This window comes from Deinococcus phoenicis (assembly GCF_000599865.1).
Lineage (GTDB): Bacteria > Deinococcota > Deinococci > Deinococcales > Deinococcaceae > Deinococcus > Deinococcus phoenicis.
Window position 1 is genome coordinate 1 of record NZ_JHAC01000048.1, and the last position, 48,373, is coordinate 48,373.

Annotated in this window: 45 protein-coding genes and 4 tRNA genes; 18 read left to right on the plus strand and 31 right to left on the minus strand. The window is 69.2% G+C overall.

Annotated elements, in window-relative coordinates:
- On the minus strand, window positions 1-469 hold a 469-nt coding region (locus DEIPH_RS13670; RefSeq protein WP_034359157.1), incomplete at its 3' end, for an alpha/beta fold hydrolase.
- Between the two features lie 218 nt (window positions 470-687).
- Here DEIPH_RS13670 and DEIPH_RS13675 point away from each other — a divergent pair.
- Complete coding sequence (locus DEIPH_RS13675) at window positions 688-2,511, plus strand: ABC transporter ATP-binding protein (RefSeq protein ID WP_034359079.1); 1,824 nt, start codon at window positions 688-690, stop codon at window positions 2,509-2,511.
- Window positions 2,512-2,729: 218 nt separating this feature from the next.
- Here the strand turns inward: DEIPH_RS13675 and murA are convergent, their stop codons facing one another.
- Window positions 2,730-4,013 carry a UDP-N-acetylglucosamine 1-carboxyvinyltransferase gene (murA, locus tag DEIPH_RS13680; protein ID WP_034359081.1) on the minus strand — a complete coding sequence of 428 codons (1,284 nt, stop codon included), beginning with the start codon at window positions 4,011-4,013 and terminating at the stop codon, window positions 2,730-2,732.
- Window positions 4,014-4,352: 339 nt separating this feature from the next.
- On the opposite strand from murA, the gene DEIPH_RS13685 reads away from it, so the two are divergent.
- Window positions 4,353-4,580 carry a hypothetical protein gene (locus DEIPH_RS13685; protein ID WP_034359083.1) on the plus strand — a complete coding sequence of 76 codons (228 nt, stop codon included), beginning with the start codon at window positions 4,353-4,355 and terminating at the stop codon, window positions 4,578-4,580.
- Between the two features lie 100 nt (window positions 4,581-4,680).
- Here DEIPH_RS13685 and DEIPH_RS13690 read toward each other — a convergent pair whose 3' ends face one another.
- Window positions 4,681-5,616, minus strand: a complete 936-nt coding sequence (locus tag DEIPH_RS13690; protein ID WP_034359085.1) for a C40 family peptidase — start codon at window positions 5,614-5,616, stop codon at window positions 4,681-4,683.
- A gap of 270 nt (window positions 5,617-5,886) precedes the next feature.
- Here DEIPH_RS13690 and DEIPH_RS13695 point away from each other — a divergent pair, with 270 nt between their 5' ends.
- Complete coding sequence (locus tag DEIPH_RS13695) at window positions 5,887-7,182, plus strand: MFS transporter (RefSeq protein WP_034359086.1); 1,296 nt, start codon at window positions 5,887-5,889, stop codon at window positions 7,180-7,182.
- A 70-nt stretch (window positions 7,183-7,252) separates the two neighbouring features.
- On the opposite strand, the gene DEIPH_RS13700 is transcribed toward DEIPH_RS13695, so the two are convergent.
- The 4 genes from DEIPH_RS13700 to DEIPH_RS13715 all read right to left on the minus strand — a co-directional run bounded on the left by DEIPH_RS13700 (window position 7,253) and on the right by DEIPH_RS13715 (window position 12,398).
- Window positions 7,253-8,236, minus strand: a complete 984-nt coding sequence (locus tag DEIPH_RS13700) for a ring-cleaving dioxygenase (protein WP_034359087.1) — start codon at window positions 8,234-8,236, stop codon at window positions 7,253-7,255.
- 111 nt (window positions 8,237-8,347) lie between these two features.
- Window positions 8,348-9,529 (minus strand): acetyl-CoA C-acyltransferase, encoded by a 1,182-nt coding sequence (locus DEIPH_RS13705; protein WP_034359088.1) that lies wholly within the window; start codon window positions 9,527-9,529, stop codon window positions 8,348-8,350.
- A gap of 42 nt (window positions 9,530-9,571) precedes the next feature.
- Complete coding sequence (locus DEIPH_RS13710; protein ID WP_034359090.1) at window positions 9,572-10,012, minus strand: GNAT family N-acetyltransferase; 441 nt, start codon at window positions 10,010-10,012, stop codon at window positions 9,572-9,574.
- 307 nt (window positions 10,013-10,319) lie between these two features.
- A complete protein-coding gene (locus DEIPH_RS13715) occupies window positions 10,320-12,398 on the minus strand; it encodes a 3-hydroxyacyl-CoA dehydrogenase NAD-binding domain-containing protein (protein WP_034359092.1) in 2,079 nt (692 codons plus the stop codon).
- A gap of 124 nt (window positions 12,399-12,522) precedes the next feature.
- On the opposite strand from DEIPH_RS13715, the gene DEIPH_RS13720 reads away from it, so the two are divergent.
- The gene (locus DEIPH_RS13720; protein WP_034359094.1) at window positions 12,523-13,512 is read left to right on the plus strand and encodes an NADPH:quinone oxidoreductase family protein; all 990 of its coding nucleotides are present in this window, start codon (window positions 12,523-12,525) and stop codon (window positions 13,510-13,512) included.
- Between the two features lie 117 nt (window positions 13,513-13,629).
- Here the strand turns inward: DEIPH_RS13720 and DEIPH_RS13725 are convergent, their stop codons facing one another.
- From DEIPH_RS13725 to DEIPH_RS13735, 3 genes are read right to left on the minus strand one after another with little or no spacing between them, the layout of a single operon-like run.
- Complete coding sequence (locus DEIPH_RS13725) at window positions 13,630-14,070, minus strand: hypothetical protein (RefSeq protein WP_034359096.1); 441 nt, start codon at window positions 14,068-14,070, stop codon at window positions 13,630-13,632.
- 51 nt (window positions 14,071-14,121) lie between these two features.
- Window positions 14,122-15,318 carry an aminotransferase class V-fold PLP-dependent enzyme gene (locus DEIPH_RS13730; protein WP_034359099.1) on the minus strand — a complete coding sequence of 399 codons (1,197 nt, stop codon included), beginning with the start codon at window positions 15,316-15,318 and terminating at the stop codon, window positions 14,122-14,124.
- Window positions 15,319-15,361: 43 nt separating this feature from the next.
- Window positions 15,362-16,408, minus strand: coding sequence for a WD40 repeat domain-containing protein (locus tag DEIPH_RS13735; protein WP_051517395.1), 1,047 nt, complete (start codon window positions 16,406-16,408; stop codon window positions 15,362-15,364).
- 296 nt (window positions 16,409-16,704) lie between these two features.
- Here DEIPH_RS13735 and DEIPH_RS13740 point away from each other — a divergent pair, with 296 nt between their 5' ends.
- The 3 genes from DEIPH_RS13740 (at window position 16,705) to DEIPH_RS13750 (ending at window position 19,894) form a co-directional block, all read left to right on the plus strand.
- Window positions 16,705-17,604: an ABC transporter ATP-binding protein gene (locus tag DEIPH_RS13740; protein ID WP_034359101.1), complete on the plus strand. Its 900-nt coding sequence runs from the start codon at window positions 16,705-16,707 to the stop codon at window positions 17,602-17,604.
- Window positions 17,594-18,382: an ABC transporter permease subunit gene (locus DEIPH_RS13745; RefSeq protein ID WP_034359103.1), complete on the plus strand. Its 789-nt coding sequence runs from the start codon at window positions 17,594-17,596 to the stop codon at window positions 18,380-18,382. Before DEIPH_RS13740 ends, DEIPH_RS13745 begins: the two co-directional genes overlap by 11 nt.
- Before the next feature lie 165 nt (window positions 18,383-18,547).
- Window positions 18,548-19,894, plus strand: a complete 1,347-nt coding sequence (locus DEIPH_RS13750; protein WP_034359105.1) for an FAD-dependent oxidoreductase — start codon at window positions 18,548-18,550, stop codon at window positions 19,892-19,894.
- 15 nt (window positions 19,895-19,909) lie between these two features.
- Here DEIPH_RS13750 and DEIPH_RS13755 read toward each other — a convergent pair whose 3' ends face one another.
- The 3 genes from DEIPH_RS13755 to serA form a co-directional block, all read right to left on the minus strand.
- Entirely contained in the window at window positions 19,910-20,467 is a 558-nt protein-coding gene (locus tag DEIPH_RS13755) for a TetR/AcrR family transcriptional regulator (RefSeq protein ID WP_051517396.1), read from the minus strand.
- 4 nt (window positions 20,468-20,471) lie between these two features.
- Complete coding sequence (locus tag DEIPH_RS13760; RefSeq protein ID WP_152544945.1) at window positions 20,472-20,882, minus strand: DUF3995 domain-containing protein; 411 nt, start codon at window positions 20,880-20,882, stop codon at window positions 20,472-20,474.
- A 123-nt stretch (window positions 20,883-21,005) separates the two neighbouring features.
- Entirely contained in the window at window positions 21,006-22,634 is a 1,629-nt protein-coding gene (gene serA / locus DEIPH_RS13765; RefSeq protein WP_034359110.1) for a phosphoglycerate dehydrogenase, read from the minus strand.
- Between the two features lie 219 nt (window positions 22,635-22,853).
- On the opposite strand from serA, the gene DEIPH_RS13770 reads away from it, so the two are divergent.
- Window positions 22,854-24,179, plus strand: coding sequence for an Nramp family divalent metal transporter (locus tag DEIPH_RS13770; protein ID WP_034359113.1), 1,326 nt, complete (start codon window positions 22,854-22,856; stop codon window positions 24,177-24,179).
- A 236-nt stretch (window positions 24,180-24,415) separates the two neighbouring features.
- On the opposite strand, the gene aat is transcribed toward DEIPH_RS13770, so the two are convergent.
- From aat to DEIPH_RS13805, 7 genes are all read right to left on the minus strand, one after another.
- Window positions 24,416-25,036 (minus strand): leucyl/phenylalanyl-tRNA--protein transferase, encoded by a 621-nt coding sequence (gene aat, locus DEIPH_RS13775; RefSeq protein ID WP_034359116.1) that lies wholly within the window; start codon window positions 25,034-25,036, stop codon window positions 24,416-24,418.
- 52 nt (window positions 25,037-25,088) lie between these two features.
- Window positions 25,089-25,505 (minus strand): PaaI family thioesterase, encoded by a 417-nt coding sequence (locus DEIPH_RS13780; RefSeq protein ID WP_034359118.1) that lies wholly within the window; start codon window positions 25,503-25,505, stop codon window positions 25,089-25,091.
- A 55-nt stretch (window positions 25,506-25,560) separates the two neighbouring features.
- Window positions 25,561-26,709, minus strand: coding sequence for a LysM peptidoglycan-binding domain-containing M23 family metallopeptidase (locus tag DEIPH_RS13785; RefSeq protein WP_034359164.1), 1,149 nt, complete (start codon window positions 26,707-26,709; stop codon window positions 25,561-25,563).
- 66 nt (window positions 26,710-26,775) lie between these two features.
- On the minus strand, window positions 26,776-27,222 hold the full coding sequence (gene dtd, locus DEIPH_RS13790; RefSeq protein ID WP_034359121.1) for a D-aminoacyl-tRNA deacylase: 447 nt from the start codon (window positions 27,220-27,222) through the stop codon (window positions 26,776-26,778).
- Between the two features lies 1 nt (window position 27,223).
- On the minus strand, window positions 27,224-27,481 hold the full coding sequence (locus DEIPH_RS13795) for a DUF1844 domain-containing protein (protein ID WP_034359123.1): 258 nt from the start codon (window positions 27,479-27,481) through the stop codon (window positions 27,224-27,226).
- A gap of 58 nt (window positions 27,482-27,539) precedes the next feature.
- On the minus strand, window positions 27,540-28,229 hold the full coding sequence (locus DEIPH_RS13800; protein ID WP_152544946.1) for a uracil-DNA glycosylase: 690 nt from the start codon (window positions 28,227-28,229) through the stop codon (window positions 27,540-27,542).
- A 79-nt stretch (window positions 28,230-28,308) separates the two neighbouring features.
- A complete protein-coding gene (locus tag DEIPH_RS13805) occupies window positions 28,309-28,695 on the minus strand; it encodes a hypothetical protein (RefSeq protein WP_034359126.1) in 387 nt (128 codons plus the stop codon).
- 372 nt (window positions 28,696-29,067) lie between these two features.
- Here DEIPH_RS13805 and DEIPH_RS13810 point away from each other — a divergent pair, with 372 nt between their 5' ends.
- Window positions 29,068-29,796, plus strand: a complete 729-nt coding sequence (locus tag DEIPH_RS13810) for a LysM peptidoglycan-binding domain-containing C40 family peptidase (protein WP_034359128.1) — start codon at window positions 29,068-29,070, stop codon at window positions 29,794-29,796.
- Window positions 29,797-29,991: 195 nt separating this feature from the next.
- Here the strand turns inward: DEIPH_RS13810 and DEIPH_RS13815 are convergent, their stop codons facing one another.
- Together DEIPH_RS13815 and DEIPH_RS13820 are read right to left on the minus strand one after the other, a co-directional pair.
- Window positions 29,992-30,672, minus strand: coding sequence for an outer membrane lipoprotein carrier protein LolA (locus tag DEIPH_RS13815; protein WP_407636513.1), 681 nt, complete (start codon window positions 30,670-30,672; stop codon window positions 29,992-29,994).
- A gap of 241 nt (window positions 30,673-30,913) precedes the next feature.
- The gene (locus DEIPH_RS13820) at window positions 30,914-31,906 is read right to left on the minus strand and encodes a hypothetical protein (protein WP_034359129.1); all 993 of its coding nucleotides are present in this window, start codon (window positions 31,904-31,906) and stop codon (window positions 30,914-30,916) included.
- A 78-nt stretch (window positions 31,907-31,984) separates the two neighbouring features.
- Between DEIPH_RS13820 and DEIPH_RS13825 the strand changes: the two genes are divergently transcribed.
- The 5 genes from DEIPH_RS13825 (at window position 31,985) to DEIPH_RS13845 (ending at window position 36,298) form a co-directional block, all read left to right on the plus strand.
- Window positions 31,985-32,491 (plus strand): LEA type 2 family protein, encoded by a 507-nt coding sequence (locus DEIPH_RS13825; RefSeq protein ID WP_034359131.1) that lies wholly within the window; start codon window positions 31,985-31,987, stop codon window positions 32,489-32,491.
- 108 nt (window positions 32,492-32,599) lie between these two features.
- Complete coding sequence (locus DEIPH_RS20845) at window positions 32,600-33,340, plus strand: c-type cytochrome (RefSeq protein WP_034359133.1); 741 nt, start codon at window positions 32,600-32,602, stop codon at window positions 33,338-33,340.
- Window positions 33,341-33,395: 55 nt separating this feature from the next.
- Entirely contained in the window at window positions 33,396-34,238 is an 843-nt protein-coding gene (locus DEIPH_RS13835) for a group III truncated hemoglobin (protein WP_034359135.1), read from the plus strand.
- A gap of 5 nt (window positions 34,239-34,243) precedes the next feature.
- Complete coding sequence (locus DEIPH_RS13840; protein ID WP_034359137.1) at window positions 34,244-35,854, plus strand: S49 family peptidase; 1,611 nt, start codon at window positions 34,244-34,246, stop codon at window positions 35,852-35,854.
- Window positions 35,855-35,881: 27 nt separating this feature from the next.
- A complete protein-coding gene (locus tag DEIPH_RS13845; protein WP_034359140.1) occupies window positions 35,882-36,298 on the plus strand; it encodes an OsmC family protein in 417 nt (138 codons plus the stop codon).
- Between the two features lie 103 nt (window positions 36,299-36,401).
- Here the strand turns inward: DEIPH_RS13845 and DEIPH_RS13850 are convergent, their stop codons facing one another.
- The 9 genes from DEIPH_RS13850 to DEIPH_RS13890 all read right to left on the minus strand — a co-directional run bounded on the left by DEIPH_RS13850 (window position 36,402) and on the right by DEIPH_RS13890 (window position 47,433).
- On the minus strand, window positions 36,402-38,186 hold the full coding sequence (locus tag DEIPH_RS13850; protein WP_034359142.1) for a M3 family oligoendopeptidase: 1,785 nt from the start codon (window positions 38,184-38,186) through the stop codon (window positions 36,402-36,404).
- A gap of 10 nt (window positions 38,187-38,196) precedes the next feature.
- Entirely contained in the window at window positions 38,197-38,874 is a 678-nt protein-coding gene (locus DEIPH_RS13855; protein WP_034359143.1) for a phosphate signaling complex PhoU family protein, read from the minus strand.
- A gap of 129 nt (window positions 38,875-39,003) precedes the next feature.
- On the minus strand, window positions 39,004-39,762 hold the full coding sequence (pstB, locus tag DEIPH_RS13860) for a phosphate ABC transporter ATP-binding protein PstB (RefSeq protein ID WP_034359144.1): 759 nt from the start codon (window positions 39,760-39,762) through the stop codon (window positions 39,004-39,006).
- Between the two features lie 83 nt (window positions 39,763-39,845).
- Window positions 39,846-40,715, minus strand: coding sequence for a phosphate ABC transporter permease PstA (gene pstA / locus DEIPH_RS13865; protein WP_034359146.1), 870 nt, complete (start codon window positions 40,713-40,715; stop codon window positions 39,846-39,848).
- 10 nt (window positions 40,716-40,725) lie between these two features.
- The gene (gene pstC / locus DEIPH_RS13870) at window positions 40,726-41,730 is read right to left on the minus strand and encodes a phosphate ABC transporter permease subunit PstC (RefSeq protein WP_034359148.1); all 1,005 of its coding nucleotides are present in this window, start codon (window positions 41,728-41,730) and stop codon (window positions 40,726-40,728) included.
- Window positions 41,731-41,943: 213 nt separating this feature from the next.
- Window positions 41,944-42,975, minus strand: coding sequence for a phosphate ABC transporter substrate-binding protein PstS (gene pstS, locus DEIPH_RS13875; protein WP_034359149.1), 1,032 nt, complete (start codon window positions 42,973-42,975; stop codon window positions 41,944-41,946).
- A gap of 89 nt (window positions 42,976-43,064) precedes the next feature.
- The gene (locus DEIPH_RS13880; RefSeq protein WP_235183254.1) at window positions 43,065-43,412 is read right to left on the minus strand and encodes a hypothetical protein; all 348 of its coding nucleotides are present in this window, start codon (window positions 43,410-43,412) and stop codon (window positions 43,065-43,067) included.
- Between the two features lie 227 nt (window positions 43,413-43,639).
- Window positions 43,640-45,511: an ABC transporter ATP-binding protein gene (locus DEIPH_RS13885; protein WP_034359151.1), complete on the minus strand. Its 1,872-nt coding sequence runs from the start codon at window positions 45,509-45,511 to the stop codon at window positions 43,640-43,642.
- Window positions 45,508-47,433 (minus strand): ABC transporter ATP-binding protein, encoded by a 1,926-nt coding sequence (locus DEIPH_RS13890; protein ID WP_034359153.1) that lies wholly within the window; start codon window positions 47,431-47,433, stop codon window positions 45,508-45,510. Before DEIPH_RS13890 ends, DEIPH_RS13885 begins: the two co-directional genes overlap by 4 nt.
- A 388-nt stretch (window positions 47,434-47,821) precedes the next feature.
- On the opposite strand from DEIPH_RS13890, the gene DEIPH_RS13895 reads away from it, so the two are divergent.
- From DEIPH_RS13895 to DEIPH_RS13910, 4 genes are all read left to right on the plus strand, one after another.
- A tRNA-Thr gene (locus tag DEIPH_RS13895) sits at window positions 47,822-47,897 on the plus strand.
- 44 nt (window positions 47,898-47,941) lie between these two features.
- A tRNA-Tyr gene (locus tag DEIPH_RS13900) sits at window positions 47,942-48,027 on the plus strand.
- 3 nt (window positions 48,028-48,030) lie between these two features.
- Window positions 48,031-48,103 (plus strand) — tRNA-Gly (locus DEIPH_RS13905).
- A 9-nt stretch (window positions 48,104-48,112) separates the two neighbouring features.
- Window positions 48,113-48,187: transfer RNA gene (locus DEIPH_RS13910), tRNA-Thr, on the plus strand.
- The last annotated feature ends 186 nt before the right edge of the window (window positions 48,188-48,373 follow it).

Here is a 48,373-nt window from a genome sequence, read left to right on the forward strand (position 1 = left end):
TGGCGATGGTGTCGATCAGGATCATGCCCATGAAGCGCTGGGGGGCCGTGCGGTACATCTCGAACACGATGGGGCCGCCCATGCTCATCCCGCCGATGATGGCCTTGGGCACCTTGAGCTGGTCCATCACCGCGAGCGCGTCGCTGGCGTAGGTTTGCAGGCTGCCGGGGTCGCTGGCCGGGGCCACGCTCTGGCCATAGCCACGGTGGTCGATGGTGATGACGCGGTAACCGGCGGCGGCCAGGGCAGCGCGGTTGCGGCTGAACAGCTCACCGCTGAGGGGGTAGCCGTGCAGCAGCAGCATCGGCGTGCCCTGCCCCACGCTCACGTAGTGGATCCGTGCGCCGTTCACGTCGAGAAAACCTTCCTGCGCGCCGACCGTGTCGGTGCTGCCCCCCGCTAGGGCAGTCCCGAGCAGCGAGAGGGTCAGGCCAGCGAGAAGAGTGGTCGAGCGTTTGCCAGGTTGCATCAGGAAACCTTCTTTCAGGAATAGGAACAGAGAATGGGGGACGGCCGCAGCCTTATTGGTTCAACATTTAACCGAACGCCTCAGCGTAGAGGGGAGACGACCCGCGAACATAAGGACGCGGTTTATGAGAACTTGAGGAGCCGGGGAGGAGGCGGCCCCGGAGAGCGGTCCTCCCGGGCAGGTCATCTCCCCCACCCCGCCGGGCGTACCCTGGCCGCATGCTGTCCCGCCCCTCCCCCCGGCCTCCGGCCACCCGTGATCCGACTGCCCCACGCGTAAACCGTGACCCCCGGCAGCTCGCCCGGCTGCTGGCCTTCGCGCGGCCCTCGCGTCATCTGTTCGTGCTGGGGTTGCTCGCCACCCTGGTCTCCAGCGGCCTGAATCTGGTCTTTCCGCTGCTGTTCGGGCGGCTGATCGACGCGTCCTTCCTGAAAGTCGGCAGCACGGACACCGGGCCGCTCGACCGCACCGTGCTGGCCCTGCTGGGCATCTTTGCGCTGAGTGCGCTGTTCGGGGCCGCGCAATCCTACCTGCTCTCGCGGGTGGGGGCGGGCGTGGTGGCGGACCTGCGGCGGGCACTGTTCGGGCATCTGCTGACGCTCTCGCCGCGCTTCTTCGCGGACCACAAGACCGGTGACCTGACCAGCCGCCTGACGGCGGACGTGGGCACCGTGCAGACCGTGACGAGTACGGCGCTGGCGCAACTCGCCGCGCAGGGCGTGAGCCTGATCGGGGCCGTCACGCTGCTGGTGCTGACCAGCCCCCGCCTGAGCCTGCTGACGCTCGCCGTGATTCCGCTGGTAGTCGGGACTGCGGTCGTGATCGGGCGGCAGATTCGCCGGGTCAGCCGTGAGGTGCAGGACCGGGTGGCCGAGGCGAACGCCAGCGCCGAGGAAGCGATCAGCGGGGTGCGCGTGGTGCAGAGTTTCACCGCCGAGCCGGTGGAGGAAGCCCGCTACGGGCGTGGGGTGATCGCCAGCTTCCTGGCCGCATTGAAACGTGCCCGCCTCCAGGCCCTGATGGGCGGCACCATGAGCTTCCTGACCTTCGGGGCGCTGGCAGTGGTGCTGTGGTACGGCGGGCGGCAGGTGATGGCGGGCGACCTCACCCCCGGCAACCTCGTCACGTTCCTGATCTACGCGCTTCAGGTGGGGGGCACGGTGGCGGCCCTGACCGGTATCTTCAACCAGTTTCAGGAGGCGCTGGGGGCGTCGGGGCGCATTTTCGAACTGCTGGACGAACGCAGCGACCTGCCCGAACCCGCCGCGCCCACCCCGCTGGGCCGCGCCCAGGGCCGCGTCACCTTCGACCACGTGTCCTTTCAGTACGGCGATGTCCCCACCCTGCGGGACGTGAGCTTCGAGGTGCCCGCCGGACAGGTCGTCGCGCTGGTGGGGCCGAGTGGCGCGGGCAAGACCACACTGGTCAACCTGATCCCGCGCTTCTGGGACGTGACGGGGGGCACGCTGCGGGTGGACGGGCGGGATGTGCGGGACTACGCCCTGGCGGACCTGCGTGCGCAGGTGGGGCTGGTGCCACAGGAGACGCTGCTGTTTTCGGGCACCGTCGAGGACAACATCCGCTACGGCAGGCCCGGCGCGTCCCCAGGTGAGGTCGAGGCCGCCGCCCGCGCCGCGAATGCCCACGCCTTCATCACGGCCTTTCCGGAAGGGTACGCCACCGTCGTCGGTGAGCGCGGCGTGAAGCTCTCGGGCGGCCAGCGCCAGCGCGTCGCCATCGCCCGGGCACTGCTCAAAGACCCCCGCATCCTGATTCTCGACGAGGCCACCAGCGCGCTCGACAACGAATCCGAGGCGCTGGTGCAGGCCGCCCTCGACACGCTGATGCAGGGCCGCACCACCTTCGTGATCGCGCACCGCCTGAGTACCGTCCGCAACGCGGGCCGCATCCTGGTGATGGACGCCGGGGAGATCGTGGAAGACGGCACCCACGAGGCGCTGATCGCGGCGGGTGGCCTGTACCGCGATCTCTACGAACGCCAGTTCCGCAAGGAGCAGGAGGCGCGGGCGGAACTGGTGTAAACAGAAACGGCCCGCCTCTGCATCGAGGCGGGCGCGTTCTCATCCGTTGGCTCATACGAACTTAAGGTGAGTCGAAGACGAACCCGAGCGGAGCGGGCAGGCGTCCTCAAGGGCGTCCGTTCTGCCCAAGACAGCGAGAAGAAGAAAATACCGGCTGGCGGCGATGGAAGAACATCCGGTGTTGTGCCCGGATGTTCTGGAATCAGAGCAAGTCGGTATCAGTCCATCGCGCTGGCCAGCACCGGCTGGGGCTGCCAGGCGTTCGCGCCGACAGAGCGCAGCCGCTCGGCCAGACGCTCGTAGCCCCGGTTGAGGTACTGCACGCCGTCGATGACCGTTTCGCCCTCGGTGGTGAGTGCGGCGATGAAGAGGGCGGCCCCGGCACGTAGGTCGGCGGCCTTGACGGGCGCGGCGTGCAGTGGGCCGCCCTGAATCACCTGGGTGTAGCCGCTGACGGTGATGTTCGCGCCCATGCGGTGCAGTTCCGCGACGTGCGTCAGGCGGTCGGGGTAGACCGGGTCCTGCACCACGCTGGTGCCGGGAATGGTGGCGAGCAGGGCGCTCATCTGGGGCTGCACGTCGGTGGGAAAGCCGGGAAAGCTCTGGGTGGTGACGTTGACGGGCTTCAGCTCGCGGTCCCGCGCGTCCACGATCAGGCTGCCTTCCGTTTCCAGGATGTCCACGCCCATTTCCGTCAGCTTGGCACTGATGGCGCGCAGGTGGTCGGGGCGCACGTTGGTCAGCACCAGGCGGCTGCGGGTGGCGGCGGCGGCGATCATGAAGGTCCCGGCCTCGATGCGGTCGGGGATGACACGGTACTCGCCGCCCCGCAGCGCCTGCACGCCGTGGATGGTGAGGGTGTTCGTGCCCGCACCCCGGATGTCCGCGCCCAGGCTGTTCAGGAAGCCGATCAGGTCCACCACGTCGGTATCGATGCTGGCGTTTTCCAGCGTGACCACACCGCCCCCCAGCACGGCGGCCAGGATGGCGTTCTGCGTGCCGCCCACCGTCAGCAGCTCGAAGACGAAGGTGCCCTTCAGGCTGCCTTCCCGCCGGGCATCGAAGTTGCCGCCCTCCTCCTCGACCTGCACCCCCAGCGCGCGAAACGCCTTCACGTGCTGATCGACCGGGCGGTAGCCGAAGGCGCAGCCGCCAGGCATGCTCACAGTGGCCTGTCCGGCACGCGCGATCAGCGCGCCCATCATGATGAAGCTGGCCCGCATCTTGCTGACCAGGGCATAGGGCGCGTCCGTGTTCAGGATCTCCGGCGTGTGCAGCGTGAGGCTGTTGGGGCCGACCCAGGCGTGGCGCGTGCCGACATGGTGCGCGAGGTCGAGGATGGTGTACACGTCACTGAGGCGCGGGACGCCGTGCAGGGTGACCGGTTCGCTGCTCAGGAGGCTGGCCACGATGATCGGCAGCGCCGCATTCTTGCTGGGCTGGGCGGCGATCTCGCCGGAAAGTTCCCGGCCTCCCTGGAGGTGCAGCGGCGTCAGTTGCATGGTGGTCCTTTCGGCAGCGCCGCAGGGGCGCAGAGTGAGTGAGGGTCTTCCGGGGGCACCCGGCCTGAGACTGAGTGCATGTTACACATGTTGCTCACCCTACGTCTACGCTGACGCTAAGGCGGGTGAGTCTGAGGCGAATGTGCAGCACCTGAAGGCTCAGCCGCTCCCCTCTCATCCGGGGAGGAGGCGGGGAATGTTGAGGACACTCATGGTGCGTGCTACGCTGCGCCGCAAGCCAGAGTGCCGGGCGGTGCGCGGCCTGGGCACACCCGCCGTCCAGAGCAGGGCCAGACCGGGGAATGGGGCAAGCGAGCCGCCACAGGAGAGGAAGAGGGGATGCCGAAGAAGGAACGCAAACGTCTCCAGGTCGTGATCAGCGAGGAGCAGGACGCTCTGCTGACGCGCACCGCCTATGAACTCTCCAGCCCCGAACGGTTGATCAGCAAGAGTGAGGTCGTCCGGCTCGCCATCGAGAAGATCGCCCGCGAACTGGGCGACGGCGAACACATCGACGAGTACCGGACCCTGCTGGAAAACGAGGAAGTGGCCGACGACCAGCCCTGAATCCGCATGAATGTGACCACGAAGCAGCGCCGCCAGATCGACCGGGCGGCGCTTTACCCTGGCGCTCAAGGGAAGCCGTGGAGCCTCCCCGCCTTTCCGGTCAGCGCCCCGCGTAGACCATGGTCGGCGGCAGGACCCGCCGCGCGCCCAGCAGGCGGGGTGCCCAGTAGGTGTCGCTGAGCAGCCGGTCCACCGCGACCTGTCCCTTGTAGGAGTTAGCGTTCACGAACTGGTCGTCGCCCAGATAGATACCCACGTGCGTGACCTCGCCGCGCCCGACCGTGTCGAAAAACACCAGGTCGCCGGGTTGCAGGTCGCTGAAGGCGATGGGCTGCCCGGTCTGCGCCTGATCGGCGCTGCGGCGGGGAAGCTGCACGCCCAGCGGCGTGAAGACTTGCAAGATCAGGCCGCTGCAATCCAGACCGCTGAGGCTGGTGCCGCCATACACGTAGGGCACCCCCAGCAGGGACAGCGCCGCGCCGCGCCAGTCGTGCGGCAGGACCCCGGGCAACGGCCGGTTCAGGCTGGCAGCAGGTGCCAGGGCGCCGGCGGGAGCGGCCGCCACCGGGGCGGGGACCGGGCTGGCCTGCGCCACGACCGGCCGGGACGCCGCGCCTGGAACGCGCAGGACCTGCCCGACTTCCAGAATCGCGTCCCTGGGCAGGGTATTCGCGGCGAGCAGGCCGTCCACACTGACCCCGAAGCGGCGCGCCAGCGAGTACAGGGTGTCACCACGCTGGACCACGTAGGGCGGCACCTCCCGCACACGCAGCACCTGCCCGACCTTCAGATCGGGACTGCTCAGGCCGTTGAGCGCCAGCAGCGCCTCCACGCTCAGACCGGCCGCGCGGGCCAGGCTGTAGGCCGTGTCGCCCGGCTGCACGGTGACGCTGCCGCTGGCCGCCAGGACAGACGATGACCCGGGCAGCGCGGAGCCAACCGGGTCAGAGGAAGGAGTGGTGGCCTGGGCATGTGACGCGACGCCTGTCAGCGTCAGGAGGGCCAGCAGCAGGGCGGTGCGGGTGAACACAGGCATGAAGAGGACTCACAGGGCGCGGAAACACTCGGGCGGAAACGGCCAGGGTGAGGCAGGCACGGCAAGCAGAACATGAGAACTGCTCAAAGAAAACTGAAACATGGGCACCGTAACATGCCCGGGGCACTGTTGCCAAGCCCCCATTTCGCGGGCCAGGGTCCGCCCAGACGGCAGAGCCGGGGCGGAGGACGGCACCAGGCTCCCGCAGCCCGTGTTCCTGTGTGCTGGACGGGCGGCTTCCTCTCACGCGCGGACGCCTATGCTGGGTGGGTGCTTGCGCGTGCCTCCGCGTGGCGCACGCGAACCTTCAGTGCGCTGCGCCATCCCGATTACCGCCGTTACTGGTTCTCACAACTGCTGTCACTGGTCGGCTCGTGGATGCAGACGACCGCGCAGCAGTACCTGGTGCTGGAACTCTCCGGGGGGAGCAGCGCCGCGCTGGGCTACGTCACGGTCACGCAGTTCATGCCCAGCCTGCTGCTGTCGCTGTTCGCGGGGGCCGTGATCGACCGGGTGCCCCGGCGGCGCGTGCTGCTGGCGACCCAGGCCACCCTGATGCTGACCGCGACCGTGCTGGCCGTGACCACCCACCTGGGCATCGTGACGCTGCCGCTGGTGATGGCGCTGGCCTTTGTCAGCGGGACGGCGAACGCCTTCGACATGCCCGCCCGGCAGAGCATGGTCGTGGACTTCGTGCCGCGCGGCGACGTGCCCAACGCGGTGGCGCTCAACAGCCTGTCCTTTAACGTCTCGCGCACCATCGGGCAGGCGCTGTTCGGCGTGGTCGCCGCGCTGGGCGTGTCCCTGCTGGCCGGGGGGAACGCGGACAACCTCGCCCGCCTCGCCCTGCCTTTTTACCTGAACGTCGTGTCGTTCGTCGTGGTGCTGTTCGTGATCGCCACGTTGCCCTTTCCCGCCCGCGAGTCGGCGCGGCACGGCAGCGTGCTGGAGGACATCCGCGAGGGCCTGCGCTATGTCCGGGCCACGCCCGCCGTCAGAAACGTGATGTTGCTGGTCGGCGCCCTGAGCCTGACCGTCATCAACTTCAACATCATCATCCCGTATTACGCCCGCGTGGTGTTCGGGGCGCGCGAGGCCGCGTTCGGCACGCTCTCGGCCGCCTTCGGGCTGGGGGCGATGGCGGGGGCGCTGTGGCAGGCCAGCAAGCCCAACCCGCTGCGGAACCTGCGGGTGGGGGGCCTGCTGCTGACCGCCAGCACCATCCTGCTTGCCTTCACGCCGGGGCCGCTGCTGGGGACCCCGGTGCTGGCTGTCTGCGGCTTCGGGATGCTGTCCCTGCTGGTCAGCGCCAACAGCACGGTGCAGCTCACGATTCCCGACCACCTGCGCGGGCGCGTGATGAGCCTCTACTCCTTCGTGCTGACCGGCATGGGGCCGCCCGGTGCCCTGATCGCCAGCAACCTGATCAGCAAGCAGGGGCCGCTCGGGCCGCGCTGGGGCCTGGTGACCCTGGCCCTGCTGGGCGGCCTGGCCCTGCTGGCCCTCTGGACGCACCTGCCCCGGCGGCTCACGCCCCCCGCCCCCCAGGGCCTCCCGGCCGACTGAGCCGGGAAGGGGCCTAGGCCATACCCCGGGGGGCATACCTCAGAGAGACGCCCGCCCCGTCCCCAGGCCTTCAGCGTCCGGCGGTCTGCGCCCTCAGTGGCGTCAGGCCCGCCTCGATGCTCGCGCGGCGCGGTTCGAGGAAGGGCGCCAGCACGAGCGTCTCGCCCAGGTGCGCGGGGTCCTCGTCCACCGCGAAGCCGGGGCCGTCGGTCGCCAGCTCGATCAGGATGCCCTGGGGTTCGCGGTAATAGATGGAGTGGAACCAGTGCCGGTCCACCTCACCGCTGGTCCGCAGGCCCAGGCCAGTCAGATGCGCGCTCCAGGCGTGGTACTGGTCATCGGGCACGCGCAGGGCGAGGTGATGAACGCCGCCTGCACCGGGCCGGGCCGGGGGAAGGGACGGGTCCACCCGCAGATGCAGCTCGGCATGCGGGCCGCCGCTGGGCTGATCTGATGGGGCCATGCTGTAAACGTGAACCGTCCGCTCTGGCACTTCCGGGTCGGGGTACGTTCCTGCCGCTTGCAGGCCGTAGGCCCGCGTCAGCACCCGCTCGGTGGGAAACAGGCCCGGCAGCGTGAGTTCCACCGGCCCCAGACCGAGAATCTGATGCCCGGCGGGGACCGGGCTGCCCTCCCAGACCACGCCGCCCGGGCCGCCTTCCACCAGGCTGAGGCGCTGGCCTTCAGGGTCGCTGAAATCGAGGTGCGGGCGGCCGGCACGGGTCACGGGCTGGACCTCCAGCCCCCTCTCCCGCAGGTGCGCCGCCCACCAGTCCAGGCTGCCGGCGGGCACACGCAGACCTGTGCGCGTGACGCTGTTGTTGCCGGGCACTTCGCGCGGCACCGGCCACTCGAAAAAGGTCAGGTCGCTGCCGGGGCTGCCCGCGCCGTCGGCAAAAAAGAGATGGTAGGCCGTCACGTCGTCCTGGTTGACGGTCTTTTTCACCAGCCGCAGCCCCAGCACGCCGGTATAGAAGTCGAGGTTGGCCTGGGCGTTGGCCGTCACGGCGGTGACATGGTGCAGCCCGTGTGGAACGAGAGGAGAAGGGGTCATGCTGCTATTTTAATCGTTTAACGTTAAATGATTGTAAGACGACGGCAGATGTATGCCCCGACCGCCAGGGGCCAGGGCCTACGAACCTCAACGCTGACGGCCGAACGCGCCTTACAGAACTTCGAACAGTCCCGCCGCGCCCATGCCGCCGCCCACGCACATGGTGACGACCACATGCTTGGCCCCCCGGCGCTTGCCCTCCAGCAGAATGTGGCCGGTCAGGCGCGCGCCGCTCATGCCGTAGGGGTGGCCGACGGAGATGGAGCCGCCGTTCACGTTGTAGATCTCTGGGTCGATGCCGAGCTGGTCGCGGCAGTAGAGGGTCTGGACGGCAAAGGCCTCGTTCAGCTCCCACAGGTCGATGTCGTCCACGGTCAGGCCGTGACGCTTCAGCAGCTTGGGCACTGCGAAAATCGGGCCGATGCCCATCTCGTCGGGTTCGCAGGCGGCCGCCGCGAAGCCCTTGAAGAGGCCGAGGGGGTGCAGGCCGCGCTCACGGGCGAGGTCCGCGCTCATCACCACGACCGCCGAGGCGCCGTCGCTGAGCTGCGAGGCGTTGCCCGCCGTGATCACGCCGCCCTCGATCACGGGCTTCAGCTTGGCGAGGCCCTCCAACGTGGTGTCGGGGCGGTTACCCTCGTCCTTCGAGGCGGTCACTTCGCGGTCACTGATCTGGCCGGTCGCCTTGTCCTGCACCTTCATGGTGGCCGTGAAGGGCACGATCTCCTGGTCGAAGAGGCCCGCCTGCTGGGCCGCCGCCGTCCGCATCTGGGAGTGATAGGCGTACTCGTCCTGCGCCTCGCGGCTGATGCCGTAGCGTTTGGCGACGACCTCCGCCGTTTCCAGCATCGGCATGTAGATGTCGGGCTTGTGCTCCATCAGCCACTCGCCCCGGAGCCGGTATTTGTTGGCGTGTTCGTTCTGCGTGAGGGAAATGCTTTCCAGGCCGCCCGCCACGAAGATGTCGCCCTGTCCGGCCATCACGTGGTTCGCGGCCAGCGCAATGGTATTCAGGCCGCTGGAGCAGAAGCGGTTGACAGTCACGCCGGAGACGGTGACGGGAAAGCCCGCCCGCAGCGCGATCTGGCGGGCGATGTTGGAACCGGTCGCGCCCTCGGGGTTCCCGGCTCCCATGAGCACGTCCTCGACTTCGGCGGGGTCCACACCCGCGCGCTGGACGGCGTGCGAGACGACGTGCGCGCCGATGTCCGAGCCGTGGGTGTCGTTGAGGTAGCCCCGGTAGGCCTTGCCGATGGGGGTGCGGGCGGTGGAGACGATGACAGCTTCGGGCATGGGTTGGACTCCTTGGGGAAGAAAAGGGCGAAAGGCAGCGGATTACGCGGGGCCATCAGCAGTAAGGGGAATCACGAAGATGCGGCACTCGGCCTCCAGACCCCCGGCGGAGGTGTAGAGGCGGCGGGCGACGGCATTGTCCGTTTCGGTCAGCACCCAGGCCGCCACGCACCCGAGCGTCCGGGCGTGCGCGAGCAGGGCGGCCATCAGCTGCCGCCCCAGCCCCTGCCCTTGGTGGGTGGGGGCCACGCCCACCTCGTTGATGAACAGTTCGGGCGGCTTGTCCGGGTGGAGGTAATGCACCGCCGACGCCATCCCGACCACCGTCCCGCCGTCCAGGGCCACCGCCAGATGGTGCCGGGGGTCCGCGAAGAACTCGGCGGCCCAGCGGGGGTCCACCGGACCGTCGAAGACTTCGGGGGCGACGTTGTCTAGGGCCGGAACTTCGTCGGCGTTCAGGACGCGCACGGTGATGGCTGGCATGCTGAGCGGATTCACCTCCCCGGAAACGGCAGACAGAATGAAGGTCGTGGCTCAGAACCAGGCTTGGTGCATATCTCTCAGCAGGCGAGCATTGAGGGTGTAAGTTTTGGACTCTGGCAACACGGCATCTATATCGCAGTGAGGGCACCGTGCTGTCTGTTCATCGTCAAGCCACTCAGTAATTTCAAACGGGCTGAAGAAACTCTCGCAATAGAAGCAGCCACACTTTGCTGATGCCATCACCGCCGTCCTGTGATTCATACAGTGCTGATGAATATATCTCAGGCGGGCTTCCATCATCGCTTTCTTACCCTCTCGCCTTCTCCCAGTCCCACTGCTCAAATGTCTTGCCCTCATCCGCCAACTGCCTGAGCAGCGGCGCGGGCGTCTGGCCGTACTTTTCCAGGGCGGCGGCAACGTTCTTCAGGCCCATCTCGTCGGCGTACCTCATGGGGCCGCCCCGGTAGGCAGGAAAGCCGTAGCCGTAGATATAGATCACGTCGATGTCGCCCGCGCGCTGGGCGATGCCCTCTTCCAGAATCCTGGCGCCCTCGTTGACCAGCGAGTACACCAGGCGTTCGGTGGCCTCCTCCTGGCTGATCTCGCGGGACTGAAGGCCCTTTTCCTGACGGTAGGTGGTCAGGAGTTCGTCGGTGCTGGCGGCGGGCACGGGTTTGCGGCCATCCGGGTAGTCGTAGATCCCCGCCTGCGTCTTCTGGCCCTTGCGCCCGGCCTCGACGATGCGGTCGAGCCAACCGTCGGGTTTGGGCTTCCCGGCCACCTTCGCCTGGTGCTGGCGGATCAGGTAGCCCACGTCCAGCCCGGCCATGTCACTCATCTCGAAGGGTCCCATCGGGAGGCCCAGGGCGTGCATGGCGGCGTCGGCGTCCTGCGGGCGGGCACCTTCCTCGACCAGTTTGCGGGCCTCGTCGCCGTACCGGTGAATCATGCGGTTGCCCACGAAGCCGTCACAGACGCCGACCACCACGCCGACTTTCTTGATGCGCCGGGCCAGGGCCAGACTGGTCGCCAGCACGCTGTCGCTGGTCTTGTCGGCGCGGACGATCTCCAGCAGCCGCATCACGTTGGCAGGGCTGAAGAAGTGCAGGCCGATCACCTGTTCAGGCCGCGAGGTGACGGAGGCGATCTCGTTCACGTCCAGGGTGGAGGTGTTGGTGGCGAGAATCGCGCCGGGCTTGGCGATCGCGTCCAGCCGCGTGAAGATGTCCTTCTTCACGTCCATGTTCTCGAACACCGCCTCGATGATGATGTCGGCGTCCTTCAGGTCGCCCATGTCGAGGGTGGGCGTGAGCAGGTTCATACGCCCCTCGACCTGCTCCAGCGTCAGGCGGCCTTTTTTGGCGGTGTTCTCGTAGTTCTTGCGGATGACCGAGAGGCCCCGGTCCAGGGCGTCTTGCGAGGTTTCCACGATGGTGACGGGAATCCCGGCGTTCAGGAAGTTCATGGCGATGCCGCCGCCCATGGTGCCCGCGCCGATGATGCCCGCCGCCCGGATCTCGGTGGTCGGCGTGTCCCGGGTCAGGCCGGGAATCTTGCCCGCCTCGCGCTCCGCGAAGAAGATGTGGCGCAGGCCGCGCGACTGCGGCGAATCCTTGGCCTGCATGAAGAGCCGGGCTTCCGCGTCCCAGCCTTCCTGAAAGGGCTGGCTGGTCGCCATCTCGGCCAGGTCGATAATCAGCGAGGGCGAGAGCTGCCCCCGGTGCGTCTTCCTGATCCCCTCGCGGGCGGCGGCGAAGAGTTCGGGGCTGCCCCCCTCGGCGCGGCGCTCACTGAGGCGCGGGAGCGGGCGCTCGTCCGCGTGGGCGCGGGCAAAGGCCACCGCCCCTTCGCGCAGGTCGCCTTCCACGAGTTCATCCACCAGGCCGAGTTCCTTCGCCTCGGTCGCCTTGATGGGGTTGCCGCCCAGCATCATCTCCAGGGCCTTTGGCACGCCCACCACGCGGGGGAGGCGTTGGGTGCCGCCCGCGCCGGGAAGCACGCCCAGCTTGACTTCGGGAAGACCCAGTTGCGCGTCCCGGGTCGCCACGCGGTAGGTGCAGGCCAGCGCCACTTCCAGGCCGCCGCCCAGCGCCGTGCCGTGAATGGCGGCGACGGTGGGTTTGGTAAAGGCGTCGAGACGGGCGATGAAACCGCGCAGGTCGGGGGCCTGCTCGCGCGGCAGGTCGAAGGTCTTGATGTCGGCCCCCGCGATGAAGGTGCGCCCACCACCGATGATGACGACCGAGCGGACGCCCGCGTCCCCCTCGGCGGCGTCCAGGCCCGCGTGCAGGCCCTCGGGCACGCCGGGCGAGAAGGCGTTGACGGGCGGGTTGTTGATGGTGAGGACGAGAACGTCACCCTCGCGGGTCTGGTCAACGGTGCTCATGCAGTGCCTCCTGGGAATGGTGTCCGCCTATGCTTCCACGCCACTTCCTCCGGGTCAAATACGTTCGCGTGCAGAGTGTACGTGCGCGTTCACTTGGCGGGGGACACTCGGGTATGCTCGGCCAATGAGCGAAACCATGAAGGCCATGCTGGTCGAGCGCCTCGGCCCCCCCGACGTGATGGAACTGCGCGGCGTGCCTGTGCCGCAGCCTGGCCCCGGCGAGGTCCGGCTGAAGGTGGAAGCGGTCGGCATCAACTTCGCGGACGTGCTGGCCGTGGCGGGCGAGTACCTCACGCGGACGCGCCTGCCCTACACACCGGGCATGGAGTTCGCCGGAACCGTGGACGCGCTGGGAGAAGGCGTGACGGGGGTGCAGGTGGGGCAGCGGGTCGCCAGCCTGGGCGGGCGCGGCGGCCTGGCGCAGTACGCCCTCTCCCCTGCCGCCGCGCTGATTCCGGTACCGGGGAACCTGACGGCGGCCCAGGCGGCGGCCTTCCCGGTGTCGTACTTCACCGCGTACCACGGCCTGAGGACGCTGGGCCACGGAAAGGCCGGCGAGTGGGTGCTGGTGCAGGCGGCGGCGGGGGCGCTGGGGACAGCCTCCATCCAGCTCGCCAAGGCCCTCGGCATGAACGTCATCGCGATGGCGAGCACCGAGGAAAAGCTCCAGCTGGCGCGTGACCTGGGTGCCGACGTGACGCTGCTGCAAGACGACCCTGAGCGGGTCCAGAAGGTGCGGGACGCGGCGGGCAGCAAGGGCGTGCCGCTGATTCTGGAAGTGGTGGGCGGCAGGAGATTTCAGGAAAGCCTCGACATGGCCGCCAACCGGGGCCGCATCATCGTGATCGGGAACGCCAGCCGTGAACAGGCCAGCCTGCGCCCGGTCGAACTGATGAAGCGCAACCTGACCGTGACGGGCCTGTGGCTCACCTCGCTGATGGGCGACCAGGAGGCCACCCGTGAGGCGGCGCAGGCCCTCACGCCTCTGGTCGCCAGTGGGCAGGTCACGCCCCAGGTGGGGCCGACCTACGCGCTGGCCGACAGCGCCCGCGCTTTTCAGGACATGCTGGACCGCAAGACGACCGGAAAGGTGATCATCGAGCCGCAACGGTAGGCCGCAGTGGGATGACCGGGCGGCCCGTCACTTCGCCCCGGTTGTCCCGACATCCAGCAAAAAAGGCCCGCGTTTCCAGCGGGCCTCCTGTTTTTAGGGTGGTAGCGGGACGCTGCTCTACGCGAACAGCCGCAGCAGGGGCCGCCACCACGGAATCGCCAGCAGCACCGCCAGCAGGCTCAGGACCGTCCAGAGGCTCGCGGCGCGGAACTTGGCCTGGTTGCCCTCCGCACGCTTGCTGACGGCGTTGCCGACCGTGGCGAACACGGCGGCCAGCAGGCCCAGCCCCAGGTGTTCCCACTGGAAGCTGGGCCGGGGCGCGCCCGCGAACACGGGAATCTTCTGCATCCCCAGGAAGGCGAACAGCAGCAGCCCCAGCACGACCTGAAGGTGCAGGCTGCTCATAAACATTGAGACGGCGCTGCGGTCGGTGGGCGTGAAGGTCTGCACGCCGCCCACACCCCGGAACGAGCGCAGCAGCGCCCAGACGCCCGCCAGCAGCACCAGCCAGCGCGTGAGGTTGTGCAGTGTGAGCAGGATCACGTAGAGCGTCGACATGCCCCATCCTACCCGATCACCTGACCGATCGGAAAGGCGGGCGGAGGGCGGTTACGGCCGGGCGACCTGGAACGGCTGGGCCATGCCTTCGCCCAGGGCCGCCCACGCCGCCTGCACGGCCACGCCGCGCCCGAAGGGCACGCCCAGGCTGGCGAAGGCGTCCTCCAGCATTCCGGCGATGCCCAGCGCGTCGTAGCGGTCGGCGTAGCCCAGGGTGCTGACGCGGAACACGGCGTCCTCGTGCGGAGCCTGCCCCGCCAGCGCCCGCTGGCCCATCGCCACGAGGCGCGCCGCGACCTGCCGCCCGGTGAGGGGCGCGGGGGGCCGCAAGACGGCGACGGCGGGCGAGGGGCGCGCAGTCCAGGAGGGGGCACCCAGCGCGGCCCCGGCGGCCAGGAGCGCGTCAGCCTGCCGCCGTTTCTCGGCCCACAGGACCTCCAGCGGCACGGAGAGCGGGCGATCGAGGGCCAGCGACAGCGCGGAGATCAGGTTGATCGCCGGAGTCTGCGGCGTGTTCCCGGCCTTCTGCCCCTTCAGTTCGCGGGTGAGGTCGAGGTAGAAGCCGCGCCGGGTCGCGGGAACCATCCTTTCCTGCACCTGGGGGCTGAACAGCACGAAGCCCAGGCCGGGCGGCGTGGCGGTCCCCTTCTGGCTGCCGCTCACGACGGCGTCCACACCCCAGGCGGCGGGGCGCAGTTCCGCGACGCCGTAGCTGGTCACGCAGTCCGCGATGATGATCAGGTCGGGATTCTGGGCCTTGGCCGCCTGAGCGATGGCCGCGAGGTCGTGCAGCGCCCCGGTACTCGTCTCGCTGTGGGTAATCAGCAGGGTGTGGGCCTCCTTCGCAGCGTCGGCCACCTCTCCCGGGTCGAGCAGCTCACCCCAGGGCCGGGCGACCCGGGTGGTCCGGTACCCCAGCCGCTCGCTCATGTCGCCCCAGCGTTCGCTGAATTTCCCCGCCTGCGCGTTGACCACCCGGCCCCCCTCCGGCGTGAGGCTGACCAGCGCCCCCTCAAAGGCCCCAGTGCCGCTGCTGGTCGTGATGACCGCGTCGTAGGGGTCGCCCAGCAGGCGGGTCAGCTTCTCGCGGGCCTCCCTCAGCCGCCCGGTCCCCAGCGGCGTGCGGTGATGCATCTGAGGCTGCGCCAGTTCCAGCAGCACGCGCGGCTCGACCTCGACCGGGCCGGGCGCGATCAGGCGCGGGCGGTTCAGGGGCAGGTGGGCGTCGTGGGGCGGCAGGTCGCTCATGCGGCCATCCTAGGGCGGAGGGGCAGCGGGGCGGCGGGCCACCCTAGCGCGGCGCGAGGGGCAACAACCGCACGCCGCCCTCGCCGTCGCCGCCGATCAGGGTGGTGCCGTCGGGGCTGAGGGCCTCCGGCCAGCCGTCCCAGACGCGGGTGAGTGCGCCCAGGGTGCGTCCGGTCGCCACCTCGCGCAGTTCCAGCCACTCGCGGCCCTGCACGTCCACCCCCGTGCGGCGCACCAGCACGCGCGTGCCGTCCGCACTGAAGCCGATCACGCCACTGGTGCCGACGAGGTAAGGCGGCGTCGGAGCCTCGCGGCCCCCCGGCAGCGCGATCAGGCGCCCGCGTGAGGCCAGAAAGCCAGCGCCGTCGGGCGTGAAGGTGCCGTAGCCCACGCCGCCGAGGGTCATCCGCAGCTCGCCGGTCCGGGCATCGAAGACCCGCGTGCGCGTCTGCCCCCGGAAGATGGGCGCAAAGAGGCGGCCATCGGGGCTGAACTCCAGGCGGGACGGCTCATGGCCGCTCTCGCTGGTCACGGTCGCCACGCGCCGCCCGGTGGGCCACTCCCAGAGCTGCGCGTAGCCGCTGCGGTTGCCCGCCGCCAGCATGGTGCCGTCCGGACCGAAGGCCAGCGAGAGGGTGCCGTTCAGACCGCCCGCGCTCAGGACCTTCTGAAAGACGGGCGGCGTGGCCGGAGAGGTACTCACGATGCCCACGCGCCCCGCACGGGTGACGGGGTCGGGCGTCAGCACCACCGCCAGCCAGCGCCCGTCGGCACTGAGCGCCGGAGGAATGTCGAGCTGCACCTCGGGCGGAAAGAAGACCTCGCGCCGAGCCTCGCCGGTCACGGCGTCGAGCAGCCGCACGTGCGAGCTGTAGCGGCCCCGCACCGCCACGATGCTGGCCGCCGGCGTGCCGGGAGGGCCGGGCAGGACCCGGGGCGCGACGCCGACCAGCACCAGGGGATCGGGCGGCACCCGCGTTTCGCCGGGCGCGGCCTGCGCAGGAGAGCCGGGGGCCAGAACAGTCAGGGACAGCAGGGACAGCGCCAGCCGCAGGGAGCGGCGCAGCGGCGCGGTGGGGACAGGCTTCACCTCCCCAGGCTAGCGGGTCGGGCATGAAAAAGTCCCCGCCGGGGCTGAAAGGAAGCCCGGTCCGGCCGACCGCGCGTTCTGGGCTTCCTGCACGTCCTCCACTTCCTGCACTTCCTGAGTGGGGCCTACACTCTGAAGCGTGGAGGAACAGCGGCAGTTCACCGAGAAGGCCGGGAAGGGTGGCCCGCGCTTCTCCTGCTCCCCCGCGCGAGATGGCGGCCCTGTTCATGTGACTGCGGCGGTTTTCCGACCTCTCTGAGGTGCGGGCGTACCGGGAGGCGGGGCGGGAGGGAGCGATGAACGCGATCGAGACAGCCGGACTGGGCAAGCGCTATGGCCGGAGTGTGGGCCTGCATCCCCTTGATCTGGAGGTGAAAGCGGGCGAAATCTACGGCTTCCTGGGACCGAACGGCGCGGGCAAGACGACCACCCTCCGCACGCTGCTGGGCTTCCTGCGGCCCACGTCGGGAACGGCGCGCGTCTTCGGGCGGGACGTGTGGCGGGAGCGGGGGGCGGTCCACGCCCGCGTCGGGTACCTGCCCGGCGAGGTTCACCTGAACCGGGACCTGACGGGCGGAGACCTGCTGGACCGGACGGCCCGGCTGCGGGGCCTCCCCGACACCGCCTCCGCGCGTGAGATCGCCGGGCGGCTGGACCTGGACCTGACGCGCCGCCTGGGCACCCTCAGCAAGGGCAACCGCCAGAAAGTCGGCCTGCTGCTGGCCCTGATGCACCGCCCCGACCTGCTGCTGCTCGACGAACCGACCGACGGCCTGGACCCGCTGGCCCAGGACACCGTGCTGGCGTTGCTGCGCGAGGCCCGCGCCCAGGGCCGCACGGTGTTTCTCTCCAGCCACGCGCTGGGCGAGGTCGAGCGGGTGGCCGACCGGGTGGGCATCATCCGGCAGGGACGGCTGATTCGCAGCGAGCGGCTGGCCGACCTCCGGGCCAGCCTGCCACAGCGGCTCCAGGTGCGCTTCCGTTCGCCGCCGCGGGTGGACCTGGCCGCACTGCCCGGCCTGTCGGAGCCGAGCGCGAACGGCCTGGACTTCTCCGGCATCTGGCGCGGCAGCCCCGACGCCCTGATCCGCGCCCTGGCCGGGGAAACGCTCGCCTCCCTGACGCTGCGGGAATCCACCCTGGAAGAAGCCTTCCTGGGCGAGTACCGGCAACCGGAGCCAGGACATGTGGCCTGAGGTCCTGCGGGAAGCGCTGCGCGACGGGCGGCGCGGCCTGCTGGGCTGGATGGTCGGGGTGACGCTGTACGTGCTGCTGATCCTGGCCTTTTATCCCTCCATCAAGAACGACCCGGCGGTCACGGAGGTCATGCAGAAGCTGCCCGCCGCCCTGCGCAGCCTCTTCGGGGAGGACTTCAGCACCCCCGCCGGCTACGTGGGCGGACGCCTCTTCAGCCTGATGCCGGTCCTGCTGACCCTCTTCGCCGCGCTGAGCGGCTCGGCGCTGATCGCCGGGGCCGAGGCGCGCGGGCTGCTGGAGTGGCCGCTGGCGCAACCGCTCCCGCGTGGGGCGCTGCTGGCTGGACGGGCGCTGGCCCTGCTGGTGATGCTGCTGGGCCTGGGGTTCGTGCTGTTCCTGAGCACCTGGGCGCTGGGGCAGGTGTTCCAGGCCCCCTTGCCCGCCGCGCGGGTGCTGCAAACGGCGGCGCTGCACACCCTGGGGGCGTGGGTGTTCGGCGCGCTCGCGCTGGCCGTCGGCGCGGCCACCGGCCGGCCGGGGCTGGCGTCGGCGGTCGGGGCGGGGCTGGGGATCGGGCTGGTCGTGCTGCATACGCTCTCGGGGCAGGTGCCCGCCTTACAGGACGTGGCGTGGCTCAATCCCTGGCACGCCGCCCTGGCCGAGGCCCCGCTCCGGCACGCGGTGGGCGGCGCGCCGCTGCTGGTGTGCCTGCTGCTGGGAGGCGTGTGGGTGCTGCTGGCCGCACCTTTCTTCCAGAACCGCGACGTGGGCCGGTAGCCAGCAGCACCCCTCCGCGATTTGCCCTAGAGCATTTGTCCGAATTACACCGTTGAAGGAAAAGCACCTCCAACGGTTCCATTCTCCCAAACGCTCTCCCTATTGCACTCGCTTCGCTCGGTCAAAAAGAGACCTTCTTTTTGACCAATGCTCTAGCCTGACCGCATGCGGATCGTGATTGTGGGCGGGGTGGCGGCGGGCATGAGCGCGGCGAGCCGGGCCAGGAGACTGAACCCGGACGTGCAGGTCGTCGTCTTCGAGCGCGGCGGCGATATCAGCTACGGCGCGTGCGGCCTGCCCTACGTGATCGGCGGCGACGTGCCGGACTTCGGGCACCTGATCGCCCGCACACCCGAGCGCCTGCGCGGCCAGGGCATCGGCGTCCGCCTGCACCACGATGTCACGGGGGTGGACGCCGCTGCCCGCACCGTCACCGTGCTGGACCGGGATTCGGGCCGGACCCTGACCGAACCCTACGACCGCCTGCTGATCGCCACCGGCGTCAGCGCCGTGCGCCCCGACTGGGCACGGACGGAGCTGGGGGGCGTCCACGTCCTGCGCGACCTGCCCGATGGGCGGGCGGTCGCGGCGAGCCTGCGGGGAGCGCGGCGTGCCTGCATCATCGGCGGCGGGTACATCGGCCTGGAGATGGCGGAGGCGCTGCGTGCCCGGGGCCTGAGCGTGGTACTGCTGGAAAAGGGGCCGGAAGTCGCGGGCCGCATGCTCGACCGGGAGTACCAGCAGCGGGTGCGGGCCGAACTGGAGCGCCGCGGCGTGGAGGTGCGCTGCGGGACCACGGTGGAAGGACTGACCGGCAAAGCCGGGCGCGTGACCGGCGTGCAGACGGACCACGGTCTGATCCGGGCCGACCTGGTGATCGTGGCCGTGGGCGTGAAACCGAACACGGCGCTGGCCCAGGCCGCCGGAGCCAGGATTGGCCGGACGGGCGCGGTGGCCGTGAATGCCCGGCAGGAAACCAGCGTGGAGGGCATCTCTGCGGCGGGCGACAACACCGAGAGTACCCACCGCGTCACCCGCCGCAAGGTCCATCTTCCGCTGGGCCTGACCGCCAACCGCATGGGCCGGGTGGCGGGCGTGAACATGGCGGGCGGCGACGCGCGTTTTCCCGGCGTGGTCGGCACCGGCATCTTCAAGGTCTTCGGCCTGGGCGCGGCCCGCACCGGCCTCACCCAGGCGGAGGCGGACGGGCTGGGGTTGAGGGCCGTCAGCGTGGATGTGGACAGCACCGACCACGCCGGGTATTACCCCGACGCCGCGCCCATCCACGTGCGCCTGACCGCCGAACGGGGCAGCGGGCGGCTGCTGGGCGCACAACTGGTCGGCCAGCCGGACAGCGTCAAGCGGGTGGACGTGGTGGCCGCGCTGCTGCACAAGCGCGCCAGCGTGCAGGACCTCTTCGAGCTGGACCTCGCCTATGCGCCGCCCTTTTCCAGCGTCTGGGACGTGCTGCTGGTGGCGGCGGACCGGCTGGGGCGGGAACTGTGCTCCTGAGCCTCCCAGACCTTTTCACAAAGCAGGCGTCGGCGACGGCTCGCGGAGGGACTGGGCCAGCAGGCCGAGGGCCTGAGCGTGCAGCCCCCGCAGAGCCGCGCGGTCCTGGCCCCAACCGAGCGCCTGCGAGCCGATAAAGCTGGCGTACTCCAACTGCGCGAGTTCTGCCGCCCGTGGATGTCCGGCCTGCCGGTGCAACTCGGTGAGGGCCGCCAGTCGCCTGGCATCGACCTCGTCCATCACCGCCTTGACTTCAGGGTCACGCAGGGACCAGACCCGGAAAGCGAGGTCGAGCCGGTGGTCGAGCCGGGCGACCCTTTCCCCCAGTTCCTTCGGGCTGTCCACGCCGGACCCGCCGTCTGGAAGCTGCTGGATGACCGCGCCGGTCAGGTCGTCCTGCCACCCGTGCAGCAGGGCCTGACGATAGTCGGCCATCATCCCGAAATGGTGATAAAAGGACCCACGTGTGAGCTTCATTTCCGCGCACAACCGCTCCAGCGTCAGGGCTTGCTCCCCCTCGTCGCGCAGCAGCCGGAACCCCACGCCGAGCCAGTCGCCTCGCTTGCGCCTCACGCGCTCAGCCTAGCAGCAAGGCCAGGGCCAGGCCCCCCAGCACCAGGCACAGCGGCGAGTAGATCAGGCGGTTGAGCCGGTCGAAGGCCTTGCCGGTGTGTGTCAGAGCTGGCAGAACATACCCCAGCGCCCCCCGCAGCAGGAAGACGCCTGCCACACCGAAGGCCGCCACACGGGCCAACCCGCCGAACGCTCCCCCCGCTGCGGCGAAGTGAAGCGCCGCCGCCGCCAGCAGCAGCGCCACGGCGACCCCGAAACAGGCCAGGGGTGTAGGCAGGCGCCCATCCTCGGCACCGCCGACCACCAGGCAGGCCAGGCTGCGCGGATCATGTCCCGGCCACACCCCGCCCAACCCCCAGTAAACATGCAGGCCTGACAACGCGACCAGCAGAGCCAGCACCAAACCTTCGGTCATTTCCATACCAGATTGTATGGTACGGAAAGGGTGGGTGGCCAGCCAGAACGCTGGCGCTCCCCTTGCGAGCGCCAGCTTCCTGCTCCTCACCCGCAGGAGGGCCTCAGGCGTCACGCCCTCCGCTCAGACCCGCACCAGGAATGCCGAATCGATCACGTCCAGATCGCGGATGGCCTGGAGCTGCTCGGGAGTCAGGCCGTCGTCCAGCGTGAGGGTAAAGAGGGCCTGTCCGCCCTTCTCGGCGCGGCCCAGGGCCATTCCGGCGATGTTGATGCCCCAGGTGCCCAGCAGGTTGCTGAGCTTGGCGACCGCGCCGGGCCGGTCCTGGTTGCTGGCAATCAGGATGAAGCCCTCGGGGGCCAGTTCCACCCGGTAGTCGCGCAGGCGGGTGAGGCGGGGGCTGCGGCCGAAGACGGTGCCGCCCACGGTGCGGGTGCGCTGCTTCTCGCCCTCCGCGCCGCTGGTGACCTTCACGATCACCTCGGTCTGGTAGTCGGGACTCTCCTGCACCTCACGCACGGCGAGGTTCAGGCCGCGTTCCTTCGCCAGGGCGCGGGCGTTGATCAGGTTGGGGCGCTCGTCGGTGCTGCCGCTGAGGTAGCCGACCAGCGCGGCGGTGACGACCGGGGCCGGGTCCGCCGGGAATTCGCCCCGGAAGGTGAGTTCGAGATCGTGTGCGCCGGGCAGCAGTTGTGCCAGGATGCGCCCCAGTTTCTCGCCCAGGTCGAGATAGCCGCCCAGGGCTTCGAGCGTCTTGGCGTCGAGGGCGGGCGCATTCACCGCGCCCTTGCTCACGTCGCCGTGGAGGGCCGCCAGCACTCTGCCGACGATCTCCGCGCCGACCCGCTCCTGCGCCTCGAAGGTATTCGCGCCGAGGTGCGCCGTGATGCCCAGGTTGGGGGCGTTCAGGAAGATGTGATCCGGGGTGGGCGGCTCCTCCACGAACACGTCCACGCCCGCGCCGAAAAGATGCCCGGAGGTCAGGGCCTCCACCAGCGCCGCCTCCTCCACGATGCCGCCGCGCGCCGCGTTCACCACGATGGCGCCGGGCCTCAGGAGGGCGAGTTCGTGCGCCCCGATCATGCCCTGCGTCTCCTCGGTCAGTGGGGTGTGGACGGTCAGGAAGTCCACCTGTGTCAGCAACTCGCCCAGGGTCGCGGCCCGCTCCACCCCCAGGCGCTCGAACTTGTTCTCGGGCACGTAGGGGTCGAAGGCGACCACCTTCAGCCGCAGCCCCTGCGCCCGGTCGGCCACGATGGAGCCGATGCGCCCCAGGCCCACGATGCCCAGCGTCTTGTCCTTGAGTTCCACGCCCAGGAACTTGCGGTCCCAGTCTCCGGCGCGGGTCTTGCGGTCGCTGCGGACCAGGCCCCGCGCGGCGGCCAGCAGGTGCGCCAGGGCCAGTTCGGCGGCGCTGACGTTGTTGCTCTCGGGCGCGTTCAGCACCAGGATGCCCCGGCGCGAGCAGGCTTCCAGGTCGATGTTGTCCACGCCGACGCCGCCGCGTCCGATCACTTTCAGGCGCTCTCCCGCCGCCTCCAGCAGTTCGCGGTCCACCTTGGTGCGGCTGCGGGTAATCAGCGCGTCGTAGTCGGGGAGGCGGCGCAGCGTCTCCTCACGGGGGAGGTTGCCTTCATAGTCGATCTCGAAGCCCTCGTGCGCGAGGTCGCCGGGATTCATCTCGTCGCAGATCAGCACGCGCAGAGGGGCCGTGCGGAGCTGCTCCGGGCTGGTCAGAACAGGGGCCGTCATGCGGTCAGGGTAAGCGCGGCGGCCCGTCAGTCGGGCGAGTTGGCTAGGGGATGGGAAACCCCGCCGCATCCAAGGGGGTCCACCGCCCAGACTTGCCTTCAGCGTCCGCCCTGGCCGCGCCAGCCGTTCAAGGCCAGATTGGGCAGTCACCCGACAACCTCCTTCTTTCAAGTTTTCGTGAAGGTAGACTTTATTTTTAGGCTCTCCTAAAATAAGTTCATGTCCTCGGCCCCCTCTTCCTCGCCTGACGCGCCCCCGCCACCTCCCCCGGCCTCCGGTCTCGACGCCCGCATGACCGAACGGGCGACCGAGGTGCTGATGCGGCCCGCACGGCGGCGGGGCCTGGCACGGATCGTGCCGTTTCTCGGCCCGGCGGTGATCGCCTCCATCGCGTACATGGACCCCGGCAACTTCGCCACCAACATCCAGGGCGGCGCTCAGTTCGGGTACGCCCTGCTGTGGGTGATCCTGGCCGCCAACCTGATGGCGATGCTGATCCAGAACCTCAGCGCGAAACTGGGCATTGCCACCGGGAAAAATCTGCCCGAGATCATCCGCGAACGCTGGCCCCGTCCGGTGGTGTGGCTGTACTGGATTCAGGCCGAGATCGTGGCGATGGCGACTGATCTGGCCGAGTTCCTGGGCGCGGCGCTGGCGATTCACCTGCTGACCGGCCTGCCGATGCTCTGGGGCGCAGGGATCACGGCCCTCCTGACCTTCGCGCTGCTGACCCTGCAAAAGCGCGGCTTTCGCCCGCTGGAAATTGCCATCCTGGGCTTCGTGCTGGTGATCGGTCTGGCGTATCTGGTTCAGGTGCTGATCGCGCGCCCCGGCGCAGAGGCGCTGCGGGGGTTCGTCCCCGGCTTTCAGGGGCCGGACAGCGTGTATCTGGCGGTCGGCATCATCGGCGCGACCGTCATGCCGCACGTGATCTACCTGCACTCGGCCCTCACCCAGGGGCGTATCCCGACCCGCACCGACGAGGAAAAGGTGCGCCTCTCGCGCCTGAACCGCATCGACGTGCTGCTGGCGATGGGCTTCGCGGGCCTGATCAATATGAGCATGCTGGCCGTCAGCGCCGCGACCTTTCACGGCCAGGGCGTGGGGGATGCGGGCAATCTGGAAACCGCCTACCGGACCCTCACGCCGCTGCTGGGGCCGGCGGCGGCGGTCGCCTTTGCCATCGCGCTGCTCGCCAGCGGCCTGAGCAGCAGCGCGGTGGGCACCATGGCCGGGCAGGTCATCATGCAGGGCTTCGTGAGCTTCAGCATTCCGATCTGGCTGCGGCGCGTCATCACCATGCTGCCCGCCTTCGCCGTGATCGTCGCGGGCCTCGACCCCACTTCCACGCTGGTGCTGTCGCAGGTGCTGCTGAGTTTCGGCGTGCCCTTCGCGCTGGTGCCGCTGCTGCTCTTCACGGCGCGGCGGGACGTGATGGGCGTGCTGACCAACCGCCCGCTGATCACGGCCCTGGGCTGGCTCTTTGCCGTGGTCATCATCGGGCTGAACGGGTACCTGTTGTGGGGAGCCTTTACAGGGAGCTGACGCCGTGCGTGCGCAGTGGAGAGGCAAACAGGCTCGTCCCTTTGCAACGGCTGCCTTTTTCCTCCTGACCACGCCCTACTTAGAGCAGTTGCCATAAGACTTAGAGCAGTTGCCATAAGAATGCGGCGTTTCTCCACAGGCGTTGGCCGAGCGAAGCGATTGAATTTGATAGGAGCAGCGGACAGAATGATGGCCTCGGGGGAAAACACCCAAGAGCCTCCATACTGTCCACTGCTCTACAGGTCCACGTTCTGTTCCAGCGCCGCCGCGAGTCGCGTCCGGTACTCTTCCCCACTCACCTCGTAGACACCCAGCCGGGCTATGTGCGGGTTCTGGAGCTGGGCATCGAGAAGCGTAAAGCCCCGCGCGTGCAGATGGGCGGCCAGATGGACCAGCGCCGCCTTGCTGGCGTTCGGCCGGCGGTGAAACTTACTCTCGGCGATAAAGGCCCCGCCAAGGGCCAGCCCCAGGACACCCCCCGCGAGTTCGCCGCCTTGCCAGACCTCGAAGGAATGGGCCAGACCCGCGCCGTGCAGGTGTTGATAGAGCGTGGCCAGCGGCGGGCTGATCCACTCGCCGTCGCGTTCGGGCGCGCCGGGCAACGCTCCCCGGCAACCCGCCACCACGTCACCAAAGGCCATATCCACCCGCACCTCGAAGCGCCCCAGTTCCCGCCGCAGCCGCCGCGCGACATGCAGCCCCTCCTCTTCGGTCAGCGGCACCAGCGCGCGCGTGTCCACCGCGTACCACTGCACGCCGTCGCCGTTGTCCATCAGAAAGGCTCCCGAGGCGTACCCGCGCGCGACCTCGCGGGTCAGGGGGTCGGGGTGGTGAAGGAAGTGGGAGGCCGGTGGCATACAGGGTTATGGGAAACGCTGTTCCCACGACCCACAACCTACAGCCCACACCCTATTTCGGATACAGCACCGCCTGCGTACATCGGAACAGCGCCATCACCTTGCCGCTGGGGCCGCGCACTTCCGCGTCCCAGACCTGGGTGGTGCGCCCCGCATGCACGGCCCGCGCCTCACAGGTCACGGTGCCCTCGCGGGCGGTGGAGAGGTGGTTGCTCTTGAGTTCGATGGTCGTGAAGCCGTTCGCCCCCTCAGGCAGCAGCATCCGCGTGCCGTAGCCGCAGGTGGTGTCCGCGAGGGCCACCACGCTGGCCGCATGCAGAAAGCCATTTGGGGCCAGCAGTTCGGGCCGGACCGTGAACTCGCTGCGCAGCAGGCCCGGCCCGGCGTGCGTGAAGCGAATCCCGATCAAGCCGGGGAGCAGGCCCTCTCCCAGCGCGTTGAGTTGGTCCAGGGTGGGCAGATCAGCCATGGGGAGAGGGTAGCAGGGGTGCGGGACGCAGGCGAACCCGCGCGCCGCCTCCCCCTCACTTCGGCCAGATGCGGTTCATCCAGCCGGCGGGGTTGGTGCCCTCGCCGCGCACCCGCATTTCGAGGTGCAGGTGCGGTCCGGCGCTCAGGCCGGTGCTGCCCACCTCACCGATCTTCTGGCCGCGCGTGACTTTCTGGCCGACCCTGGCGATCACCTTGCTCTGGTGGAAGTACAGGCTGGTCAGCCCCGCGCCGTGGTCGATCACGACCAGGCCGCCGCGCACCGGGTACTTGCCCGCCATCACCACGACGCCGTCATTCACGGCCGTCACGGCGGTCCCGACAGGGGCGGGGTAGTCGGTGCCGTAGTGGTACAGGACCGGGCCACCCGCCACGTAGGTCCGCGGCTGCCCGAAGGCGCTGCTCTGGGCCTTCACGTTCACGGCGGGCTGAAAGGGCCGGGTCCAGGCCTGCGGGGTGCGCCGGGCATACGCCTTCTCGACGGCGGCGTCCTCGGCCTTGCGCCCGGGGTCTTCCAGTTTGCCACTGATGCTGGGGGGGAGGTTGAGGTGCTGCACGACCTGCCCCAGGCCCGTCAGGGGAATGCTGCCGCGCACCAGATCACTGCCCACCTGGACCTCGTACACGACCGGGGTGGTCTTGCTCAGCACCACGCGCCCCAGCACCACGTATTCCCCCGCCGCCCCGGTGGGCGTAAGTTTCTCGGCCGGCCGCCGCACGTCCTCCCCGATCTCGCTGGGAAACCGCACCGTCGCCTGCCCGGCGCGCGGCCCGCTCAGGCGCAGCACGAAGGCGTCCCCCATCCGCAGACTGGCGGGGGCGCTGACCGTCACGCCCGCGATCTGTGACGTGCCCGCCGGCACCGGCATGGGCAGCGGCGCGGGGTCGGGCAGCGGCGTCGCGGGGCTGGGGGCCGGGGAGCTGGGGGCCGGAGAGTTGGGGGCTGGGGGGCTGGCGGCCTCACCGGGTAGGCGCAGGGTCTGGCCCACCTCGATCCCCGTCCCCGTGAGGTTGTTGAGGCGGGTCAGTTCCGCCACCGTCGTGCCGTGGGCGCGGGCGATGGAATAGAGGGTATCGCCCCCCTTGACGGTATACACGGGCACCGAAGACGTGCCCGCCGCACCCAGCAGGAGCGCGGCGGCAAGGAGCAGAGAGCGGCGGACCGGCAGGGGGCGGAACTTCATGCGGCGCAGCATAGCGGGCGGTCCGGGACGGCGGGTGAAAGGGCCGCTCCCGCCCCCCAACCCGGCTCAGCCCTCCGCCGTGTCGAGCAGCAGCGTCACCGGGCCGTCGTTGATCAGGTCGAGGACCATATGTGCGCCGAAGAGGCCCTCGCCCACCGGGAGGCCGCTGCTGCGTAGGGCCGCGTTGAACTCGGCGTACAGCGCGCGGGCGTGGTCGGGCGCGGCGGCCCCGCTGAAGCCCGGACGGTTGCCCCGGCGCGTATCGGCGTACAGCGTGAACTGGCTGACGCTCAGAATGCCGCCGCCGATGTCCTGCACGCTGCGGTTCATCTTCCCGGCCTCGTCGCCGAAGACGCGCAGTTTGACGATTTTGGTCGCGAGCGCGTGGGCTGTGGCGGCGGTGTCTTCCGGCGCGACGCCGAGCAGAACCAGGAACCCCGGCCCCGTCTCACCCGTCACCCGGCCTTCGACCGTGCAGGTCGCGCGCGTGACCCGCTGAAGGACCGCCCGCACCTCAGTTCTCCAGCCGGGCACGCAGGCTGCCGATGGCCTCCGTCAGCAGCTCCGCTTCCGTGAAGTCGAGGTTGCCGCGGGTCTTCTCGGCCAGCATGGTCAGCAGCTTCAGCGAGCGTTCGGCGGTCTGCCGCGCCCGCCCGCCTTCCAGCAGCCCGTCGCGCGCGGCGCTGGAGGTGGCGGCGTTTAGGTCCCCCAGCGCCGCCTCGGCGGTGGCTTGCAGGCTGTTCACGAGTCCGACGAATTCGAGATTCGGCATGGGGCGCAGTGTAATGGGGCGGGGCCGGACAGGGGCTGGAGGCCACGGCCACCGGACTTCAGAACAGCGTCGGCTGGCCCCCGCCGGGCGCGGGCATGGTGGGCACCAGCCCCTCCGGTTCCTTCTCACCGCGCAGGACGGCGGCCACCTCGCGGATATCGCGCCACGTCAGGCTCTTGGGACCGCCGGGGGCGCGGGTGTCGTTGCGCAGCAGGTAGGCGGGGTGGAACATCGGCATCAGCAGGGCTTCATGGGTACCGCCGTGCCCGTCCGCATGGCGGTAGGGGTGCCAGGTGCCGCGCGCCCGCGTGATGCCCTGGCGGGTGCCCAGCAGGTACTGGGTCGGCGTGTTGCCCAGACTGAGGATCACCCGGGGCCGCAGCAGCGCCAGTTGCCTCTCCAACCAGAGGTCCGTGCAAATGGCCGTCTCGTCGGGTTCCGGGGCGCGGTTGCCGGGCGGACGGCACTTGACGATGTTGGTGAAATAGGCGTCCTGCCGCGTCAGGTTCACCGCAGCCAGGATGCGGTCGAGCAGTTGCCCGGCCCGGCCCACGAAGGGGCGGCCCAGCCGGTCCTCGTCGCCGCCCGGACCCTCTCCCACGATCACCAGCGGGGCGGCGGGATCACCGTCCGCCACGACCACCTGGGTGCAGCCGGGGCGCAGCTTGCAGGCCGTGCAGCCCTTCGCGTCCCGTTCGAGGGCCTGAAGGGCCGCCCCGTCCACCTGTGTCATGCCCACCTGCATCATGCCGCGCAGGGTAACGCCGCGCGGGGCCTGCCCGGCGGGAGCTGGGGCACGGTTGCTGCCTGACGAAGAGAGGCTGCGCCTAGCCCTGGGTGGGCACGTCGGCCTGCTCCAGCCTGGGCCGGTGGCTGCGGGCCTCCCGGCGGGTCTTGGGGTCGAGGCCCACCAGCAGAAAGAAGTTCTCCAGCGCATTCTCGCGGCCCTTGATCCCGGCGTGTTCGTGTTCGGGCGTGCCGGTGACGAAGGGCAACTGGCGGTACAGCTCCAGGGCGTGCGCGATCACCTCGTCGCTGGCGTGCGTCTCCGCATAGCTGCCCAGCGCGACATACACCTCGCGGCGGCTCTCGGCATGTTTCAGGAAGGCGTCCGGGTGGGGCGTCTCGGGGGCGCGCAGCATGTCCTGACGGGCAATCCGGCGGTAGTGCTTGAGGCCTTGCAGGAGCTGTTCGGTGGTCATGGGTTCCTTCATTGGTCCTCCAGCAGGTGTAGACCCGGCCTGGGCACAGGCTCGTCGCGGCTGAGTATAGGCCGCCCTCACGCCCGCAGGTTCCCACAAAGCCTCCAGGGGCCAGCGGGGAGACCGCTGCACACCCCCCGGCCAGCCTATGAGAAGAATGATAACGGGCCAGGGTTGAGGCTCCGGCTCCCTCCTCTCCCAGCGCCGCTTTCCCGGATGAGACGGGAAATGAGCCGAACTCTGAGAAGCTTGAGCATGAGAGACGATTTTCCCTGTGTTTATCAGGAAGCCTGCCGTATAGAGGGCGTATAGGCGCATAAAAAGCAGCCCTTCCCCGGAGGATTAAGGAAAATAAAATAAAGACAGGTTAAACTCCCTGGGTCGATGAAAGCGTTCCGTATCCTTCTGATGGCCGCTGCCCTGGGCAGTGGTGGTGCCCTCGCCGCCTCCTACACGGTCAAGTCCGGCGACACGCTCTACAAGGTGGCTCTGGCCCATAACCTGGAACCCGCCGAGCTGATGCGGCTGAACAGCCTGAACAGCAGCACCCTGGAAGTCGGGCAGAAGCTGAACGTGGGTGCAGCGGCAGCAGCCCAGGCGCCCGCAGCGCGGCCCGCCGCTCCCCAGGCTGCCCGGCCGGCCGCCCAGCCCGCGCGTCCTGCGGCGCAGCCCGCCGCCCGTCCGGTTACGCGCCCGGCGGCTCCGGCCGCACGTCCGGCTCAGGCCGCTGCGCCCTCCCGGGGCGGCGCGTTCGTCCGGACCGCCGCGACCCGGTACCTGGGGATCCGGTACGCCCTGGGCGGCACCGGCGGCGGCGGGATCGACTGCTCGGGTTTCACCATGCGCGTGTTCCAGCAGATGGGGATCAACCTGCCGCGCACGGCCTCGGGCCAGTGGCGGGTCGGGCACGCGGTCAACAGCCGCAACCTACAGGCCGGGGACCTGGTGTTCTTCAACACCACCGGACGCGGCGCCAGCCACGTCGGCGTGTACGTCGGAAGCGGCATGATGGCCAACGCCAACAGCTACCAGGGCCGCACCGTGATCGAGCCGCTGTTCAGCAATCCCTACTGGGCCAGCCGCTACATCGGCGCCCGCCGCGTCCTGAGCTGACGCCAACCGCCTGCCACATCCCAACGACTGGAACCCATCGACCGAACACGCCCCCGCCAATCCAGGCGGGGGCGTTCGCTTTGGGGAGAGGGGAGCCACCACGCAAGCGCGTTTGCCCTCCCCGAGAGCGCAGCCTTCCTCTTTTCTCCTGGCCGCACCACTCCTTATCTTTACGGCTCTTTAGTGCACAGCTCTTTACTGCCGGATGACCTGTGCATCTTTCGGCAGCATCCGGAGGCCGGACACGGTCAGGCCGCTGTTCACCTTGTAGTTCGTGACGTTCAGGTCGGCCATCACCTTGTTGCCGCTGCTGACCAGTTGCAGGCGGGTGGGTCGCCAGCCCGCCTCGGTGATCCACACGCGGGCCTTGTCGGTGGTGTTGGCGTTCTTCGGTGTGGCCTCAAGCTGGTAGACCTTTTTACCCGCCACGGTGGACGTGCCCAGCAGTTTCACGTCGTACTGGCTGAGCAACGTGGCGGCGTTGCTGAGCCGGGTAAAGTCCAGGCCGCCGAAGCCGGCGCTGTCCGCCGCCTTCTTGACCGGCGTCACCGTGATCTGGTTGGTCAGGAAGAGGTACTGGCGCACCTCGTTGCGGTCGGCCACCACCACGTTGTCGGCCAGGGCGTCGGGGGCCGCGAATTGCAGGCGGGCCAGACCCTGCGCGGGGATGCTCTTAACGGTCAGATCGATCTTCTGGGGGCTGGATTCCAGGGTGGCGCTGCCGCTGAGGCGGAAGGTCACGTCCCTGGCCGCCTTCTGCGCGGCGTCCACACGGTTCAGGATGTCCTGCGCGGTCTGGGCGCCCGCCGTGGACGCCCCCACACTCAGCGCGGCGGCCACCAGCGTCAGGTGGGCCAGCCCCGGTCGGGAAAGGATTCGCTTCACGCCCGGAGTCTTTCACCCCCTCTCATGAGAAGGACGGGCGCACGCTGACGCGGCGTTCACCGCCCGGGACGCCTCCCTGAGAGGCTGTTTGAGAAGTCGGGTGGAGTTTCTCAGAGACACGATAGAAATGCGCTTTTTGCTCCTCCCCCCTTACGGGGAGGCTGGGAAGGGGGAACGGGCACGCCCTCCCGGCGTACTTCACCTTCCATGAGGACCCTTGGCAAACACGCTCTCAGGGCTGCCCCAGCACCACCTGACCCGCCGCAGGTTCGCCCAGCGGAAAGCTGTAGCCCAGGCGCGCGCCGAAGCCACCCGCCCCTGCGGGCTGCACGCCGCCGCGCAGGTCCAGACTGAGGGTGCCACGCCCGGCAGGAACGCGGGTCTCTACACCGGCCCGCAGGGGAGCACTCGCCCAGCGCCAGGGTTCATAGGCCACGTAGAGGCGCGACAGGCTCCCCGCCCCCAGCACGTCCGGGGCGCTGAGGCTGCCCACGGCCCCCCACTGGCCCGGCCCGGCGAGGGCGTCCAGCGCCAGACTCAGGCCCGACTCGGCGCTGTAGGTGACCCCGCCGGTCACGCCCAGCACCCCCTGTCCGGCCCGCGCTCCCGCCCGGAGTGTCAGGGTGCCTGTCCGTTCGGTGGCGGGTTCGGCGTCCGGGTCGTCGCCCTCGGCGGGGGGCAGGACGCGCGTCAGATCGCGCCGCCACTCCACGCCGAGCGTGCCCTGGTTCTGCGGGCCGAATTCTCCCCCGGCCACGGCGATCAGGGTGCGGCTCACGCGGTAGCGGGCCGTGAACTCGGCATTCCAGCCGCGCGTCCGCAGGTCGGTGGGGGCCAGCGTCCAGGCCGCGAGGGGGTCCACGGTATCGGCGGAGGTCGTGAACCCGGCCCCAGCCAGATTCAGGGCGACCGGGCCGAAGGAGGCACCCACCCGGGAAGACACGCGCACGCCTCCCGTCCAGGCCACGGCGGCGTCCACCCCAGTGCTCACGGCCCCGGCGGGGGGAAGACTGAAGCCCTGCACCACCCCGACCTCGGCCGCCCGGTTGGAGACGTGGGCCGCCAGCGTGCCGCGCCCGAAGCTCACGTCGCTGACGCCCGCGTGCAGCAGGCGGCCATCCCAGGGCGTGAGATCCCCGCTCCGGTACGCCACCCCGAAGTCCAGCGTCAGGGCACCCGCCGCGCTCCCCCAGGCCAGCGCCAGAACGGTCATCGTTCGCTTCATGGGGCCAGCGTAGCAGTGTCCCCGCTGTGCCGGCGGACCCATCAGACTCGGCCCAGCGCGAGCAGGTAAGTTGGGCGCATGAAGAAGCTGATGCTGGCCCCCCTGCTCGCGTCCGGTGTGCTCGCCCTGGGGCTGGGGGCGTGCGCGCCGACGACCTCGGTGGTCCAGGTGCCCACCTTCGAGGTCCAGAGTGTGCGCCTGACCCGCCTGGCCCTGCCCAGCGGCCCGAATCCGGCCCTCGCCAACCTCACGCTGAGGCTGCGCGTCCAGAATCCGAACCCCGTGCCGGTGCGCCTCGCCAACATCGCCGGGCGGCTGATCATCGACGGGGGGGATGTGGGCACCGTCAACCTGCCCAACGTGAACCTCCCCGCGCGGGGCGAGACGCAGCAGCTGGCCGACCTCAGCCTGCCGGTGACCCTCCAGAGCGCCGGGGCCTTTCTGAAGGTCGCGCGCGGGCAGCAAGTGGCCTACCGGGTGGACGGCACCTTCACCGCCGACCTGGGCGTGCTGGGCCGCCCGTCCTTCGGTCCCTTCACGCTGGCGCAGGGCGTCTGGCAACAACCGGCGATTCTGCCGTTCTGAGGGCCGGGGGAGGGGAAGGAGGCGGCCTGGACGGGTGGCCCGGGCAGGTGTTCCAGAGCGTGCTGGGCACGGCCAGACGTCCCCTGACCGTATGGTAGGGTGAGGGGTATGAAGAACACGTTCGTCGTCACCACGACGCTGCTGCTGGCGCTCGCGCTGGGCGGTTCCTACGCCGGGTACCGCATCGCGACGACCCCGGAACACGCCGAGAGCGGGGCCAAGCCGACCACCACCGGGGGCGTCAACCAGAGCGAGGGCGTACCGTCGGCCCAGAGCGCCTCCACCGGGGCTGCCGGTGCGCCGGGCGCGCAGGGCGACACGACGCCGGAGCAGACGGGCGGCACCAACGCCGGACAGAACGGCGCCGTCGTGGCCCCCACCGGGGCGGAGCAGGGCAAGGCCGGAGCCGACGCGGGCACGGCCGGCGCGGCGGGAGGCGAAACGGGCGGCCAGACCACCCCTTCCCCCACCGCCGAGGGCAGCGAGGGCACCCAGGTCGGCCAGACGGGGACGTCGAACACCGAAAAGGCCACGGCGGGAAACCCGGAAGTCAACGACACTCAGGCGGCGGCCGTCGCCAACGCGACCAGCGGCAACACCGGCGAGGGCCAGACCAAGTTCGCCTCGTCCTGCGCGGGGTGCCACGGCGCGAACGCCGAGGGCGGGATCGGCCCCAGCCTGGTGGCGGCCAACGGCCCCAAGAGCTGGACGCTCGAACAGTTCGGGAACGCCGTCCACAACGGCCACGCGCCCGACCGCGAACTCTCGCCCGTCATGCCCCGCTTTACCAAGGATCAGGTCAGCGACGCGGACCTGAACAACATGTACGCCTATCTGAAAAGCCTCTGATCCCGGCGCTGGTCCCGCAGGCCCGCCCCCGCCCGGCGGGCCTTATCCTTGCCCCGTGACCCCAGGCCCGCTGCTGACCACCTCTCCCCTGCCCGGCTTCGGGCAGGGGGTGCTGGAGGCCACGCCGGGCCGCCTGCCGGAAGCGGCGGGCCTGCTCGTGCCCCACGACGGCGGGCCGGTCGCGGACATGCGGGACCGGCCTGACCGCTGGGCACGGCTGTCGCTGCTGTCGGACGCGGTCCGGCGGGGTGTGCCGGTCCTGGCCTGGGGCACGGGCGCGGCGCTGGCGGGGCGGGTGCTGGGCGCACGGGTCTGGCCGGGAGACGGGACAGACGGGGCGGCGGAATGGACCGAGGCCCCGCGCGGCGCGGTGGTCGAACTCTGGCGCGGGGCACTGCCGCTGCTGTGGCGGGCGGAGCGCATAACGGCCTGGGCCGGTGTGGCCCTGCCCGGCAGCCTGCGGGAAGAGTTTCTGACCAGTCTCACGCCTGCCGCGCCACGGAGGCCGGGAACACCGCTGGAGGCCCTGGGCGGCGAGGCGGCATTGCGGCCCATGCTGGCCGACTTTTATGCGCGGGCACGGGCCGACGAGCTGCTGGGGCCGGTCTTCGAGGCCCATGTGGCCGACTGGGAGGCGAACCTGGACCACGTGACGGCGTTCTGGGTGACGATGCTGGGCGGTGGCGCGGTCTGGCGCGGGAACCTGAACGGGGTCCATGCCGGTCTGGGGATTCGGGGGGCGCACCTCACCCGCTGGCTGGCGCTGTTCGGGGCAGCGGCCAGCGCGCACTTTCCTGCGGGGGCGGCCGCCCTGCTGATCAGCCGCGCCGAAGCGATGGGCGCGCGGCTGGGCCAGCGTGCACAGGGGAACCGTCCTCACGTCCGGCGCGTACCGTAGAGCGTATGGCTCCCTTCCACATCCCGTTTCTCGGCAAAGACGAAGACAAGCTCCCCGACGGCGTGGCCCGCCCCACCTGGGTGATTCTGGACGTGACCGGCCCCTACCCCGAGCGGCAGCCGGGCAACCCCCTCCAGGCGCTGCTGAACCGGGAGGACACGCTGGAGGCCCTGGAAGCCCGCATCGAGAAGCTGCGCGGTGCCGACTGGCTGCACGGCGTGCTGGTGCGGATCTCCGAGTTCACCGCCTCGCCCGCGGCGGCCCACGCGGTCCGCCAGATGCTCGCCCGGCTGGCGAAGGACAAGCGGGTGGTGGCCCACCTGCCGCAGCTCACCATGACGGCCCTGCTGGCGGCGAGCGGCGCGCAGGAGATCACCGCGCCCGAGTCGGCGGACGTGCTGGTGCCCGGCTTCGCCACCCAGCCCACCTACCTGGGCGCTTTCCTGAAAAAGCACGGCATCGAGTTCGAGAACCTGCGCATCCGGGAGTACAAGGCGGCGCTGACGCGGTTCTCGCAGGACCACATGGACGAGGCGAACCGCGAGCAGCTCACGGCGTACCTGACGGGGCTGGAAACCGCGTGGGCGCTCGACCTCGCGGCGGCGCGCGGCGTGAGCGAGGACGTGGCCCGCGCCTGGCTGTCGGGCGACCTGACCAGCGCCCACGCGGCCCAGGCAGCGGGCCTCATCACCAAGGTCGCCTACGAGGACGAACTCGTCGGCCCCGGCACCCGCCCCCTCGCGGCGGTGATCGACCTGCTGATGCCCCGGCGGGGCAATGCGAAAGCCGGGCGGGTGGCGGTCGTGTCCCTGGTCGGGACCATCGTACCCGGCAAGAGCAAGAACAATCCCCTCCCCCTCCCGCTGCTGGGCGGTCCGCAGGCCGGATCGGACACGGTGGTGGCGGCCCTCAAACACGCGAAAAAGGACGACAAGACCAAGGCCATCGTGCTGTATGTGAACAGCGGCGGCGGCTCGGCCCTGGCCTCCGACCTGATCTGGCGCGAGGTCGCCACCTCCGAGAAACCGGTCGTGGCCGTGATGGGCGAGTACGCGGCCAGCGGGGGGTATTACGTCCTCACGCACGCCAAACATGTCGTCGCCAGCCCCTACACCCTGACGGGCAGCATCGGCGTGGTGAGCGGCAAGCCCGTCTTGCAGGAGTTCAACGCGCGGCACGGCCTGAATCCCGAACCGGTGGGGAATGAACGCGCCCTGATGTACAGCGCCGCCCGCCCCTTCAGTGACGACGAGCGCGCCCACGTCGAAAAGGGCATCTCGGAGGTGTACGACCGCTTCGTGTCCCGCGTGGCCGAAGGGCGCAAGCTGACCACAGAGCGCGTGAACGAGATCGGGCGGGGCCGCATCTGGAGCGGGCTGGACGCCCTGGAGCTGGGCCTGGTGGACGAACTGGGCGACCTGCGCGCGGGCATCGAGCGCGCCTGCGAACTCGCGGGCCTCCCCTACGACGCGCCCACCTGGAACGCTGCCCCGGCCAAAACCGGTCCCCTCCCCGAATTCGTGCAGGAGGCGGCCCGCGCCGCCCAGGTGACGGTGTGGCCGTTCGGGCGCGAGCGGGTGCTGACGTGGCTGGATCAGGAAGTGAAGGTGCGGTAACGTCCGCCGCCGCTTTCGAGGTGTGGAATGAACATCAGTGCCCGTGTGGAGAACAGTGCAGGCCGCCATCAGGTCACGCTGCGGACGGGCGGTAACGTTCAGGACCTCAGCATTCCTCCCAGATCCACCGGGTTCGGCTCCAGTGTCAACGGTGGAGAGTTGCTCTTCCTGGCCCTGGCGACCTGCTATTGCAACGATGTCTACCGCGAGGCGGCAAAACGCGGCCTGAACGTCGAACGGGTCGAAGTCGAGGTCGAAGGCGAGTTCGGCGCCGAGGGCGAACCGGCCAGGAACGTGACCTACCGCGTCAGAGTCGCGGCGCAGGGGAGCGAAGCCGAGGTTCAGGAATTGCTCCGCCACACCGACCGGGTGGCCGAGATTCAGAACACGCTCAGGGCCGGAACCGCCGTCACACTGGGCCGCATTGAAGTCGTGGGCATTTAGGACACAGGCAGGGTGCGGGGAGAGGGGGCCATTAAGTCTTCCCCCGCCTCGCATCACCACCGGGTCCGCTTCAAGCCGCCCTCCATGTCCTGCATTCCAGCCCTCAGCTCACCGCCGCCTCATACGCCGCGATCTGTCCCCGGATCACGTTCAGGCTCCCCTCCCAGAAGTCGGGCGCGTGCAGGTCGATGCCGAAGCGGGCGGCGAGGGTGCGGGCGTCGGCGAGGCCGGTGCTGGACAGGAGGTCGTCGTAGCGGCTCTGGAAGTCGGCTTCCTTGCCCTCCGCTTTCGCCTGCCGGTACTGGGCGTAGAGGCCCAGGCCGAACAGCAGGCCGAAGGTGTAGGGGTAGTTGTAAAAGCCCAGGCTGTAGTAGTGCGGCTTGACGGCCCACATATAGGGGTGGGTGGTGGCGAGGGCGTCGCCGTAGGTTTCGCGCTGCGCCCAGGTCATCAGGTCGTTCAACTCCTGCGGCGTGAGGTCGCGTTCGGCCCGCTTCTCGAACACCGCCCGCTCGAACAGGAAGCGCGAGTGGATGTCCACCACGACCTGCGCGTGCCCCAGCAATTGCGTTTCCAGCACGTACAGCCGCTCGTCGCCTTCCGAGCGTTCCAGCGCCGCGTTCTGGATGATCGTCTCGCAAAAGATGGAGGCCGTCTCGGCCAGGGTCATCGGCGTCTCGCGTTGCAGGGGCGTGCGGGGGGCCTTGAGGAGATTGTGGTAGCCGTGCCCCAGCTCGTGCGCGAGGGTAGACACGCTGTCGAGGCTGGGGTCGTGGTTCATCAGGATGCGGCTCTCGTCCCCGGCCCAGCCCATGCAGAAGGCCCCGCCGCGTTTGCCGTCGCGCGGCCCGGCGTCGATCCAGTCCTCGCGGAAGGCGCGGGCAGCGTAATCCCCGAGTCTGTCCGAGTAGGCGCGAAACTGCTCCTCCACGAAGCGCGTCCCGGCCTCATACGTCCATTCCGTCTCACTGCGGCCCACGGGCGCGAAGAGGTCCCACCAGTCCAGCCTCTCCTTGCCCAGCGCGCGGGCCTTGGCCGCGAAGTAGCGGCGGAAGTCGGGCAGGCTGCGTTCCACTGCGCCGTGCATCGCGTCCAGCGTCTCGCGGTCGATGCCGTGTGTCAGCAGGCTGGGGGCCACCGCGTCGGGGAAGCCCCGGCGGATGCTCAACGTCCCTTCCTCGCCCTTCACGCCGTTCAGCGCGGCGGCCAGCACCACCTCGGCGTCCTGCCAAACCTTCAGTTCGGCCTCGAAGGCGTCTCGGCGCACGTTCCCGTCGGGATCGGTGGCGAGGGCGCGCAGGGCGGTGACGGGCAGGCGCTCGCCCCGGTACTCGCCGGTCAGCTGGCTAGAGACGTTGCCGTGCAACTTGGCCCAGCCCCCGGCCCCGCTGGGACGCAGGCGGGCGGCCAGGTCCTCCTCCTGCGGCGTCATCTGGTGCTGCGCGGCCTGGACGCTGCGGCGAATCAGGTGCTCGTGGTCGCGGGCCACCTCGGAAGCCGCGAGAAGCGCCTCCACGTCCTGCCCGCCCAGCCACGCCGTCAGGCGCGAGCGCAGCGGCCCCAGCGGCAGCGTCAGCGTGGTGAGGTCGCCCATGCGCTGCTGGGCCAGCGCGTTGCGGCTGTCGGTGGAGACGAAGGAGGAGATGAAGCCGCGCAGCGAGGTGAGGCGCGTGGCAAGAGCATTCAGGCCGCCCAACACGCGGGCGAGGGCTTCGGGGGTGGCGGCGCGGCCACCCTTGCGGACACCGACCTCGTCGAAGGCGACCTCCAGCGCCACCACCTCCTCGCGCAGCGCGGCGAGGTCGGCGGTCAGACGCGAATCGTCCAGCCCGGCATACAGGTCGTCGGTGCGCCAGCGCGGAAGTTCCCTGAGTTCGGTTGTGGTCATGAAAGGCAGTCTAGCCCCGGCCCCGGAGCGGCTGGCCCTCGGCCAGATGGCCTACTTCAGCCGCCCGTTCCAGGGCCTCCAGCCGCTCGGCCACGTTCACCAGATGGTCGCCCAGGCGTTCCAGGCTGCGGGCCATGCGGTGGGCGGTCAGGGCTATCTCGGCGTCGTCGGGGCGCTCGTGGAGGCGGGTCAGGCTGGCGCGGAGCATCTGCTCATAGAGGGCGTCCACCTCCTCCGCGTCCAGGCGCATCACCTCACGGGCAGCGGCCACGTCACGTTCCGCAAAGGCGTAGGCCAGCTTTTCCAGCATCTCCATCAGCAGGTCCACCAGGGGCAGCACGTCTTGCAGGGTGGCGCTGCGGGTGCGCGGGGCGAGCCGCTCCAGATCACGCGCCACGCCGAAGGCGTAATCGCCCACCCGCTCCAGGTTGGTCAGGCTGCGAAAGACCAGCAGGTGGAAGGCGAGTTCCTCCGGCGAGAGCGGCCCGGCGAAGGCGGCCAGGCAGGCGTCCTCGATCTCGCGTTCCAGGGCGTCGGTTTCGCGTTCCAGGGCCTCAGCACGGGCCGCCAGCCCGGCGTACTCCGCACGCCCGGAAGCGTCGCGCACGGCGGCGAGTTCCTCCAGCGTCAGGCTCAGCATCCGCAGGAAGCGCACCGTCAGATGCCGCATGCTGGCCTGACCGTCCATCAGCGCGTTCCCCCGTTCATGCCGCCCCTGTTCATGCGCGCAGTATCGTAGCGGTTGGTGAGGCCGGCGTCAGGGACACCCGGCCCGGCCGTACGGCCAGGGTCCAGAAGCCTGCCACCCCGGCCCCCTTTACCCGAAACGCCCCGTCACATACGCCTCGGTCCGCCCGTCGCGCGGGCTGGTAAAGAGCTGGTCGGTGACGCCGTGTTCCACCAGATCACCGTTCAGGAAAAAGGAGGTCGTGTCGCTGACCCGCGCGGCCTGGTGCATGTTGTGCGTCACGATGATGATGGTCGTGACCTTTTTCAGGTCGGTCATCAGGTCCTCGATCCGGGCGGTGCTGGCGGGGTCCAGCGCACTCGTCGGCTCGTCCATCAGCAGGATTTCGGGTTCCACGGCCAGCGCGCGCGCGATGCACAGGCGCTGCTGCTGCCCGCCGGAGAGGCCGGTGGCGGGCATCCTGAGGCGGTCTTTGACCTCCTCCCAGAGGGCGGCCCCGCGCAGCGAGCGTTCCGCGACGTCCATTAGCCGCCGTGAGTCGCGCACCCCCGCGAGCTTGAGGCCGCTCACCACGTTGTCGAAAACGCTCATGGTGGGAAAGGGATTGGGCTTCTGGAAGACCATACCGACGCGGCGGCGCATGGTCACCGGGTCCACGTCGGGGCCGTACACGTCCTCGCCGTCAAGCAGAATCTGGCCGGTCACGCGCGCGCCGGGCGTCAGGTCGTGCATCCGGTTGATGGCCCGCAGGAAGGTGGTTTTGCCGCAGCCCGAGGGGCCGATCAACGCGTTCACGCTGCCACGCTGCACCTCCAGGTTCACGCCGCGCACGGCCTGCTTCTCGCCGTAAAAGATGTTCACGTCACTGGTGCTGAGGAGGGGGGTCATCGAGGGTCAGGCTCCTTGGGGAGAGAGGCGGTGAGCGGCGGGCCATGGAAAAGAGCTGAAGCGTTCGGGGGCCGGTTGACAGCTCACCGTTTCACGCGACTGGCCCGCCGCGCCAGCAGGCTCGTCAGAAAAATCAGGGTGATCAGCAGCAGCGCGCCCGCCTTCGCCAGCCGCTGGTTCTCGTCGTAGGCGCTGGTGGCCCCCCGGTAGATTTCCAGCGGCAGGGCGCTCATGGGCCGGGTAGGGTCGAGGTTCACGCTGGAGTTGCCGAAGGCGGTGAACAGCAGCGGCGCGGCCTCACCCGCCACGCGCGCCAGCGCCAGCATCACGCCGGTCACGATGCCCCCGGCGGCGGCAGGCAGCACAATGTTCAGGATCACCACCCACTGCGGCAGCCCCAGGCTCAACCCCGCTTCGCGCACGCTCAGGGGCACCAGCTTCAGCACTTCCTCGGTCGTGCGGACCACGATGGGGATCATCAGGAAGCCCAGAGCGAGGGCGCCCGCCAGTCCCGAGAAGCCGAACCGCAGCACGATCAAGCTGTAGGCCACCAGCCCCATCACGATGGCGGGGATACCGGCCAGCACGTCGCTGAGCATCCGGACCGTGGGCATCAGGGGGTGACGCGGGTACTCGGCCAGGAAGATGCCGCCCGCCACGCCCACCAGCACGCCGATCACGCTCGCCATCGCCAGCATCTCCAGGCTGCCGGCGATGGCGTTCAGCAGGCCGCCACCCGCCTCACCTTCCGGGGCAGGCGTCCGGGTGAAGAAGTCGAGGTTCAGTGCGCCCAGGCCCTCGCGCAGCAGGTATACGAAAATCAGGATCAGCGGCGCGACGACCAGCAGCGTGGCGAGCAGGATCAGCGCGCCCATCAGCAGGTTCTTGACCCGCCGAACCGGGCTGAGTCGGGCCGCGGGCCGGGCAGAGGTGACGGCAGCAGCGCGCATCATCGGCTGTTCCTCATTGAAGCCCCTTCGGCGTCAGGCGCGCGATGATCAAGCGGGCCGCGAAGTTCACGATCACGCTCAGGGCAAAAAGGCTCAGGCCCAGCGCGACCACGCTGGAGCGGTGCAGCGTCTCCTGCGCGTCCCCGAACTGGTTGGCGATCACGGAGGCCACCGTGCTGGCGTTGCCCCACAGGCTTTTCAGGATCTCCTGGCTGTCCCCGATCACCATCGCCACCGCCAGCGTCTCGCCCAGCGCGCGGCCCAGCGCCAGAATCACGCCGCCCAGAATCCCGGCGCGGGCGTAGGGCAAGATGGCCCGGGAAATCACTTCCCACTTCGTCGCTCCCAGCGCGTACATCGCCTCGCGTTGGTCGGCGGGCACCAGCCGGATCACGTCGCGCGCCACGCTGGCCGTATACGGCAGGATCATCACCGTCAGGATGATGACGGCCAGCGCCAAGCCCCGGCCTCCCGCCCCCGACGGCACGAAAAAGCACTGGAGGCTGGTCTGGCCCTCGGCCCAGAGCTGATTGCAGCGCGTGAGGGTCGGCACGTTCGCCGGGTCCAGAAAGTAAGCGGTCTGCCAGCGGCCCAGTACGGGCGCGATCACGAACAAGGCCCACAGGCCGTACACCACGCTGGGGACGGCGGCCAGCAGCTCGATCAGGTACCCGACCGGGTTCGCCAGCCACTTCGGCGCGTATTCGGCCACGAACAGCGCGCTCGCCACCGCCAGCGGCACGCTGATGACAAGCGCAGCCAGGCTGGTCACCAGCGTCCCGGCGATCATGCTGGCCGCGCCGAACTTGCCTTCGACCGGGTTCCAGGTGCGCCCGGTGAAAAAGTGCCAGCCGAAGGTGTGCAGCGCGGGCCACGCCTCGCGGCCCAGCTGGTACACGCTCAGCACGAACACCAGCACGATCACCGAGGCGAGCGCGAGAATCAGGACTTGAAAGACGCGGTCACTGCCGCTGGAGAGAGCGGCGCGGGTGGTTGGACGGTGGGCAGGTTCGCTCATGGATTCATGACCTCTCCGGGGCAAGGTGACTCCAGTTCACAGGGCAAGCGTCAGGGGCAGGTCAGGAGATCCGGGCCGTGGAATGAGAAAGACCGCTGACGCCGGAAGCCGAAGCGTCGGGAAGCGGGTGCGGGGCTTCACCGCTCCCGGCCCCGCCACCCCAGCCAACAGGGCGGCCCCACTCCGGAGAGCCGCCTAGCTGGAGACGCCCGATCAGAGCTTCTTGCCGCCGTAGGTCATGGTGTTGAGGATGCCCCTGGCCTTGCTCGCCACATTGGCGGGCAACCGCGCGTAGTCCAGCGCCTCGTTGTAGCCCTGGCCGGTGGTGGTCATCCAGCCCAGCAGCGCCTTGAGGGCCTTCGCCTGCGCTTCGGTGCGGTTCCCGTACTTCTGGTCCTGGTAGAAGATCACGTAGGTGAAGCTGGTGATGGGATAGGCGTCGGCGTTCGCGCTGTTGGTCAGGCTGACGCGGGTGTCGGCGGGAATCACGACGCCCTGCGCGGCGGCGCTGGCGGGGCCGTTGTCGGCCAGCACGAACTTCCCGGCCCGGTTCTGCACGCTGCCGAAGGGCAATCTGTTCTGCCGGGCGTACACCAGCTCGACGTACCCCAGCGCGCCGGGCGTGCTTTTCACGATGCCCGCCACGCCATCGTTGCCCTTGGCCCCGGTGCCGGTGGGCCACTGGAGGCTGTTGCCCACGCCGACCCTGCTTTTCCATTCGGAGGAAACCTTGCTGAGGTAGTCCGAGAACACATACGTGGTGCCCGAGCCGTCCGAGCGCCGCGCGACCATGATGGGCAGGGGCGGAAGCGTGACGCCGGGATTCAGCGCCGCCAGGGCCTTGTCGTTCCAGGTCGTGATCTTGCCCAGGTAGATGTCGGCCAGCACCCGGCCCGTGAACTTCAGGGGCACGGTGACGCCGGGCAGGTTGTAGGCGGGCACGACCGCGCCGATGGCGGTGGGGAGGTGCAGCAACTTCGCGGGGGCGGCCTTCAGCGCCTCATCGCTCATGGGGTTGTCGCTGCCCGCGAAGTCCACGGTGCGCTCGGTGATCTGCTTCTGGCCCGCGCCGCTGCCGACCGCCTGATAGTTCACGTCCACGCCGGTCGCCTTCTTGTACTCCGCGAACATCTTGGAGTACAGCGGAAAGGGAAAGCTTGCGCCCGCGCCCGTCAGGTTGGTCTGGGCAGCGGCGGTGCCAACAGCGGTCATCAGGGTCAGGCCCAGCAGGAAGCTTTTCTTCATGCCTGACAGGGTGGAGGCAGACTGTCAGGCCAGCGTCACTGGGCTGTCAGCCCCCGGTCAGCCCGGCACGCGGCGGAATTGTGGCGGAATCAGTAGGCCAGTCCGCCGCGCCGGAAGACGAACCCGGACTTGGTAAAGACCACCATCAGCGTGCGCCCCTCCGCCTGGAAGCCGAACTGGGTGTTCTGGAACGTGTCGCCGCCGCTCACGCAACTGGCCTGCAAGGTGTACGTTTTGCCTTTCTGGAAGTGGAGCGGCGGTTGCCCCGGCCCCAGCGGACGCACCCGCCCGTCCGGGTGAACGCTCACGTCCTGGAGTTTCTTGCCGTTTTCCAGCACACTCACGCGGATGGCCAGGCAGGGGGAAGCCCCCTCGTTCACGGCGAGAATCCCGTCCAGCGCCGGATTGGCCGCCTGACCCCAGCCACATGCCGTCATGCCCAGGAGCAGCAAAAGACGCCCTGCGGTGAGGGAGGCCCTCTGATATGTCTTCATTGTCCTGACGGTACCCGGGGCCGTGTGACAACATCCTGACGCGCACCGGGGCTGGCGGGCGAGCAGGGCCGCGCCTCCCATTTCACCGCCCACGCAGTTCCAGGACACCGGCAAAGGAGCTGGCCCACCGGCGCTTTCCCGGTGGGCCAACGGTGCGGACGGCCGCCGGATCAGTCCGCCGCTTCCGCCTGCGCGTACTGGAGGCGGTGCAGCCGCGCATAGTAGCCGCCCCTGTCCAGCAGTTCGCGGTGGCTGCCCTGTTCCACGATCCGGCCCCGCCGCATCACCACGATCCGGTCGCAGTGCTCGATGGTGCTGAGGCGGTGCGCGATGATGATGGAGGTGCGGCCCCGCATCACCTTTTCCAGCGCGTGCTGGATGCGGAGTTCGGTTTCGGTGTCCACGTTGGCGGTCGCCTCGTCCAGCACCAGCAGGATGTCGGGGTTCTGGATCAGCGCGCGGGCGAAGGCCAGCAGTTGCTTCTGTCCGGTGCTGAGGGTCGCGCCACGCTCGCGCACCTCGGTCTGGTAACCGTCCGGCAGCGAGAGGATGTAGTCGTGGACGCCCACGTACTTGCACGCCTCCACCACCCGCTCGTGGGGAATGTCGGTGTTGTTCAGCGTCAGGTTGCTCTCGATGGTCCCGGCGAACAGGAAGACGTCCTGGAGGACGACACCCACATGCTTGCGGAGGTCGTGCTGCTCGAGGTCGCGCACGTCGGTCCCGTCCACCTTCACCGCGCCGCGCTGCACGTCGTAGAAGCGGCTGACCAGGGCGGTCACGCTGGTCTTGCCCGCACCGGTCGCGCCCACCAGCGCCACGCTCTCGCCAGGCTGGATGTGCAGGTTGATGCCGCGCAGAATCCAGCGGTCGTCGCTGTCGGGCGTGTCGGCCTTTACGGTCTGGTCGTAGGCGAACCACACGCGCTCGAAATCCACGCGGCCCTCGAAGTTCTCCAGCCGTCTGGCATCCGGCCTGTCCCGAATCTCTTCCTCGGTGTCCAGCACCTCGAAGATGCGCTCGCTGCTCGCCATCGCAGCCTGTAGGTTGTTGAACACATCCGCCAGGTCCTGAATGGGCTGAAAGAGTTGCTGCGTCCACTGCACGAAGGCGAACAGCGTGCCGACCGTGACGGCCCCCGCCACACCGCTGCCCACCACGTCCGCCCCCAGAATCTGCCGGGCGGCGAAGTACAGCACCAGGGCGACGGCGGTCTGGCCCAGGATGGCGACGGTCGGCATGAACAGCGAGAACCACTTGACGGAGTTGACGCTCGCGCCCAACAGCGCCCGGTTGGCGTGGTCGAAGTCCAGAGCCGTGCGGGCCTCGCGCCGGAACAGCTGCACGGTCAGCATCCCGGTGATGTTCTCGTTCAGGCGGCTATTCACGATGGCCTGCTGCACGCGGGTCACGCGGAAGGCGTCGCGCAGCCGCGCGCGGAAGAAGTTGGTCGCCACGAACAGCACCGGCAGCACCGTGAAACTGATCAGGGCCAGCTTCCAGTTCAGCCGCAGCATGAAGGTGGCGTACACCAGAATCAGCAGGCTGCTGGTAATCAGGCTGACCAGGCCGCCGGTGATGAACTGGTTGATGGCGTCCACGTCGCTGGTCACGCGGGTGATCAGGCGGCCCACCGGGTTCTGGTCGAAAAACGCGAGGTGCAGCCGCTGGAGCTTGCTGAACACGTCCGCCCGGATGTCGCGCAGCACGTTCTGACCCAGATACCCGATGGCGAGGGTGGACAGATAATTCAGCACGAACTCCAGCACCCGCAGGCCCATGTACCCCAGCGCCGCGAGGGTCAGCCCCCGGTAGAGAAGCTCGGCATTCAGCCCCTGGTTGCGCTCAAAGGGCGAGAGGTAGGCGTCGATGGCGTGGCGCAGGATCAGGGTGGGGAGCGGGGACAGCACCGCCAGCAGCAGCGCCAGCACGACCGCCGCGACCGCCAGCCCCTTGTAGGGCCTCAGGTAGGCGAGGATGCGCCGCGTGAGGTGGGCGTCGAAGCCCTTCTTGGCGGCGTCGAGAGGATCGGGGGGGGTCACTTCACGGCCTCCTGGGGCAGAACGTCTTCGAGGTTGTCGGCGGCGGCCTGCGGATCACGAATGGCCTCGTCCTCCGCGTCGAGGTCGGAGGCGAGGCGTTGCAGGCGTTCCAGGCCCGCGTAGTGGCCGCCCGCCGCGAGCAGGTCGTCGTGGGTGCCCTGCTCGATCACGCGGCCCTCCTCCAGCACCACGATCTGGTCGGCGTGCCGCAGGGTGCTGACGCGGTGCGCGATCAGGATCACGGTGCGGCCACGGGCCACCTCGCGCAGGCCGTCGAGAATCTTGCGCTCGGTTTCGGTGTCCACCGCCGAGAGGCTGTCGTCCAGAATCAGGATGTGCGGGTTCCGCACGATGGCGCGGGCGATGGCCGTGCGCTGCCGCTGCCCGCCCGACAGGGTCACGCCGCGCTCGCCCAGCATGGTGTCGTAGCCTTTCGGAAAGCCTTCCACGTCGTCCGCGAGGCCCGCCAGCCGCGCGGCCTCGCGGACCCGCTCCAGATCGGGCTGCTGCGGCACCTCGGGCGGCGCGGACGTGTTCACCACACTGACGCCGGTGGGAATGGTGGGCAGGTCCTGCCCCTCCAGCCCGAAGGCGATGTTGTTGGCAATCGTGTCCCCGAACAGGAAGGGTTCCTGCGGCACCACCGAGACGTTCTCGCGCAGCACGCGCAGCGGAATCTGGCGCACGTCGTGGCCGTCGATCCGCACCACGCCGCCCGTGGGGTCCATGCTGCGGGTAATCAGCGCCGCCAGCAGCGTCTTGCCGCTCCCGGTCGGCCCGGTGATGCCCAGGAACGTCCCGGCGGGCACCTCCAGGTTCACGTGGTCCAGCACGGTGCGGTCGCCGTAGCGCAGGCTCACGTCCTCGAAGCCCACCTCCCCGCGCAGCGTGCGAATGGAGGCGTCGGTGCGGCCGGGTTCGTCGTGGACCTGGGGCCGGGCATCCAGCAGTTCCCGCAGTCGCCGCCAGGAGGCCAGGCCGCGCTGCGTGACCCCTGTAATCCAGCCGATCATCAGCATCGGCCAGGCCAGGCGGTCGAGCGTGCCCACGAACTGCACGAACTTGCCGACCGTGAAGCCGCCGCCGCCCTGCGGAAACAGGATCAAGCGCCCGCCCACCAGCAGAATCAGGCCGAAGGTCAACCCCACCAGCAGGCTCATGAAGGCCCGCAACGGTCCGTCCACCTTGGTCAGCGCGATATTGCGCCGCAGCAGCTCCAGATTCATCGCACGGTAGTCCTGAATCTCGCGGTTCTCGATGGCGTAGCCCTTGACCACCCGCGCGCCGCTGAAGTTCTCCTGCGCCTTCGCGGCGATCAGGCTGTTCTGCTCCTGCACCCGCGTATGCCGCAGGTTGATCAGCCGCGCCAGGTAGTACAGCAGCCCCACGATGACAGGCAGAACCGCAATCACGATCAGCGTCAGTTGCCAGCTCAGGCCGAACATCACCGCAAAGGCCGTCACGAAGCCCGACACGATGTTCACGATCTGCCACGCGCCGAAGCCCAGCATTTCCCGCACCGCGCTCAGGTCGCCCGTCAGGCGGTTCATGATGTCGCCCGTGCGCGAGCGGTCGTAGTAGCTCTTGTCGAGGGTCTGGAGATTCATGTAGATGTCGCGGCGAATCTCGTACTCGGTCTGCCGGGAGGCGATCACGATCATGCGCCGCATCACCAGCGTCAGGCCACCGGCTGTCGCCGCCGCCAGCACGATGCCCAGCGCGTACAGGCCCACCTGGGCCAGCGTGACGCCCAGCGTGGTGCCGTCCGCGTCGGTGGCGCGCGTCAGCCCGTCGATGGTCAGGCGAATGAAGTAGTACGGCAGCAGGTTCACGCTGTTGGCGATCACCACGGCGATCAGACCGATCAGATACTGCCGTCTGTGCAGGCGCAGATAAGGCCAGAGGGTCCGGAAACTGTCCAAGAGGGTCACCTCACGGGTGGGAGAGGGGCGGGAGAAGAAGAAAAGAACAGTCCAGGGCAGACAGCCCGAAGTTCGGCCAGTCTACGCCGCCTGGCCGAGAGGCAAATGCGCGTAATGGCGGAGTGCCCCAGCCCCTGGCCAGGCCCCCCAGGCGTGACCCGTCCCTGGACACGCGTGGGGAAAACGCGCCCCCGGCATACCGGAACGAAAACGCGGCGCCTGAGGCGCAAAAAAGAAGCGGGTGGGCTGAGCGCCGCAGGCTCCGAAGGCCGTGTTGACACCCTGGGGGGCCGATGCTACTATTCACAGCCGGAAGTCAGCGCGCGAGCGCGACGCTTCCACGCTCAGGGGCGGGATTTTTCCAACCCTTCTGCCTCACAGAGAAGGTGCCACCCTAGCTCAACTGGTAGAGCACCCGACTTGTAATCGGAAGGTTGGGAGTTCGATTCTCCTGGGTGGCTCCAAGTGACGCACCACACGTCGCTGACAATCAGGGCCGAGACAATCCGGGTAGGTGGCCGAGTGGTTAAAGGCGACAGACTGTAAATCTGTTCACGTAAGTGTACGGCGGTTCGAATCCGCCCCTGCCCACCACACGCGGGAATAGCTCAGTTGGTAGAGCGTCAGCTTCCCAAGCTGAATGTCGCGAGTTCGAGTCTCGTTTCCCGCTTTCTAACCTGCTCTTGTAGCTCAGTGGTAGAGCACTCCCTTGGTAAGGGAGAGGTCGTCAGTTCAATCCTGACCAAGAGCTCCATTAGAGAATGCGGCCCGCACAGTGCGGGCCGTGTTTTCACATGTAGCCGACACTTGTGTCACGCTCTGACCGGTATGCTGTTCAGGTCAGCCCTCAGGGGCACCTCACCTCAGGGCACTTTCAAGGAGGAGAACTACGATGGCAAAAGGAACGTTTGAGCGGACGAAGCCCCACGTGAACGTGGGG

Excerpts from the sequence above, each read along its gene's own strand:
- DEIPH_RS13675 (WP_034359079.1), top strand. The coding sequence starts at position 688 with ATGCTGTCCCGCCCCTCCCCCCGGCCTCCGGCCACCCGTGATCCGACT.
- murA (WP_034359081.1), bottom strand. The coding sequence starts at position 4,013 with ATGCAACTGACGCCGCTGCACCTCCAGGGAGGCCGGGAACTTTCCGGC.
- DEIPH_RS13685 (WP_034359083.1), top strand. The coding sequence starts at position 4,353 with ATGCCGAAGAAGGAACGCAAACGTCTCCAGGTCGTGATCAGCGAGGAG.
- DEIPH_RS13690 (WP_034359085.1), bottom strand. The coding sequence starts at position 5,616 with ATGCCTGTGTTCACCCGCACCGCCCTGCTGCTGGCCCTCCTGACGCTG.
- DEIPH_RS13700 (WP_034359087.1), bottom strand. The coding sequence starts at position 8,236 with ATGACCCCTTCTCCTCTCGTTCCACACGGGCTGCACCATGTCACCGCC.
- DEIPH_RS13705 (WP_034359088.1), bottom strand. The coding sequence starts at position 9,529 with ATGCCCGAAGCTGTCATCGTCTCCACCGCCCGCACCCCCATCGGCAAG.
- DEIPH_RS13710 (WP_034359090.1), bottom strand. The coding sequence starts at position 10,012 with ATGCCAGCCATCACCGTGCGCGTCCTGAACGCCGACGAAGTTCCGGCC.
- DEIPH_RS13715 (WP_034359092.1), bottom strand. The coding sequence starts at position 12,398 with ATGAGCACCGTTGACCAGACCCGCGAGGGTGACGTTCTCGTCCTCACC.
- DEIPH_RS13720 (WP_034359094.1), top strand. The coding sequence starts at position 12,523 with ATGAGCGAAACCATGAAGGCCATGCTGGTCGAGCGCCTCGGCCCCCCC.
- DEIPH_RS13725 (WP_034359096.1), bottom strand. The coding sequence starts at position 14,070 with ATGTCGACGCTCTACGTGATCCTGCTCACACTGCACAACCTCACGCGC.
- DEIPH_RS13730 (WP_034359099.1), bottom strand. The coding sequence starts at position 15,318 with ATGAGCGACCTGCCGCCCCACGACGCCCACCTGCCCCTGAACCGCCCG.
- DEIPH_RS13740 (WP_034359101.1), top strand. The coding sequence starts at position 16,705 with ATGAACGCGATCGAGACAGCCGGACTGGGCAAGCGCTATGGCCGGAGT.
- DEIPH_RS13745 (WP_034359103.1), top strand. The coding sequence starts at position 17,594 with ATGTGGCCTGAGGTCCTGCGGGAAGCGCTGCGCGACGGGCGGCGCGGC.
- DEIPH_RS13750 (WP_034359105.1), top strand. The coding sequence starts at position 18,548 with ATGCGGATCGTGATTGTGGGCGGGGTGGCGGCGGGCATGAGCGCGGCG.
- DEIPH_RS13760 (WP_152544945.1), bottom strand. The coding sequence starts at position 20,882 with ATGACCGAAGGTTTGGTGCTGGCTCTGCTGGTCGCGTTGTCAGGCCTG.
- serA (WP_034359110.1), bottom strand. The coding sequence starts at position 22,634 with ATGACGGCCCCTGTTCTGACCAGCCCGGAGCAGCTCCGCACGGCCCCT.
- DEIPH_RS13770 (WP_034359113.1), top strand. The coding sequence starts at position 22,854 with ATGTCCTCGGCCCCCTCTTCCTCGCCTGACGCGCCCCCGCCACCTCCC.
- aat (WP_034359116.1), bottom strand. The coding sequence starts at position 25,036 with ATGCCACCGGCCTCCCACTTCCTTCACCACCCCGACCCCCTGACCCGC.
- DEIPH_RS13780 (WP_034359118.1), bottom strand. The coding sequence starts at position 25,505 with ATGGCTGATCTGCCCACCCTGGACCAACTCAACGCGCTGGGAGAGGGC.
- DEIPH_RS13785 (WP_034359164.1), bottom strand. The coding sequence starts at position 26,709 with ATGAAGTTCCGCCCCCTGCCGGTCCGCCGCTCTCTGCTCCTTGCCGCC.
- DEIPH_RS13795 (WP_034359123.1), bottom strand. The coding sequence starts at position 27,481 with ATGCCGAATCTCGAATTCGTCGGACTCGTGAACAGCCTGCAAGCCACC.
- DEIPH_RS13800 (WP_152544946.1), bottom strand. The coding sequence starts at position 28,229 with ATGATGCAGGTGGGCATGACACAGGTGGACGGGGCGGCCCTTCAGGCC.
- DEIPH_RS13805 (WP_034359126.1), bottom strand. The coding sequence starts at position 28,695 with ATGAAGGAACCCATGACCACCGAACAGCTCCTGCAAGGCCTCAAGCAC.
- DEIPH_RS13810 (WP_034359128.1), top strand. The coding sequence starts at position 29,068 with ATGAAAGCGTTCCGTATCCTTCTGATGGCCGCTGCCCTGGGCAGTGGT.
- DEIPH_RS13820 (WP_034359129.1), bottom strand. The coding sequence starts at position 31,906 with ATGAAGCGAACGATGACCGTTCTGGCGCTGGCCTGGGGGAGCGCGGCG.
- DEIPH_RS13825 (WP_034359131.1), top strand. The coding sequence starts at position 31,985 with ATGAAGAAGCTGATGCTGGCCCCCCTGCTCGCGTCCGGTGTGCTCGCC.
- DEIPH_RS20845 (WP_034359133.1), top strand. The coding sequence starts at position 32,600 with ATGAAGAACACGTTCGTCGTCACCACGACGCTGCTGCTGGCGCTCGCG.
- DEIPH_RS13840 (WP_034359137.1), top strand. The coding sequence starts at position 34,244 with ATGGCTCCCTTCCACATCCCGTTTCTCGGCAAAGACGAAGACAAGCTC.
- DEIPH_RS13845 (WP_034359140.1), top strand. The coding sequence starts at position 35,882 with ATGAACATCAGTGCCCGTGTGGAGAACAGTGCAGGCCGCCATCAGGTC.
- DEIPH_RS13850 (WP_034359142.1), bottom strand. The coding sequence starts at position 38,186 with ATGACCACAACCGAACTCAGGGAACTTCCGCGCTGGCGCACCGACGAC.
- DEIPH_RS13855 (WP_034359143.1), bottom strand. The coding sequence starts at position 38,874 with ATGGACGGTCAGGCCAGCATGCGGCATCTGACGGTGCGCTTCCTGCGG.
- pstB (WP_034359144.1), bottom strand. The coding sequence starts at position 39,762 with ATGACCCCCCTCCTCAGCACCAGTGACGTGAACATCTTTTACGGCGAG.
- pstA (WP_034359146.1), bottom strand. The coding sequence starts at position 40,715 with ATGATGCGCGCTGCTGCCGTCACCTCTGCCCGGCCCGCGGCCCGACTC.
- pstC (WP_034359148.1), bottom strand. The coding sequence starts at position 41,730 with ATGAGCGAACCTGCCCACCGTCCAACCACCCGCGCCGCTCTCTCCAGC.
- pstS (WP_034359149.1), bottom strand. The coding sequence starts at position 42,975 with ATGAAGAAAAGCTTCCTGCTGGGCCTGACCCTGATGACCGCTGTTGGC.
- DEIPH_RS13880 (WP_235183254.1), bottom strand. The coding sequence starts at position 43,412 with ATGACGGCATGTGGCTGGGGTCAGGCGGCCAATCCGGCGCTGGACGGG.